This is a genomic window from Enterococcus sp. E4-150, assembly GCF_035726465.1.
GTDB lineage: Bacteria > Bacillota > Bacilli > Lactobacillales > Enterococcaceae > Enterococcus_B > Enterococcus_B faecium.
The window spans coordinates 173014-214076 of record NZ_JAPRGK010000004.1; the positions used below are offsets into that span (position 1 = coordinate 173014).

The window sequence follows — 41063 nt, forward strand, 5'->3', positions numbered from 1 at the left end:
AAAAAATTATATTAATCGTCAGCGTGAAACGGGTGATGAAAGAATCGTAAATGTTACGCTGACTCCTCAAGGTGCTGCGTTGCAAAAACAAGCAGAAGGTATTCCACAAAAGATCAAGTCTTATCTTCCACTTGAACAGGAAGAATTGGATACACTGCAACATCTGACCCGAAAAATGCTAGATAATTTTCATCAAGACCAGAAAAAGGGCTGAAACTGCTAGATGAACGATTTTATGAGGAAAACCAACTCATAAGATAACGTCATTTAGCGGTTTTTCTTTTTGCTCTTTCTCTTTCTTATTTTCATATTCCATCATATAATGAATAACGTGTTTATTTTTTGTTATTTGGAGGTTGTCGATTTGACCGTTTATCAGCGTTTTTTGGCGAATGAAAAAATACGCCGTCTCACTGTTTTATTATTTGTCGTTTTTGTTCTTTTCTTAGTTAGAAGTATGATTACAACCATTTTGCTCACATTTATCTTTACTTATTTGATGATTCATCTTGTTCAAATCATTCAGCGATTTGTCCGAATCCCTACAGGCGTTTTAGCTATCATGATTTATACACTGATCGTTTACCTTATCTATCTGGCATTCACAAAGTATATCCCGATGCTTATTCATCAAACATTTGATATGATCCAGTCCGTTATTGATTTTTACGAGCATCAGCCAAAAGATGCAGATCCTGTTTTACAATATATCCATACTTATATTGAGCGAAACGATTTTTTTGAACAGCTTCAAAATGGCGCTTCGATTGCGCTTGGCTATTTACAGGATATAGGAAAAATGGCAGTGGCGTTTGCTATGTCATTCATCTTAAGTTTCTTTTTTATGATTGAAAAGAAAAAAACAATTGTATTCTCAAGATTGTTTTTAAAAAGTGAATTTTCTTGGTTCTTTCAAGATATTTACTATTTTGCCGATAAGTTTGTCAATACATTTGGTTTGGTATTAGAAGCTCAATTTGTTATTGCTCTTTTAAACACGTTGCTCACTACAATCGCCTTGGCTGTATTTGGCTTTCATCAGCTGCTGAGTTTAGCGATCATGATTTTCATTTTAAGTCTGATCCCAGTAGCAGGTGTTATCATTTCTTGTATTCCTCTATCTTTCATAGCTTATTCCCAAGGAGGCATCCGAGATGTTGTTTATATCCTGATTACGATTTTGATTGTCCATCTAATTGAGTCTTATGTGCTGAATCCGAAGTTGATGTCCAGCAAAACAGAACTGCCGATTTTTTATACATTTGTGGTCTTACTTGTTAGCGAACGGTTCTTTGGCGTTTGGGGCTTGATTGTCGGCATTCCGATCTTTACCTTCTTTTTAGATGTATTGAAAGTGAAAAAGATCCCGAACCATCTTCCAAAAGAAACAGATATCCCTTAAAATAAATATGAAGAAAGATAAAGTATGAACGACCCCAAATATCAGATTTCAATCTGGTATTTTGGGGTCGTTTTCTGGATATTTCTTTTTATTTGAAAAATGCGTTCACAGACATTATTCAAATGTTAGAGAGATCTGTTTTGTTTAAATCTTTTTGCAGAAAGCATTGTTGCTATACTTAATAGAATGATTCCGCTCCACAGTATAACTTTATTTTGTGACTCTCCGGATTTTGGTAGCTGTTTATTTTTCGTTTCAGGACTAGCAAAGGTTGTATCCTTGCTACTTTTTAAGGTTTCAGCTGATTGGGCGCTATCAAATATTCGTGATTTTTTATTCAGCTGCTCTTCATTTATTTTTAGAATTGCTAGATTTGATTTTTTACTCTCTTTTTTTCCATCCTCTTGAATTGTTTTTTTGTTTATTTTTTCTGGTATTCCTTGGTCTCTTGCGTCCGTATCTGGTTCTGGAGTCACATCTGGTTTTTCTTCTGGATCTACCTCTGGTTTTTCTGGATTTTCAGTTTCATTATCTGTGTCTGGATTTGTTTCCGGTACTGTTTGGTTTCCAGAATCCGTATCTGGTTCTGGAATTACATCTGGTTTTTCTTCTGGGTCTACCTCTGGTTTTTCTGGATTTTCAGTTTCATTATCTGTGTCTGGATTTGTTTCCGGTACTGTTTGGTTTCCAGAATCCGTATCTGGTTCTGGAGTCACATCTGGTTTTTCTTCTGGGTCTACATCTGGTTTTTCTCCAGGGGTTATTTCAGGTTTTGATTCATTGTCTGGCTCTGGTTGAGTTTCTGTATCGGGTTCTTCTCCAGGTTCTATTTCCGGTTTCTGTTCTCCGTCTGGATTTTCTGTAGGCGGTACTTCTGGCTTATTTTCATTTTCTGGTTTATCTGTTGGTTCTTCAACAAGATCTCCTCCTGAGTCGATAGCTGAATCTTGCTCAATTGTCTGCCGCTGACTATACGGCGTTAAATGATGATGATCGTTCGGTAGTCCATCTGATACCTTGACAGTAAAAAGCGCTGGTTTTAACAAGTCCTGATTTAATGTAACGGTGAAGGTAAATATCGCTTGCTTGTGTTGGATAGTCAAAGTGTTCTCGTCATAGCCAATCGACAAAGCGGGATCAACATTCTCAAATGTAACAGCTGATTGTAGTATAGGTGCTAAGTCTCCTGAATAGTCAATTTTTGCTTTGATGGTCGCTGTTTGTCCTTTTCTTAATTTTGCGACTCCTGAATTGAAGGATGAAAATTCATCCTGAAAGGTAATTCGATTGACGTTGGCCCACTTGGTTTCTGTCCATTTGGCTGTTTCTATCTCCTCTGTGTGGACTGTCTGATTTATAGTAAGCGATAAGCTTAAGGCTGCAAATGTTGATATTAAGATGGTTGAATATCTCATAACTCTCTCACTCCTTGATTTTTTTGTATGCAAGAAATAAGATAGTAGAGATTCTACCTATATGTTTACTGTTTTTTTGTCTAAATTTATGAAAAAAACAGTAATATTTTCAAGTTTTAACAATTTAAGTAAAAAGGAGCCTCTTTCATGCAAACTCAAGAAGCGATTAAAACGTTTCTCTTGAAGAAAAAAAGCAATACAAAATTAGATATTTTTCTTTTCCTATCTGAACATCGTTTCTTTATTACTACACAATATTTAGCAGATCATTTCCATATGTCTGAATCAAATTTTTTACTATACATCAAAGAATTAGAACAAGACTTTGAGCGTCTCAATCTAACAAAACTGCATATTGATAAGCAAAAACCTTTTTTAAAGTTGAATTTTGAAGGAATTGATCCGGCTTACTGCTATTATCGTCTATTTGGAAGATACTGCAACGAATCAGTCAGTTATCAGATCTTGACTTCTTTGTTCAGCTGTCAGACAAATTCGATTATCAGTTTAAGTCAGCAAACAAACTATAGTGCCTCTTATTTGTATACGAAAATGAAAAAGATTAATGCATTTTTAGCATTGTACGGTTTGTCTATCTCCTTTTCTAATAACGGCAGAAAGTCTTTTTCTGGAAAAGAGGTACAAATTCAATATGCAGCATTAGATATTTATTGGAACATCTTTTCAAGTACTGCTACAGAATTTTATGATGAAGATCCGCAAGTAGTGGCTTTTATGATGAATACTTTTTTTAAAAAAGAAGTACTTGACCGACTAAATAGCGGTATGATAGATAAATTATATTTTCTATTAAAAATATGTAAAGAGAATTTTCCTGCAACTTCTGTGAAAGACGTACAAAAAGAATTCACAGAGTATGAATATATTGACTTTTTTATTGATCCCTCTGTAGATATTTTGCGACCTAATCTGCCAATTTGTCGCGAACAACGCATCTTAGTGAATATTTTAGCTCGACTTTCTATCACGAAAATCGAATCGGAAGAAACAAGCTTGGAGCAATACAAACTTTTAAAAAAAGCAAACGTTCCTCATGTTCTTTATTCAAGAGAAATGGTGGAGTCCTTTTGTACTGTATTTGATTTGTTTATACCTGAAAAAGAAAAGATTCTTTACTCATTGGCATTCGCACGAAATAAACTTTATAATGGATTTCTTAACTTCAATCAACCAAATACGCCCCTTCCTACTTTCATGCTTTATCAAGAACATAGCGTGTTGAAAGAAGTCCAAACCGCCATTGAACAATTTTATATGGATTTCAGAGAACAAAATCAACACTTGTTACCAGTTATTTTAGAAAAGGAAAATGTGCAATGGATGGTTGAAGACCTAGTACATTTGTATGATCGCTACAAAAAACAGCCGAGAATTGTGATTGGTGTGAACTATACGCGTGATTTTTATATCAGTAAAGATCTGATCGTTAAGATAGAACAAATTTTTTCAAATGAATCGATCAAAATACAAAATGATTTTATGGAGAACTGCAACATCGTTATCAGCGACTGCCCTTTGAAACAATTGCCTTCTCATATCAAAAAAATCTATATTTTAAAAGGAATCATCACACCAGAAGACTGGAAAAAAGTGATTATGAGGATCTCAGAATATATCTTTGAATTAAAAGAAGAAGCACTCATGGATCAATCGAAAAAAGAAAATCAAGTTACTTCCTAGACCAAATAAGATACATAAATCCGAATGCTTATTAACAACCTCCGGATTTATGTATCAAGAATTTGAACATCCTTCTTATTTACATAATAAAATTACAGTTTTTTTCACTAATTATCTTTACTTTTGTTTCCTTTTTCGATTGCTTCCCATAATCCATTTAGATAAACAGCACCTAATGCTCGATCATATAAGCCGTATCCTGGTCTTCCTGTCTCATTCCAGATCATTCTTCCATGATCAGGACGGATGTATCCGTTAAATCCGTTGTCATACATTGTTTTTAGTATGCGGTACATGTCTAATGAACCGTATTCGGATTTATGCGATGCCTCATAGAAATCTCGATTAGCTAAAAATTTAATATTTCGAACATGTGCAAATGGGATTCGATCTCTTTGGCAAAATTCTGCTAAAATCCCATATACATCATTTTCTGGATCTTCTGCAATACTCCCTGTACAAAGAGTGATTCCGTTATAAGGGCTGTCTACTATGCGGCACAACCAATCTAAATCTTCTCGATTCTTTACGATTCGAGGTAATCCAAAAATCGAGTATGGCGGATCATCTGGATGTACAGCCATTTTGACCCCTACCTCTTCACATGTTGGGATGATTGATTGGAGAAAATAGGCAAAATTTTCTCGAAGTTTTTCTTCGTCTACTGATGCATAGGCTTCAAGCAAGGATTTGATATGAGCTAAGCGCTCAGGTTCCCATCCCGGCAATTCAAATTCATTGCTGGAATGTTCGATGCGCGCGACGATTTCTCTTGGATCATCTGGAATATCATCAGATATAAAAGCTAACGTGGATGAGCCGTCTTCTAAGCGGTAGTCAAGGTCAGATTTCACCCAGTCAAATACAGGCATAAAATTATAGCAGATGACTTCTATTCCATATTCTGCCAAGTTTCGGATTGTCTGCTTATAGTTTTCGATATACTGCTCACGGGAAGGTAATCCAATTTTAATGGCATCATGCACATTGACGCTTTCAATTACTTTTAGTGTTAACCCACGAGACTCAATTTCTTCTTTTAGTTCTTTGATCCTCTCCCTAGGCCATACCTCTCCTACTGGTATATCCATCAATGTGCCTACAATCCCTTGGACCGCAGGAATCTGTCTGATTTCATCTAAGGTAATCTTTTCTTCTTGTGATCCGTACCATCTAAAAGTCATTTCCATGATAAATTTCCTCCATGTTCTTGTAAGTAATCCTGTAATGTATTTCGTACGGCATTTGGTCCTGCTACCATCTTGATGAACATTTCTTCTATTTTTCTGCCAAGCTCTGCTTGGTAAAGATCTACACCAAAAATTTCTTTATTTGACAAAATAGGAGCCATTTTCTCATGAATATGTGATGTATCTTGCGTACCCAGTTGAATATCGGAAAGCTTATGCTGAAGGTCTGTCAATAGTGGGTCTGGACTCGGGATGAATGGTTTTCCTTGATCATCAATGCCAATAAGGTATCGAAGCCAAGCAGCGAGAGTCAATGGTATGAATACAAGTGTCTGCGGGTCTTTAACTTCTATTTCCATATATTTTTTAATCGTCTCACCATAACGAATCGCCACCTTTTGAGAGGTATCCGTGGCGATTCGCTGAGGCATATCAGGAATATTTGGATTAGAAAAGCGCACAGTAATTACTTCTTCCAGAAAGATCTTTGGATCAATGATAGCTGGAGACTCCACAACTGGGAGGCCTTCATTGTACCCGATTTCAGAAACTAGCAGCGATAAATCTGGATCTTTCATCTCCTCAGCTATGCTCCTATACCCCAGTAAACAACCCATAATAGCTAAAGACGTATGCAAAGGATTAAGGCAAGTCGTCACCTTCATCGTATCTGCTTTATCTACCGTTGCACGATCAGTCAAGAATACCCCAGCTTTTTCGAATTTCGGACGTCCATTGGGAAAATGATCTTCCATGATTAAATAATGGATGTCCTCTGTATTGACAAATGGAGCAATATTATTTCCTTTTGCGGTTTGGAAAATCGACATATTTGAAAAGCCCTCTTTTGCCAACATTTTGCTAACTGACAAGGAAGGATTCGGGGTGATACGATCAATCATCGTCCATGGAAACGCAACAATTTCTTCATTCGATAAGTATTGGATAAATGTATTTTGTACATGACCTTCCTTTTGCCATTCTTTTGCGATCGTTAGCAAAGAAGTACGTAATTGACTACCGTTTTGTGAAAAATTATCTGTAGAGACAAGTGCAATCGGCCAAGCTCCAGATAAAAAACGTTTATAAAGTAGCGCAGCAAGAATACTCATTGTATGTGATGGCTTCTTTGGACCATTTTTTATATCGACTGCAATCGGTCCTATATATTTATTATTTGTATCTTTCAATCGATAACCTTTTTCAGTAATAGCAAAAGTAACTAATTGTAAACTAGGATTTTCAAAGTGTCGAATCATCTTATCAAAGTGTTCAGAACAATCTGGATGACAATACAGACTGTCAGCTGTCGCAGCTAATATACGTTTGACGAACTCTCCACTGCTTGGCATGACCACTTCAAGAATCAAATCATCAAAATCTTGGTAAGCCCTTTCAATTATTTCTTCATCGAATGTTTCACAAACAATGACACCAGTGGACAATTCGCCTAGATCCGCTAAACGTTGAGCGATTTCTGCATGAAATCCTCGATAAAGATTTCCGCCACCGAAATGGATCCAGACAGGATTTTTTTGTCCATTTTCTCTTAATGATGCACGGTCAAAACGAGGTATTTCTACTTCTTTTTGAGATAATTCAGGAATAAAGTTCCTCCAGTTGTTTAAATCAATCATTTTTCCCCTCCTAAACTAACATATTAGTTTTTGTATTCAAGTGAATTTTATGCAATAAAAATCGCTATGTCAACCAAAATTTTACTGTTTATACAAATTTCCTAGTTAATGTGACATATCAGATTATTTTTCAGACCTCTTCTGTTATACTACGTTCATAGAAATGATTTTGGAGGTATAAAAATGAAAAGCAGCTTGCAATCTCAAGCTTATCAAGCGATTCGTAAACAAATTATCTATGCTGACTTAGAACCTGGAAGGAAAATATCTGAAAAGGCACTGGAGGAACATCTTGCTATCGGCCGGACTCCCATTCGCGAAGCATTGATTCAACTACGTCAGCAAGAACTCGTGTATACGATACCTCAAAGTGGTACGTATGTTTCAAAAATTAATCTTGTTTCTGCGGAAAATGCTCGCTTTGTCCGAGAACAGTTGGAAGAGCAAATCATGATTGAATGTTGTTCCAAATTGGACACACAAACACGAATAGTGCTAGAAACGATTTTAGAAGAACAAGAAAAAGCAGTCAAAATAAATGACGAACGCGCTTTTTTCCGTGCAGATAATTTATTTCATGAAGCTTGTTTCGAAATTGCAGGAAGAAAAGAAGTTTGGAACTGGTTAGATGACCATAATACCCATTTAGAACGTTTCCGCTGGTTACGAGTGACCATTCAGGGGCTTCCATGGGAAACGATCATGGAACAACATTATGATTTACTCAAGGCTTTAGTTGATAAAAAACCAGAAGAAGCTCGATTTCAAACGGGATTGCACTTACACATGATGCTGAAAGAACAGGAAACTGTTACTCAACGTTATCCCGAGTATTTCCAGCAGTAGCATTTTCTTGCGACCTCTTCTATTTTTATAATTAACCTTTGTTTTTGAGTAATCTTTATTAAATAACAAAATATCCATTGACTTTGCAACTCCAACTAAATTACAATAATTATAAATAAATAATTATTATTGGAGGTTTTACTATGTCATTGATTGGGAAAAAAATCGAAGAATTTAATGCACATGCTTATCATCAAAGAGAATTTTTAGAAGTCAGTGAAAAAGATCTTATGGGGAACTGGAGTATTCTTTGCTTCTATCCAGCTGATTTTACTTTTGTTTGTCCTACTGAATTAGAAAACTTACAAGAACAATACAGTACATTGAAATCTTTAGGTGTTGAAGTCTTTTCTTGCTCTACCGATACCCACTTTACTCACAAAGCATGGCATGATACATCAGATGCTATCGGTAAAATCGAATACGTGATGATCGGTGATCCGTCTCATCAGATTTCTCGTATTTTTGATGTTTTGGATGAAGAGCAAGGATTAGCTCAGCGAGGAACATTTATTATTGATCCAGACGGAATCGTTCAAGCTATGGAAATCAATGCAGATGGAATCGGTCGTGACGCTAGTGCACTGATTGATAAGATTCGCGCTGCTCAATATGTACGTACCCACCCAGGTGAAGTTTGTCCGGCAAAATGGAAAGAAAGTGGCGAAACATTGAAACCAAGTTTTGATCTTGTTGGAAAGATTTAGGTGGTGGATATGTTAGACAAAGAAACTAAACAAAATCTCGAACAATATTTAGCACTGATTGAATCTCCTATTGTTTTTTCTGTTAGTTTGGATACTAGTGAAAATAGTCAAAAACTAGCTGAATTTACGAAGGAAATAGCCGAAATGTCTCCTAAAATCTCTTGGGAAAAAAGAGATTCGATGCGAACACCTAGTTTTTCTATCAATCCAGTTGGCAAAGAAAGTGGAATCGTTTTTGCTGGTATCCCCCTCGGTCATGAATTTTCCTCTTTTTTACTAGCTATGTTACAAATTAGTGGACGGGCACCGAAAATTAGTGAATCTTTGAGTCTTAAAATAAAAAAAATAACACAAACATTGCATTTTGACAGTTATGTTAGCTTGACTTGTCATAATTGCCCCGACGTTGTACAGGCATTGAATATATTAGCTGTATTAAATCCAAATATTACTCATACGATGATTGAAGGTGGGATGTTCCAAAAAGAAATCGATGATAAAAAAATCATGGCAGTGCCAACTGTGTTTTTAAATGGAGAAGAATTTAGTAGCGGACGCATGACGATCGAACAAATTGTTGAAAAAATCACTGGCCCTTTGATTGAAGAAGAGTTGTTTGAAAAAGAACCTTATGATGTATTAGTGATTGGCGGTGGACCAGCAGCTAGTAGTGCAGCTATCTATGCAGCACGTAAAGGAATCCGTACAGGACTTGTCGCTGATTCTTTCGGCGGACAAGTCGTTGAAACACTCGGGATTGAAAATATGATTGGTACCCCTTACACAGAAGGTCCAAAATTGATGCAGCAAGTAGAAAGTCATGTGCGTAGTTACCCTATCGACATTATGATGAATCAACAGGCCGTTTCCTTAAATAAAGAGCAACATTTTATTAATATTGGCTTAGCTAACGGTATATCACTTAAAGCAAAAACCGCCATCATCGCGACAGGTGCGCACTGGCGTTCTATCAATGTACCAGGCGAAAAAGAGTTTAAAAATAAAGGAATTGCTTATTGCCCACACTGTGACGGCCCTTTATTTAAAGGAAAAGAGATTGCTGTAATCGGTGGTGGTAATTCTGGTGTTGAAGCAGCGATTGATCTAGCTGGGTTAGCAAAACATGTTTATGTTCTAGAATTCTTACCCGAATTAAAAGCAGATCAAGTTTTACAGGATAAACTAGTTTCTCTTGCGAATGTCACTGTTATCAAAAATGCAGCGACGAAAGAAATCAGCGGGTCGAATCAGGTCGAATCTCTCTCCTATATCGATCAACATACGAAAGAGTTGCATACTCTAGCTGTTTCAGGTGTATTCATTTTAGTCGGTTTACTTCCTAACACGGATTGGCTAGATGGAACAATCGAAATGAACCCAAGAAATGAAATAGTGACTGAGAAAAATGGCGCGACGAATATCCCCGGTGTTTTCGCAGCTGGTGATTGTACAGATAGTCCATACAAACAAATCATTGTTTCAATGGGTTCAGGAGCTACTGCAGCTTTAGGAGCCTTCGATTATTTGATGCGCACTTGAGCGATGAAGATTATACAAAAGACAGATAGAGGTTGTAAGCCTGCCGTTTCGCTCCGAGTCACAAGGAACAATTTAATAAACAGTTTCTCATGTTTGTTGAATATTGTGACTTGTGACCAAGGAGTTGACAGGACAACACCGTTCACTCGGAAAAAAGGATTGTGACAAGAATTTTGTCACAATCCTTTTTGTTTTTTTGAATAATCGCTTTTTCTTCTCTTTTTCTTATATACTATAAGTAGTAAATAATTTGAAAAAAAGAAAGGTGACTGATTATGGCGCAAAATCGTATTTTTACGACAAGTTTTGCAAGCGTTTATCCTATGTATGTAGCAAAAGCGGAGAGAAAAGATCGTATAAAAGAGGAAGTAGATGAAATCATTTGTTGGCTGACGGGTTATTCCCAAACAGAACTAGAATATCAACTACAAAAACAAGTGACTTTCGAACAATTTTTTGCGGAAGCCCCTGTCCCCAATCCTTCACGTTCCTTGATTACAGGTGTTGTTTGTGGTGTACGAGTAGAAGACCTCGAGGATAACTTGATGAAAGAAATTCGTTATTTAGATAAAATGATCGATGAGCTAGCAAAAGGCAAAAAAATGGAAAAGATCCTCAGAAGTTGATTTTTCCAGAGATATTCTTCTCCTTCGCTCATTTTGTAACATTTAATTTGGTAAAATGACTAGTTCACGTTAAAATAAGTCAAAGGAGGTTTTCTTATATGTTTGAGACGATTAAACAAAATATTCAAAAATACGCCTTATTAAGAGCTGCTGTTTATATTATTTCTGGGATTGCGATTGTGCTAAACCCTTCTGCTGTTTTTCATTTTATCGGTTATCTGATCACCGCCTATCTTGTTTTGCTTGGGTTGTTGAATCTTTTTGAGGCTTACCGTTTTAAAAGAAAAACAGGTTCTTGGAGTATCGGTCTGTTCAGTGGTCTTTTTTTCCTGATCTTAGCTCTGATCGTTTATGCTTTTGCACCTGCAATCGTTTCTATCCTGCCGATTCTTCTTGGATTAGCTGTTATCATCAACAGCTTGTTCCAGTTGTTCTTCAGCATGAATACAAAAGCTAAAAGTTGGAGTGTTTATAGTATTCTGTTGTTGATTGGCGGATTCGTCTTATTGTTCAATCCATTCAAAAGTTTGATGCTTCTATTCCAAATATTCGGCTTTATTTTGATTTTCATGGGCATCCAGGAGATTATCAATTTCATCAGAATAAGAAAAATGACTATACGTTAATCATTTTTAGTTATTAAAATAGACCGTATAAAAACCAACAATCCAAAAAGATCTTTTTGATTGTTGGTTTTTTTGTGAGTATATTTTCCTATTTTTTCAATAATGTATGTTATGCTAAGTTCGGGCTATATTTTATACAAAGGAATGATGAGAATGGAATTTATTGGTATTTTATGCCTGATATTGATTTCAACAACGATTGGCTCACATATCTCGCGGAGATTAGGTATCCCAGCAGTGATTGGACAATTACTTGTTGGTGTTTTGCTAGGCCAAGCTGGATTGAATTGGGTCAAACCTGATATTCTAGTCCATGACTTTTCGGAGATTGGTGTGATCTTATTAATGTTTTTAGCTGGTCTGGAAAGTGATTTATCTCTTTTGAAAAAATATTTCCGACCTGGTATGTTCGTTGCTTTGCTTGGGATCATCTTCCCGGTTGTTTTTGGCTGGTTGACAGGCGAAGCATTCCAAGTTTCGGGAAATGAAGCGATTTTCTTTGGGATTATTCTTGCGGCAACTTCTGTCAGTATTTCAGTAGAAGTATTAAAAGAACTAAACGTAGTGAATACAAAAGAAGGATCAACAATTTTGGGTGCTTCTGTGGTAGATGACATTTTAGTCGTTTTAGTTCTAAGTTTCAGCCTATCTTTTCTAACGGGGGAAGCTTCTAGCAATGCTTCTTTACCGCTTGTTTTGATTGAACAGCTAATTTATTTTGTTTTTATTTTCTTATTAGTCAAATGGATTGCGCCTTTCCTACTTTCATTTGCAGAAAAAGTGTACGCAAATTCTTCTATTATCATCGTATCACTAGTTATTTGTTTAGGAATGTCTTACGTAGCGGATCTTGTTGGGCTTAGCTCTGTCATTGGTGCTTTTTTTGCTGGGATAGCTGTCAGTCAGACAAAGGTTAAAGAAGAAGTATACCACAATGTAGAGGCTTTAGGATATGCAGTATTTATACCAGTATTTTTTGTCAGTGTAGGATTAGAAGTTGATTTTTCTGACTTTAGTGAACAACTACTCTTTATTTCTATATTGACGCTTGTAGCGATTTTGACCAAATTGCTTGGAGGTTATTTTGGTGCTCAGATTGCCGGTTTTTCTCAACATAGTTCATTGATGGTCGGTGCTGGTATGATTTCGCGTGGAGAAATGGCTTTGATCATTTTACAAATTGGACAGCAAAGTCAATTGATCGAACCACAGTACTATTCACCTTTAGTTATCGTGATTTTATTAAGTACACTTATTTCTCCACTTGTTCTCAAATATTTTACAAAGAAAGTTTATGAAGTGTGAGTAAATCAAAAAGAAGTTGTGAAAGAGACATCGTGAAAACCGTTTATTTGAAAAAAGGACTGTGACGATAACGCCACAGTCCTTTTACTGTACTTAAAAAGCAATTTTTTATTGATAATTTTGGTTGAGGTATTGCAATAGTTCCGGTGCTCGTTTGGTTGCTGAATCATCATCTTCTTTATTTTCCAACATGCTGACCATCATATAACCTTGGTTATCAGGATTGAAAGCAAACAAGAAACTGTTCTCTTTCCCCTTTTCATCCTGTTTTTCTTTGATTTCCGCTGTACCAGTTTTCGCTGCCAACGGAATCCCTAAAGCAGAAAGAGAATGTGCTGTACCATTTACATCTTGCACAACTTCTCTCAGATCTGGCACGATCGTTTGTACTGCTGTTTCGCCGATGACATTCTTCTTATCTTTTGTCTCTTTATCTGCAATCAATTTAGGATAGACAAGTGTGCCATTGTTGGCAAAAACAGAATACATTGCTGCTTGCTGGATAGGATTAATTAGAAGTTCGCCCTGTCCATATCCAGTATCAGCTAGCAAGATATCTGAGTTAAAGCTATCTTCATTAGAAATTTGTGCTGGATTCATACTAATTGGCAAATCAAGGTCTTCACCAAAAATGAATTTATCTAAGCCTGTACGAAATTTTTTCTCACCCATTTTCAACGTTTCTTGTGACATATATATATTATCGGAATAGATCAAAGCAGTTTTTAAGTCTACTTGTGATACATCACTGACACGCGTTACTTGATAAGATCCCCATGAACTGTCTTTTTGCCATTTAAGCCCGTTGATCGTCAATACTTCATTTGGATCGATAGTGCCGTTGTCGAGACCGATTGCTGCTGTGATCATTTTAAACGTAGATCCAGGAGCATAACCTGTCGCAAATCGACTGATGAATGGCTGTTCAGCATTTTCTTCATAAGCTTTGTAATCTTCTTGTGAGATCCCGTTTGTCATTTTGTTTGGATCATAGCTTGGAGAGCTAGCAAGCGCAAGAAGATCACCGGTTTTTGGCGTTGTCGCAACAGTTGACCCAGCTTTTCCTCCTAGACTGTCAAAAGCTGTTTTTTGTGCCTTCGCATCGATTGTCAATTTGATATCTTTGCCATTTTGAACTTCATGTTCGATCAGAACTTTTTTCTCTACACCGTCTGCATCTGTAATGCTTAATTTCCCACCTGTTGTCCCACGAAGATCCTTATCAAAAGCCATCTCCAAACCTGAGCGACCGATTTTTCCATTACTGCTTAATTCTGGATTCTTATCAATATCTTCTGCTGTGATATCTCCCACGTAACCAATCAGCTGAGCAGCTGCTTCACCCAAAGGATAATATCTGCCGTCTACTTCTTGAATGGTAGCTCCAGCTGGAAGTTCTGGCGTTGCTCCATCAATGATTTTCAATGGGACAAAGTAATCGGGTTGTACCCAGCTTTGTGAAATCGCCTGATTGATAGCATCTTCTGTTAAGTCGAAGGAGGAAGCAATCGCTTTGATATTGGCTGTTTTTTCGTCTCCATCTCCAAATTTACTTGGAACGACTCCTAATTGTTTTAGTTTGCCTGTTGTTGCTAATGGTTCACCATTTCGATCTATAATATTCCCTCTTGCTGCTTCTTGTGTGGTCAGGCTTACTTTGTCATTTCCTTCCATTTCTGGAAAAACCAAGTTGGGTTGCCAGTTGATCGTGGTTTGACCATCATTTCTGTCTAATGTTCCTTTATAAGAAAGATCTTTCAATTCACCTAATGAGGTATTCATCTTTGCTTTATATGAGAAGCTATAAGTAGAATCGTCTTTTTTATCTACTTTTAGATTCGATATCTGAAGTCCTTTGACATCAGCAGCACCGTATATATTCTGGTATTTCTCTAAGATCTCTTTTTCAGATAATGCACTTTTATTTGCCGCCTTTTTTGATGCCATTTCTGCAGCTTTGTTATAATCTCCCTTGTTCAAAGCTTGGACAAATTGCTCAACTGTCTTTTCTCCAGCTTCTACTGCTTGGGTTTCTTGATAGTGCTGGTAGTAAAAATAACCGCCACCCGCAGCTGCTATTAAGATCACTGCGCCGGCAATATAAGCGCCTGTTCGATTTTTGCCGTGCTTGTCACTTCTTTTCATTTTTTCCTCCTTCTCTTGCTTGTCATTCCTTTATTTTCACTATTTATCCCTGTTTATTCTAACATAATAAAAGAAGTCAGAACATAACATAGATTGTTATTTCTAACTTCTTTTATTTTCTTTACTTAATTATTCAGAAATTTTTTGATTGCTTCTTGGTTTTTGGTCAAATCTAATTCCAGAACACTTCCGGAAGGCGTATTGTCGTTGAAGTCCCAACTGCCGTCTACTGGTACGGATAATGTATCGATCTTTTTATTATTGTCTTTGAGGAAATCCATACCACAATCCAGAAGCACACTTTCTGGAAGGTTCGTTTGGATACTACCAAGTAATTTCCCAACCGCTTTGGGTAGCTTGAATATTGAAGTTACGTCTTTCAGCTGCTGAGAGATCGCTTTAATCACTTGTTGCTGTCTTCTAATCCTCCCAAAGTCCCCTTCTTCGTCTTCACGGAATCGAGCATACTGCAGTAACGTATTGCCATCCATTACTTGCTTCCCTTTTTTTATATATACGCCATCTAAATCTAAAGATTTTTCTGCATCAATCTCTACTCCATCTGGAAACAGTTCATTGACGCAATCGATAAAATCTTGAAATGTGATACTTGCATAATACGGGGCTTCAAATTTGAAATTTTCCTTTAATGTTTGGTTTAATAAATCAACTCCTCCGTAAGAGTACGCTGCATTGATTTTATCCATTCCGTAACCTGGTATATCGACATATGAGTCTCTCATGATAGAGATTAGTTTTGCTTGTTGTGTTTTCTGGTCGTATTGTGCAACCATAAGTGAATCTGAGCGACCATTTTCGTCTTTCGAACGGGCATCCGAACCAATCAAAGCCACGTTTAGTGTGGTAGGGACACTTTTCGGCTCTACCTTTTTCACAGTTGAGGTCTGTTTTGCAGACGAAAATCCATGGACAAATTCAATCGAAAAAAAGCCGACTACTAGTGTAAGCAGTAACAAAACAGATAATATGATTTTTTGAAATACTTTCATTGCGAATTCCTCTTTCTAAAAAGAATCTCTCGCTTGAAAAATAAAAGATAGTCCTTTATGATAATTCAAACTGAGAGATTCTCAGTTTCTCTTTATTGTTTTTCAGGTCGATAGAGCGGCAACTCTTCGGCCTGTATCTTCGAAGAAATATTCAACGTGATCCCGATTCCTAAAGAAAGGATCAGATAACTTGTTCCTCCATAACTAACAAATGGTAATGGCACGCCCGTCATTGGCATAAGCCCTGCGATACTTCCCACATTCATTATCGTCTGAACGAATAGCAAAGTTCCGAATCCTAAAAGAAACAATCCAGCTTGCTGATTTTTACAGCGACTGCTTAAACAAAAGATTCTCATGCATAATGAGAACAATAAGAAAAGCACACACAATGCACCGATTAGCCCAAGCTCTTCTGTAATAATCGAAAAAATAAAATCTGTTTCTGTCTCTGGAAGATACCCTTTTTTTGTGATACTATTTCCTAATCCCCGCCCAAATATGCCACCATTATATAGTGCATAAAACGAATGGGTCATTTGATAGCCCGCACCATGACTATCGATAAAAGGATCTCTTAAAGTCGCGATCCTTTCATAAGCATGATTAAACATCTGTGGAAGCCAACCTTTATTTCCTAAATATAATACCCCGCCTGCTGCTCCAATCAGCAATGCAGAAAAAGTAACGATTAGATAGATCCCTTTTTTAAATGGAACCGCCGCTGCCCAAAATATGACCCACGCAATCGAAAGGATCATCAATGCTCCAGCAATCTTTGGCTGGAATAAAATCAGAAAAGTTATACCTACTGTAATCAGGAATGGTTTTTTTAGATTTTTTGGCGGATTATTTCCGTCACGAAAAAACCAGCTTAGATAAAAAATCAGAAAAAGATTTGCTAATTCTGAAGGCTGGAATTGAATGCCAAACAGAGAAATCCAACGTTGTGCACCATTGACAGTGACACCAAATATTCCTACTCGTACTAAAATTAAAAAGAAAATCGATAAAGCTAAACCATATCCTGCTATTTTAGGGTGAAGTAAATAGTGTAGTTTGACTGAACGAGCTAAGAAGATCACGCTCCAACTCAAAAATATGAAAATTAGTTGACGCAATAATAGACTTTTTGTATTTTCATCGGCTTGCAATAAACGATAAGAACTGGCACTGTATACTTCTAAAAGACCGATCATGGACAAAGTCAAATAAGGACCCAAAATCCACCAATCGATCTTTTTTCTTTTTTTCACCGCATCTCCTCCTCACACAGCAATCCACTTGTCAGGTGAGGAGCGAGTTTGTCTCATCAAATAAGTCAGTCACAAAAATATAAAGAAAAGGTCAGAAACCTTTTCGAACAAGAATTCTGACCTAGCATCATCTCATCGTCCGAGTTTTAGCACTATACAACGTAAAGAAAACATTCTTAGCTATTGGAAAAAGCCTTAATCCGACAGTTTCTGTTTTACCCATTGGCGACTTTCGACGTTTCTGGGCAATAGCCTATGTTTGTATAGGAGCCTCACCTAACAAGGTTATTACTATATTCTATTTACGAGTCCATGATAGACTTTTCCTAATGATTAGGCAATGGAATTTGAAATGAAATAGTGAAATTTAACAATCTTTAATATTTTTTAGAAAAAAATAACAAATAAGTTGAAAGAATCCCGTTGCAAATTCTTTCAGTTGCACCAGGATTCTTTGATAATTTTTTAGTTTTATGTGTTTTTTTATATGTTTTTTCACTTTTCGGAATAAATGTTTATTTGTTAAAGTAATTAAACAATCCGCTAATCGTTTGATCTGGCATTTCTATTTCCTTACCATCTAAAGTAACAGTAGTAACGACAAAATGGTCTTGCAATGGCGGAACTTCTAAGTACTGCCCTTGCAGAAAATCATTCACTGTTTCATATTCTTTTTTCATTTCTTTTGAATCTGTCGATGGTTTATAGCTTATTTTTAACATAACTAGTGCTCCTTTTTATTCGGGACGTGCAATCGTGAAAATTTCTCCTATTGCTGCATAATCATTTCCTGCCAAACGGCTTACAGCATTCAATTTTCTTGGATCGATCCTTCCTGTCTTATCATCATAGACTGTTTCATTTAAATGATATTTCTGTACTTCTAGCAAAAATAAATCAGCTGTTACTTTATTTTTATTCCGTATCTCGACATGTTCATATAAGGATGTTTCAAAACGAACTTTTGCTTCTGTCAATGCTGGTACTGAAATGATTACTGAATCAGTTAAAGTCAAGTCAGTCAGGTACAGTTCGCTTTCCTCATTAGGCAGATTGGCTGCTGTTTTATTTACTTCTTCTACGTTGTCCTCATCAAGGATATGGATAACAGCTTCTCTTGTCTCAAGAATATTCTTTGCTGTGTCTTTTACTGCATCTTGTTTTCTCTGGATCGCCAAGGATAAGATGGGTGGATTCGAACTGACGATATTGAAGTAACTGAAGGGTGCGATATTCACTATATCTTTTGCTGATTTAGTCGTTACTACTGCTACTGGTCTAGGGATGACTGAACCAATCAGCAACTTGTAATTTTCACGTTCTGTCAATTCTGAAGGACTCCGCTCAAACATGGTTTCGCCTTCTTTCTATAAAATTCGTTAAAAAGCAGATCTTGAAGACAAAATGAAAAGTAATGCTTTTTTCATCTTCTTAGAATCTGCTTTAAACTATCTATCAATTTTTCTTTTTTGTCAAGAATCTGTGCCGTGCGTGTTTTTTAGTTATTTGCTTTACTTGCGGCTTCGACATATCTTTTAGTGATCAATTGCGGACGGGTGATAATAGATCCAACTACGACTGAAAAAGCACCTAATTCATATGCTTTCTCTACTTGTTCAGGAGAGTCAGTATGTCCTTCCATAATTACTGGGATATCGACTTGTTCTATGATTTGATTCAATAAATCAAAATCAGGTGTCTGCGTCTTTCGTGAATATTCTGTATAGCCTGCTAAAGTCGTAGACAAAAGATCAAAACCATCTTCTTGCGCTTGAAGCGCTTCCTCAAAAGTCGAAATATCTGCCATAGCTAACCGACCGTGTTCGTGAATCATTTGGACAAGTTCAGCAGTTGTTTTTTCTGTCGGACGTTTACGAGAAGTTGCATCCAGTGCAATGATTTCTGCTTGCGTCTCCAAAAGTTCTTCCACTTCTTTTTCTGTCGCAGTAATAAACACTTCTGACCCATCGTAATCTCTTTTGATAATCCCTATTACCGGTAAATCAACGATTCGCTTGATTTCATTGATATCTTCTGTCGTATTTGCTCGAATACCAACTGCTCCGCCTTCTTTTGCAGCCAAAGCCATTCTCCCCATAATAAAAGAACTGTGTAGCGGCTCGTTTTCCAAAGCTTGACAAGAAACGACGACTCCGCCTTTGATTTGTTCCAGTGTATCCACAATATCTCCTCCAGTAATGTTATATAAAAATACAGCTTCATATAAAAATGTAACCCTTTTCTATTCAGGAGTCAATAATGAGCTATTTCTTTCAGCAGACCTTTCTTACTAAAAGAAAATTACTTCAAATTCTTCGTATACGACCAGCTTCTCTTCTGTAAATTCTATGTTCAACGCTTCTTTATAAGCATGTTTAAAAAACTCAGCATGGACTTTCCGCCAATAAGCTAATGTCCGATCCCCTTCTCCTTCTTTCCAAGCATGCTCTTTCGTGACTTCACTAAAAGGCAAGATGGTCACATTTATATTTTTGATGATACAAACTGGTTCATTTTTTCCATTCAGGACCACGTCTAATTGACCAACTTTTGGTAAAGGCTCATTCTCTTGTTTATACAGATCGTAACCACTTGATGTACCAGTCTTTATCTTTTTTACAACTAGTTCGCTCAACTCGTCTGCCATTTTTTCTGTATCCCCAAATGAAAAGAAACCTAATTTTTCTGATTGATAACTAGGATATTTTTCTTGGAACTTTTTGACATATTCTTCTACTTGCTGATACATAACATCCACCCCTTTGCTTTTTATAATGAAAAAACCATCCAGATACTAGCATAAACAATTATCTGGATGGTGAGCATAATGAATTATTGAATATTCAAGACACGCAGACTATCTTCAACGATTTGTTTTGGTGTTAAATGATAACGTTCATAAAGCTGCCCTACAGGAACGCTATCCGTGAATTCTTTCTCTGCACCAAAATTTAATACGTTCATTGAAGAATCACCATAATAACGACTGATATTTTCGCCAAATCCTCCTGACAAACTACCATCTTCTAATGTGATGACTAATTCGTGTGTTTCTTTTAATTTATCTAATGTTTCTACGTCATTTTCTGTGATCGTTCCTGGATTGATCAACGTTGCTTCGATTCCTTTTTTTCTAAAAGCTTTTACTGTTTCTTTTCCTAATTCAAGAAAACCGCCTAAAGCTAAAATTGCTACTTTTCCTCCATTATTTACTGTTTGATAGGCTGGAATACTATAATCATTTGCGATAGCTGTACCATGTTCTACACCATGTGTAGGAATTCGGATTGCTACAGGCTGCGCTGTTTGTTCGAACGCCCAATCTAGCATAGAGATCATATCCTCTTTTGTTGCTGGAGCAAGATATTTGATGTTCGGGATACTTGATAAGTAAGGAATGTCAAATGTTCCTTGGTGTGTTCGGTCACTAGCTGAGATCGTTCCGCCACCGACTAAAATAATCACTGGATTCTCGTTGATCGCTAAATCATGTGATAATTGATCATATGCCCGTTGCAAGAAAGTACTTGATTGGAAGACGACTGGACGTACTCCCTGAGAAGCCAAAGCAGAAGCAAACGTGATGGAATGCTGCTCAGCGATCCCCACATCAAAATAATGATCTGGATGTTTTTCTTGGAATGTTTTCAGTCCAAAGGCGCCTGGTATTGCTGCATTGACTGCGGCAATAGGAGCTGTACTTGTTTGCATTTTCTTATCCAAATAATCCATGATGATCATATTAAATGTTTCTCCAGAAGTTACCTGCTTTGCCTCCCCGGTGGACAGATCAAATGGTACATGCCAATGATATTTCATTTTATTATCGATTGCCGGCTGATAACCGCGACCTTTTTCCGTATGGACGTGAAGTACAATCGGATGATCAATATCTTTTACTTCTTCAAATAAACGGATCACCGTTTCCAGATCGTTTCCATTATCCACGTAACGGTAATCAAATCCCATTGCTTTAAATAGGTTATTGCTGCTTTTACCGTTGGTTTGACGAAGCTCAGCTAAGTTTTTATATAAACTGCCATGATTCTCATCAATAGACATCTCATTATCGTTTACTAATACGATTAGATTGGATTGTAAAACACCACCATTGTTCAATCCTTCAAAAGCTAAGCCACCACTTAGGGAGCCGTCACCGATAAATGCTACCACATTTCCTGATTCTTTCTTCAGATCTCTCGCTTTAGCTAAACCTGTTGCTAAGCTGATAGATGTAGATGTGTGCCCCACTGTAAAATAGTCATGTTTACTTTCATGTTGGTTGGAATATCCGCTCACTTCACGGTAATGTCCTTTTTCAAAACCATTTTTTCGACCAGTTAAAAGCTTATGACCATAAGACTGATGGGAAACGTCCCAAACGATTTTATCCTTTGGTGAATCAAATACATAATGAAACGCAATCGTTAATTCTACTACACCTAGATTCGGACCAACGTGCCCACCTACATCGCTGTCCTTTTGCAAGATTTTTTGGCGCATCTCTTCTGCCAACTGCTTCATTTCCTCAACAGATAATTTTTTGACATCTGCGGGGCTATTGATTGCATCCAATACATGTAATACTGTACTCATAATACATTCTCTCCTCCGTACTATCTTCTTTTAATGAAAATAGATTTGTTACACTTTATCTATTCTACTACTTAGAGTTGACTCTAAGTCAATAGCATTTTAAAAAAATTTCAGAGAAAACTTGTTATATAAGTAGATCTTCGCACGAATCAGGACTCAAATAAAAACCTTCTGCAGACAATTAAAAAGATTTGTAGAAGGTCTCCTAATTAAGGTCTCATCAAGAAATATGTTTTTTTAATAGGTGAAGTTCCTGAGCAATATGATACAAATGGATGTTTGCACCTTTTAATGAGATTGGATAGATCTTTGTCTTTTCAGTTTCTAATCCATTTTGATAGCTAGCAGCATCGCATAAAACCACTCGTTTTTTTGAACACAAACATTCATCAGGTAATTCTTCTAAAGAACGAAATAGAATGGGGTTTATTTCAGCCATATCTTCTTCAGCATACAAATGAAATTGGGTTCGATAAAAAAATTGTTTGACTGAACTTTCTGAAACAACAAATATTTCTATCTCTTGCTGTATCATCTGTTCTCTGGTAATCAAAGAAAGACTCTTAACAAATTTTCGGATGAAATTTTCATTCCATCTTAGTTGGATTTGATTTTTCTTTTTCCACTCTTCCAATATTTCTACAATTTTTCCGTACAGAAGTTGTTCTTTTTCTGATAGAAGATAGATCCTTTCCGGTAAAAATACTTGTCCATCTGCCCACAACGTACGGACAAATTGTAAAAAGGATTGCTTGAAAATAAAATTTTCTGCATCGTCGATTTCAGCGATACTAATAATCTGTAAAATCAATTCATTCAGTGATAGGTCATTGAGAACAAAATTTTTATAAACAACTTCGAAATCTTTTCTTAACAGCTCCATGTTCTCATTGGTATAATTTCTACTGTTGAACAAAGAAAAAATATAATAGACATCTTCTTCTTGTAAGTCTAGAATTCCTTTTTGCTCTTCCAATCCTTGACAGACTAATTGAAATAACGGCTTCGTTTCTGCGCTTTTCTTATCTTCTTCTTTCAGTCCAAGGGGAAATGCCTTTCTTCCGATTGCGATCTCTATTCCCCGTATGATAAAGGACTTTTCATCTTCCGAATATCTTCTTTTAAAAAAATGAGTCTCTACATAATCAATCAACTCGTTACAAGCTTCTTCTACATACGGATTTTTATTTTCATAGCCTTCCCAATTGACATAGCGTACTAAAGCTAGCAAGATGTTCCGCGAGTCAAATTCTGGGATAATGATTTCTTTATTTTTCAAATAATCATTTTCTTTAAAAAAATCCAATACGATTTTTTTGATTGTATATACTTTGCTCAAAGAAATAAATTCAAGATCAGCCAGTTCTGTACTCGTGAATATACCATTAAAATAATAACTTAAAAACTTTAAAAAATAAGATTGACCGTACAGAAACTGAGTGAGCTCAGAAAGAGCAATACCATGTTTGAATACGAGTTTATACTTATGCTTCTCTCTTACTTGTTCTTTTATACAATATTCTAGACACTCGGCTAGACTTTCTAGATCGTGAAGGATCGTTGGTGTAGTCACCCTTAGTGAAATAGCTGTTTGTTCGATATCTATTTCTTGGAATTCAAATAATTGTTCACACAGATACACTTTTCTAAATATATTTCGCTCGATGTAATTTTCCAGCATTCCTGATACACGCCTCCAGTTTTTCTTATGATTTTATTTAATCATATCTGTAAATCGTATTTTTGTTTCCTTTTTATTTAGAAAAGCCCTTTCAAAAACCAATAAAAAAAGAAACTGGGACAAAAGTCAAACAAGCTCACAATTTCAGCCTCATTGTAGGTAGCTTTGAGCCGTTTGGACTTTTACCCCAGTCTTTTTTAGGGATGGTTATTCAAAGATGTCAGCGTCTAGTTCTTTGACTACATCTTTCAACAATTGGATACCAGCTGCGCTGTTACCAAATGGATCTAGTGCCGGGCTGAAGACACCTATGCCGTAACGATTTGGCACAGCTGCCATCAACCCGCCGCCTACACCGCTTTTTGCAGGTACACCAACATGGACGGAAAACTCTCCTGATTCATCATACAAACCAGCAGTTGTCATAATTGATTTGACGATTGTAGCACTTTCTTCAGTAATGATTTGTTTGCCATTCCAAGGAGCAATTCCTTTATTTGCCAGCACAGCAGCTAATTTTGCTATACCTGTAGCGGTGACATTGACGGAACATTGTCTGAAATAGGCATCGAGTATCTCTGGAACGTCTCCCTCGATCATTTGATTGCCTTTCATGTAATAAGCAAGAGAGCGATTGATATCACCTGTTCTTGATTCAGAATGATAGATTTCTTCATTCAATGTGATATTAGGATCATCACAGATCTCTTTCATAAATGACAAGATTCGCTCAAATCTTTCATCTGCATCTTTACCGGCAATCAACGAGGTTGTTGCAATCGCTCCTGCATTAACAAAAGGATTCATTGGATGTTTGCGATGGTTGATTTCCATATTCATGATAGAATTGAAGGCAAAACCGGTTGGTTCCGTGTTGATTGTTTGAAAGACTTTTTCTATTCCGTTGTCTTTGATTGCTAATAACAATACGGGAACTTTTGACATGCTTTCGATGGCAAAGCGCACATCGGCATCTCCTCCCTCAATCAGTTGTTTTGTATCCAAATCATAAATCGCCATACCTAATTGTTTAGGATCCACTTCAGCTAATGCTGGAATGTAATCCGCCACTTGTCCTGTTTGATAATAGTGGAAATTTTTTCCAATCAATTGTTCTAATTCTTTTACTTCCATTTGAATAACCAGCTTTCATTTTTTATTTTTCTGCATGCTGGAATTTATGACGGCATGCGTAGATCGTAAATGGAATAACTAAGACGATAAGATAAGAAACAATCAGAATCGTTTCATAAATCCCGTGCTGTCCAGCTGCGATACTAGCAGGTGGAACAAATGAGATACAAAAAGCAAAAAGTGAAGTCAAAAGACCTAAACAAGCAACGATTACTTTTACAACTTTTCCGCCTGGAACCTGATAGGCTCTTTCAAGACTGTCATCTTTAAAAACCAGCTTCAAATAGCCCGCGAAAAACATAAAGTACAACATCAGGTAGATTACAACAGTCAATGACATCGCTGCAAGAAATGAAAGATTATTCCCCCCGCCGCTTAATGTAAAGACGGCTGCCCAGATTGTTGCAACGATCCCATTTGCGATCATCAAATGAGCAGGAACACCGTGTGTGTTTTCTTTTGCAAAATATTCAGGAAGTAATCCTTCTTCTGCTGCTACGTGAAGTGCTTTTGAAGGAGAGGTTACCCAAGAAGCAATTTCTCCGATGACACCTAAACAAACAAGAATCGCAAGAATTTTCGCAATCCATGCAAGATTTGGATCAATGTGTCTTAATAGGAATTCTAACGATTGAATCACCCCTGTATTAAGAGACAAACCATGTTGAGGTACTGTAGTAGCGACGGTCAATCCGCCAAAAGTATCTAAAATGATTGCCAGAATAACCAATACAAACATTGCTAATGGATAATCCTTTTTAGGGTTTTCCATTTCATTTGCATGACTGGCAGATGTTTCTACGCCCATATATGCTAAAATAAAGGAAACAAAAACAACCAGCGTAGGCAATTTCGAAAAATCAGGAATCAATGTTTTCATAGACAGTGTCGTTTGTAGTGGAGCGCCTGAAGCGACATAATGGATCCCTAAGCCAAACAGGACTAATGCTGGCAACAAGATACCAGCTACAAAACCGATCCGAGCAATCAATGAAGTGTATTTGGTTCCTTTTAACTGAGAGAGTAAAATAGCCCAGAAAATAATCAATAGGATTGCCAATTTCAGATATTTATTGTTTTGTATAGCACCAATACCCGTTGCATAGGATAATGCACCAGTTAAGAAATACAGCATGGTCAAGTAGCCAACTGTTATCTCAAACCATTGGAAAAAGATTGCGGCAAAACCGAATCGTTTTCCCAATGTGCGACTGACCCAAGTATAGACACCGCCTTTTTCCCATCCTTTCACCGTTGCCATCTCTGCTGCGCACAATGCCACAGGGATAAACCATAGCAAACCGCCTAATAACAAGAAAAATACTAAGCTGAAGCCTGAGGTCGCGAATGTGGGATATTCATATAATGAAACGACCATTGAGATGGTCATAGCCAAAAAGCCAAAGAACGTTAATTTTTTTGCAGGAATTTTCGTTTTGCTTTGTTGCATGAATCTTCCTCTTTTCTATTTGAATTTGTTTCAATTGAGTTTGTTGCCAAAGAAGAAAAAGTCCAATCCTTCTTCTTGTTCTTCTTTTGTAGTAGTGATCGTTGTAAAGTGCATCGCCGATTTTAAAATCACTGTTGTCAGCACATAGGCATACACGGCAGTAATGATGACACCAATCACTTGAATCCCTAAGAAGTACCAGCTGCTTGGATTCGTTAGTAGATGGCTGTTAGATGCAAAGATCCCTATCAGAATCGTACCTGTGAATCCGCCCATGCCATGAACACCCCACACATCAAGTGCATCATCCCATTGTTTCTTTTTACGAAAATCAACAGCAGCATGACAGACGATACCCGCAATGATCCCAATCAGCATGGCACTTTTTGCTTCTACATAACCGGCACAAGGCGTAATGGCTGCCAATCCAGCAACGGATCCTGTTAGTACGTCGACAAAATCAAAGCCATTTCCTTTTACTTTTGCAATGATCAGCCAAGTAATCATCGCAAATGCAAGAGCGATGAATGTTGAACCAAATGCATTGACTGCTTGTTCATCTGCTCGAAGTGCACCACCGGAATTAAAACCGAACCAGCCAAACCAAAGCAGTCCTGTACCGATAGCAGCTGCCATAAGACTGCTATGCTGACTTCTTTCTCCTAAAGGAATCTTTCTTTGACCAAGTGTGAGGATACATGCTAAAGAGCCGAATCCAGCTGTCGTGTGGATGACTGCTCCACCAGCGAAATCTCTAAATCCCATCTGATCCAAAAATCCGCCGCCCCATATCCAGTGGCAAACAGGGAAATAAATCAGCAGATTCCAAAAAATAACAAGTATAATATAGCCTTTTAAATTCAATCTCCCTGCAAAAGCTCCTGTCATCAAAGGAACGGTAATCACGATAAACATCAGTTGGTAAAGAAAGAACATTAAAAATGGAATCGTTGCACCATGAAACATGTTGGGGAAGCTTGTAACATGTCTCATCAAAAAGAAATCTGCCGGGTTTCCAATAACACCGCCGATATCCCGTCCAAAGGCCAATCCGAATCCACCAAATACCCACATAATCGTTGTTATCCCAACGGAGAGAAAAGATTGAGACATGATCGTTAGTATATTATTCTTCCGTGCTAATCCGCCGTAAAAAAAAGCTAGACCAGGAGTCATCAGGCAAACCATTGCTGTACATAAAATCATGAATGCTGTATCTCCTGTATTGATAGGTAATGTATTCATTTTTTTCGCCTCCTTTCTACGATTACGAGTATAAAAGAAGGTGTAGTTGTTTTTTTCTTCTGTTTTTTTGAATTAATACTTGCATTTATAAAAGACAGACAATTAATAAAAGCTTGATGTGTTGTGCTCTTTTTCGTTTTTCACACAAATAAAGACAAAAAATAAACGGTCTTCTTTTTATAGAAAACCGTTTATTTTCGTCTTTTTTTATTTTTAAAGATATTTTTTCATAAGGAATAAAGAATACTTCATATAAAATATATAAAAAAGAACCGCAGCAAGTTTCGCTACGGTTCTCAAATTTATTCTTCATTTCAACATAAGTTTTTCTTCAATTTGCTTATAATTTACGTGCAAAGAATGAAACGACTAATACTAAAATGATTGCACCGATCAATGATGGAATGATAGCCATTCCTGCAATTGTTGGTCCCCAAGTTCCTAGTAAAGCTTGTCCAATTGCTGAACCTACTAAACCAGCAATGATGTTTGCGATGATCCCCATTGATGATCCTTTATTCGTGATTGCTCCTGCAATTGCTCCAATGATACCGCCAACGATTAATGCCCAAATAAATCCCATTTTAAATTCCTCCTAACTGACTTCTTACTTCTTATTGCACACGTGGTTCGTTATTTTCTTTGACTTTTTGTGCACCTTTGCCTACAGCAGATTTTGCTTTATCTGTTTGGCGTGAAGCAAATTGTCCTGTTGATTTTGCTGCTTCTGTTACTTTGTCTTGTACTGTTTCTTGATCTTTTTGGTATTCTTCTTGTGTTTTGATGTCTGCAACATTCACATTCACTTCGATAACATCTAAATGTGTCATATTGTTTACTTCAGTACTGATCAATTCTTTGATTTGGTTGTAAATATCTTCGATGTCTTTACCGTATTCTACGATCACATCTAGATCCACAGCTACTTGTTTCTTACCTACTTCTGTATTGATACCTGCTGTTACGTTATCTGTGTTGACTAATTTTTCAGCCATATTTGAGAAAAATCCGCCATCTAATGTCAATAGACCATCTACATCTTTCAATGCATAACCGATGATTTTTTGGATGACTTTGTCTTCATAAGTCAATTCACCATTCATCATGCGGTTTTCTCCTTTTTCATTTGCCAAAACTGATCCATTTGTTGTATTCATGTTTTTGTTTTCCATCTTTGTTTCCTCCTATGATTTAAAAAATTGATCAACTATTCCTGACTGTTTCAAATAAAAACCGATTCCTGCGCCAATTGCTGTCATGATTATGATCAACAATGTCTTGAAAAATCCAATCGTTAACCATAAAACAGCTAGCAGTAGTCCAAGACCCCCAAAGATAATAGGGAGCTTGTATGCTGAAAATAGTTCTTTCATTATTTGGCCCTCCTATTCCACTCGAGAGTGCTTGTAGTCTCTTGTATCTTCTTGTTCTTCATAACCGCTGTATGTGACTGCCACTTTGACCGTTTCTTTTGTTCCGAGTACTTTAGTCACTTCTTCTTCGATGTCTTGCATCAATACACCTGTTTTCCCTACTAATGAAGAAGTTCGTTTCAAGTCTCCGTTGACATGGATATGGATTCGATTTTTCGTTGAACGTATCCGTACTTTAGGTGAATGAATGAACTCTTCTTCGTGTAAATGGGAACGTACCAACCCTTCGATCGCTTTTTTGTCGATTGTTAGTTTGCCATCTTCCCGTTTCATAACGAAAGTTCCTCTTGACTTTGGATAGAAAAGAACGACTAGCAAGATGATAATAGCAAGAACGGCAAATACTACAGCTGCCCAGAAAATATATTGTTGCATGTAGTAATTCGTTAAAGTAAAGAAGCGAAATCGTTCCAATTGTTCAGGCATAATATACGGCGCATTGATCAACGCAATCGCTAGAAATACTGAAAGTAGCAGTAAACTCATGATAACACCGATTATTTTTAACCCCTTATTCATTTTCCACCTCCTATAAACTTATTTTTACCCTGTAAATAACTCTACCGACAATCACAGTATAGATAGCGAACAGTTAGCATAGCATCAGTAAATAAAGCGCTACCAAACATTGCTGGATCATAACGGCGTTTTATTGCCAGTCTGATACTGAAATAACAATTGCTTACTTATTCTCTATTTACTTTTGATTGCTGGCTATACTTAAAGGATATTATTCAAGATTAAAAATTGCAAAGATTATGCTCAGTTATTATTACAAGATTCTATTTATTTATTAAATTTTTTCGGAGAATTAAAAAATACAATAAATAACTTTAGTTACTTTAATGCGTTCTTGCTTTATTTTTATATTATCATTTTTCTTATTTTCTTCTTTGGTTTATACTATTCTTATAAATAAAAACGAGGTATGTCCTATGATGAAAAGATTGTATTATTCATTGATCATAACGATTGGCTATTTGATTGTATCGAATCTTGGAAATATGGTATTTGGTATCAGTAAAGAATTCAGCTGGACTACTACACTATGGGAATCTTTATTCTTTTTCATCTTTGTATTTTTGTTACAAAATTATCGAAAAAAATAAACATGTGCCATCTATCTGTTGGCACATGTTTTAGGATTTATGGTACTTTTTATTCGGCAATCCATTTTATTTTTCTACTTCTTCTTAATACCTCTAACACTTTTGATTTATAAACTAATCCAATGCATCTACTTGCGCTTATTAAGCTATTTCAGCTAGATAGTACCACCCCATGCGTCAATGCTTGATTTTCCTTTTGTATAACATTGTATAAGCAATAAAGGACAAATAAGTGGTGATTACACCAAACCATTGAGTAAGAAAAATTCTGATACGTAAATAAACATGAACTTGAAAAAATTAATGAATCGGTTAGCTACTACGTAGTTGTCTTTTTTCTCATACAGTTCTGTTAACTTACACTTCTCTTCGCTAGATAATAAAAAATCCTCCAACTGTATTGTCCAATATAATCCCAGGCATCTTAGCATTATAGAAGAGACACACATAGAATCTAAAATAACTGGTTTTAAATGTTTCTTACAATCAAAAAAAGCTGTTAAATGCACTCCACACCCTCATACTCTATCATTTTTCATAAACGATATATTTTTATTGTTTTTCGATAAAAAATAGTTGTTTTACAATAATTATTCTGCTATATTTTAGCTATCAAAGATAAAAGAGGGATAAAAATGAAATTTAAAACATTGCTATTAAAATTTGTCGTTTTAGGTATAAGTGCCGTATTTATTTTGTTCGGCGTACTTTTTTACACTCAGATCGCTACAAGCGAAAAAGGATTCAATTTTGATTGGCAGACCACATTATTTGTTTCTGTCATTTACTTTGCCCTTCTCCTAGGGATCGTTATTGCTTATTTCTTATTGAAACTATTGAAAAAAATCGAAGATAACCAAGCTTTTTCCACTCAAAGCTTAAACATACTAAAAAAAATCGAACGAACCATTTTATTTATTGGTTTCGCTTTTTTTGGCTTACTTCCTAAATTTATGAAAGTAGCGGATTTAGACGATGCTCCAGGTTTGATGTTGGTAGGAATCGCTGTCGTATTCATTCCTTTTGCAGTATACACATTAACAAGCGTGCTGGAAAAACTGCTTGAACATGAGATTTTACTTAAGACAGATAATGATTTGACAGTGTGAGGTGCGACATGGCAATTATCGTTAATTTAGATGTAGTATTAGCTCAAAAAAAAATGAGTGTGACTGAATTGAGTGAGAAAGTGGGCATTACGATGGCAAACATCTCTATTCTAAAAAATGGAAAAGCAAAAGCCATCCGTTTTTCCACTCTCGAAAAAATCTGCCAAGTTTTGGAGTGTCAACCGGGTGATTTGTTGACCTATAAAAATGACTCGAATACTATACCAGAAGAATAAAATAAAGTAGAACAAACAGTAAATAAAAAATAATCTGAATGATAGATGTGTGAGACTTTTAGAAGTTATTTACGTCTATTATTCAGATTTTTTATTTCGATTGAATACCGTTTTATCTATAAATAAGATATGTACTGACTCATACAAAGGGGGCCTTTTCTTCTCCATGTACTATCACTTTTCCTGATACAACTGGTTTCCTGTTACGTTGTAGTTGGATCTGCTTTTAGTATAATACTTTATTCATTCCACCAGACTGATAGCAGTTTGAGCAGTCTAAATAATCATATAGTATTACAGGCCATTCTGTTTCATACCTTGAAGTGCTTAAAACTTCAGCTAATGGCCCATTGTGTTAACTCTTACTCCATTCTTTTTTAGTAAACTCCCATATATACTGTAAAGCCTTCTATATATTATGTCATGTTGCTTTTTACCATTTACTATGTAGTTTTGATAAAATGATTTGAATAACAGTGATGGACTATTCTTTTTTATTTTTAACATTATTTTGATAATAATGATTATTTATTTAAAAACACATTAGATAACATTTGTTACGACACGAAAAAGCTTCACAAACAAATATCGTTATTTTAAAATGAGGGCGAACTCACACAATTAGGAGGAATAGTATGCCATTTATTGTTTACTTTTTTCTTTCATTACTCGTGATCTATATTCCATTACCAACATTTTTCCTGCTCGTCAATCGTCTAGCAGAGCAACATGATACGATTACTTCTCTTACGAAACTTTGTTTACTTCTATTTGTTTGTCTAGATTACTTTACGAGCTATTATTGGCTAAAACAGACATGAGTAAAAAAGAGATATTATTTCTTCCTTGTCTTTTTCAATCTCTTTGAGTTTCTGATCCATTGCTTTTTACTTCATCAGTATCATACGATCCATTTGTGGATCATCTGGGTTTTCCAAGTGGTCATATTATTTTGTATGTTCACCTTTCCTATCTCAAGAAAATTCAGGGAGGCATTGTTTTATTAAAAGGTTGTGAAAAAGCTGTCTTATAGCAATCAACAAGGACACATTTAAGGAAAACTTTTAAAAATCTAATTGGAAATTTGCCCGCATAAATAAGAGGCTGTGACAAAAGTCTTGTCACAGCCTCTTATTCCGAATAAACAGTGTTCAAAAGCTTGCATCTTCGATAATAAGCCCAACCAAATGAAAAATATGAGAAGCTATTTTTGTTTGGCTGTTCTTATTACTTGATGAAGAACAGCTTTTTCACGACCTCTTTTTAAAAGTCTTTTTACAGTTTTCGAGCAAAGAATGATACGATTAGTACTAAAATGATGGCACCAATCAATGATGGCACGATTGCCATTCCTGCAATACTTGGTCCCCAAGAACCTAATAATGCTTGACCAAGTGCTGATCCAACTAAACCTGCTACGACATTTGCAATAATCCCCATCGAAGAACCTTTATTCGTGATTGCTCCTGCAATTGCTCCGATAATTCCTCCGACGATAAGTGACCAAATAAATCCCATGTTTCGTTCCTCCTAATGTTTTACTTCCTTATTACTGAACCCGTGGTTCTGTATTTTCTTTTACTTTTTGTGCGCCGCTTCCAGCTGCTGATTTTACTTTATCTGTTTGATTCGAAGCAAATTCACCGGTTTTTTTCGCTGCGTCAGTTACTTTGTCTTGCACCGTTTCTTGATCTTTTTCAAATTCTTCTTTTGTTTTGATGTCCACTACGTTAGCGTTGACTTCGATCACTTCTAAGTGTGTCATATTTTTTACTTCTTTGCCGATTACTTCTTGCATTTCTTCAAATATTTTTTCGATATCTTTGCCATATTCCACAATGACATCCATATCAACTGCTACTTGTTTTTTACCGACTTCTGTTTCGATCCCAGCCGTTACATTATCTGTATTCACAAGTTTTCCTGCCACATTAGAGAAGAAACCACCGTTTGCAGATAATAAACCGTCTACTTGTTCAATTGCGATTCCGATGATTTTTTGCACAACTTTATCTTCATAATTCAGCTCACCGCGCATTGAATCTTCCTGTTCAGAATCATGCTTTCCTTGGTTATTTGTATGATCAGAACCAAGTTTTCCTTGTCCGTTTGTGTGGTCAGAACTAAGTTTTTCTTGTGCTTTCGCATGGTCAGAAGGATGTTTTTGCTCTTCCACAGGTTTAGAAGGATCGATTGCATCATGTTGTTCTGGAACTTTAGATTCTGGTGTTCCTGGATGATGAGGTGCATGCTTTTCTGCATCATGTTTCTTCTCTTCTACTCCTTGTTGAACGTTAGGGACTACTGGATCTGGATGTGCAGATACTGGTGCTGTTTTGTTCTTTTCATCGTTCACACCATTTGATTGGTTTGGTGTCGTTGGGTCTGGATGTGCAGACACTGGTTTTTGGTTGTTCATTTTATTGTTATTATTTTTGTTATTGTTATTCATGGATGTTTCCTCCTAAGATTTAAAATAGTGATCTAAGATTTTCGTTTGTTTCAGATAAAAACCGATAGCGACGCCGATCGCTGCCATGATCAAGATCAATAAGGTCTTGAAAAAGCCCACGGTGATCCATAAAACGGCTAATATCAATCCAAGTACCCCAAAGATGATAGGGAGCTTGTATGTCGAAAATAGTTCTTTCATTTTTGGTCCCCCTCTATTCTACTCGTTTGCGGTCATTGCTTCGTTTAGCTGGTTCTTCAAAGCCTGTGTATTTCACCGATACTTTCACTGGCTCTTTTGTTCCCAATATGTGTCGTACTTCATTTTCGATTTCTTTCATCAATGTTCCTGTTTTACCAATGAGTGCTGAAGTTCGTTTCAACTCCCCTTTTACATTGACGGCGATCTTGTTTTTCGTTGCTTTGACATTTACTTTTGGTGAATGGATGAATTCATCTTCATGCAAGTGAGAACGAACCATTCCTTCAATTGCTTTTTTATCCAACGTCAACTCCCCATCACCATGTTTCAGTAGAAAGTTTCCGATTGTTTTTGGATAAAACAGGAAAACAAGTAACGTGATAATTGTCAAAATAGCAAATGCAACGGCAAGCCAAAATACATATTGTTGCACGTATGAATTAGTGATGGAAAAGAATCGAAACTTCTCTAGCTGAAAAGGCAATGGATAGGTTGCACTTAATAGTATCGCAAACAAAAGCACAGATAGCAAAAGTAACGTTCCGATCACTCCGATCGTTTTTACACCTTTATTCATTTTCGCACCTCCTCATAGGGGTGAAACGATCAACTTCTTATAAGTTGATCGCTTCTCCACCAGTTACTCCGTAAATTTGAGCTGTAACATAACTTGCTTTATTCGATGCTAAGAAAACATAAACTGGTGCTAATTCTCCTGGCTGACCTGCACGTTCTAGTAAACTTTGCTGACCAAATTCAGGGATCGAATCAGAAGGTTGTCCTTCGTCTAGTTGTAATGGTGTCCAGATTGGACCAGGTGCTACACCATTTACACGGATTCCTTTAGGTGCAAGCTGTTTTGCTAAACCGATCGTAAAGTTAGCGATTGAAGCTTTTGTTGCTGCGTAATCTAATAAATGTTCGCTTGGATTGAATGCTTGAACAGAAGTTGTTGTTACGATTGCTCCTCCTGCTGGGATATGCGGAACAGCTTCTTTCACTAAAGCAAACATAGCGATGATGTTTATCATAAATGTGTCTTTGACTTGCTCAAGTGGTAACTCAGCAATAGACTGACAAGAAATTTGCTGTCCTGCGTTTAGTACCATCGTATCTAGCCCGCCAAGTTCACTCACGGCCTTATCTATGATTTCTTTAGGTGCTTGTTCGTCACGAAGATCAAAAGGTAGTAAGACAATCTTACGTCCTGCATCTTTCACGTATTTTGCTACTTCCTCTGCATCTTTTTCTTCTCCTGGGAAGAATTGAAGAGCGATATCTGCTCCTTCTCTAGCAAATGCAATCGCTGCTGCACGACCGATCCCTGAATCTCCACCAGTGATTAGTACACGGCGGTTTTCTAGTTGATTATTGCCTTCATAGGATTCTTCTCCGCAATCAGGAACAGGAATCATATTCTGCTGTAAAGCTGGTGTATCCTGATCTTGTTTAGGAAATTTCTCCGTATGGTACAAGTTTCGTGGGTCGATTAATTTTGGTTCTGTCATTGCTGTATTCCTCCTAGTTTTTAAATTGTATTGCCAAAACAAATTTCTTTGTTTGATACCTGTTTTAAATAGATTCTTTAATTTGTATAATCTTTCCGGTATAAATGGTAACCTAAAACTACTGCTGCTATCAAAGAGCCAAAGACTACGAGTATAAAGCCTAGAGCAGAACTTTTACCCGGTAATCCTCCTGTATTCATTCCCCAAATCCCTGCGAACAACGCCGGAACGGAAATGATTAATGCAGCTGAATCTAGATATTTCATGATATGATTTAGATTATTGTCCATCATCCCGTTGAATAGATCACCAATACTCTCTAATAAATCTCGATAGATCTCGATCATTTTTTCTGTTTGTCGCTGTCTCAAATGGACATCATAGAGTAGCTGTTCATCATCTAAACGTTTGATGAAAGTTTCAGAATTCCATAATTGATCCATTGTTTCCCGTTGATCTCTTAAGGTATGATCGATATATACGATGTCTCTTTCAAGATCTGCCTGTTTATACAGTTCTTCATTCTCCGTTGTTTTACGAGCTGCTTTATCCAAAGCGTCAATTCGCTTTTTCATCTCTCTTAGTTCTTTCACGTAATGGGTGTAAATATCTAATAATGTATACGTGATGATCTTTTCAAACGAGTTTAAATGATTTCCATGCTTTGTCAGCAGCCGATCCACAAATTCGGTTTTTCTATCGATACAAGTAATCAAGAGATTATCGGAAAGTACAAAAGATATTGGCGTTAATTTTTTTTCGATACGATTATCTGACTGATCTAGATTAATCACTACCAAAGAAAATGGATGCTCTAGTTTCGTCTCATAAAGGCGCTCCATCCGAGAAACTTCTTCCGGATATTCGGTTCCTACGAAAATATCATCAGGAAGCTCGAATTCTTCGATTGCTTGCTCAATCTCTTCGGGCTTTGCACTATCAAGTACGAGCCAATTATATTTTTTTTCATCTGTTTCTGTTACATTCTTTTCTTCATCCACAAAGTAGTATCTCAATGTATACCTCCTTTTTGGACTTTCTCGAAACTATTAGCTGAAGAAGCAGTTCTTTAATTTGATATTATAATCGAGTACTGCGATTTCATTTTCTAATGAAAAGCTGTCAAGCTGTTTGTTGAAGTCCATGTTCAATCGTTTACCGAAATAATTTTGCTCTAATTTAGATGTATAGATGTCCAATAATGGATGCTCGATTTTAGTCGCATATTCTCCAAATTCCGAAACAAAAGGAATGATTTGAAAAAAGCTGCCTTTTGCAAAAGCACCTTTGTCCCTTAAAAATGGATCGGAATCATTGATGAGCGCGAGTGCGATTTTTGTATTTTCCCCAACCTTTTCAATTAACGTCTCTACTGCATTTTTAGACATTGTAATTTCCATTCCTACTCCCCCTCTTCAGTTGTTGTCTTCTATTATTTAACAACTACATCTGTTTTTGGTTGAACTTTTGCGTATTTTGGATATTTAGGGAATTTAGCTACACAGCGGAAAGCCGTCATCCCTGCATATTTTTCGTAATATTTCTTCGTTGGCCCTTCAAAATCCTTGCTCCACGGTTTCACATGTCCTGAAAAATGGATAATGTAAGGATTGTTGCGAGTTTCTTCGTATTCACGTTCGCCTGCTGCTGTTGGATGTTTTTTTGCTTTTGCCATGATATAGCCTTGTGCATTCCAACGCGGATGAAGTGGTAACCAACGGTCATGTAAGATAGCATTTAATGCATCTTGGTCATGGAATCGTAATTTTTCTGGATTATGTTCGATGAAATCTAATACTTTTTGCGTAATATTTTCATCTAACCATTTTTTCACATTGATCAGCATCAAACCTGAGTTGAAATAACGCATTGATTTAGCTGAAATTTCCATTTTTTCCAGACGTTGATGGAACCCAGCGTCTTCAACAGCTGCTACGATTGAATCACCGAAGTCAAGACGCCATAATTTAGAGATATCTTGTAAAGCGATCATGTCGCAATCCATATATAAGATACGTTCAACTTCTGTGCCGCGGAACAATTCCGGAATCGCAATACGATAATAAGCTGTTTCTGGAATACGATCGCTGATTACCACATTTGTAAAGAATTCTTTATTGATTTTCAAGAATTCCACATCTGAGTTCATTCGTGCGTTTTTCACTGAGAAGCGTAAAAGCTGTTTACTTTCAAAATCGATATCATCGTCAATCACATAGAACCGAACAAATTTAGACGGGTTGCAATTATCTAATACTGAGACAAATAATGCAGCTAAATGTGGTACGAATTTTGTGTTACAACTTGCGACTACTGCTATTTCTTTTTTATTCATTGATCTCGCCTACTTTCGTTAGAGTACTGTGTGCTAATTTTTTTAAGTATAAATTGGTATACGGATGATCTTTCAACGTATTCCAAGGTTTATCATGTCCTGTAAAGTGAACGATCGAAGGTTTTTCATTTCCTTCTTTATACTGACGTTCATATTTTTCATTTGGTGCTGGATGACGTTCAAAAATCAGCGAAGTCTGCATGTTCCATTTTGGATGAAGTTGTTCCCAATCTTCATAAAGTACAGCATTCAAAGCATCTTGGTCGTGATAGATGATTCGATCGCCATTTTCACTGAGGTAATGGATAGTTTTTTCTGTAATTTCTTTTTTATTCCATTGATCAATGTCAATCACCATCACTCCTGAATTGAAGTACAAGTCATCGGAATCGATTCCTAATCTTTCCAAAGCTTTCACTTGGCCTGGATCGATAATAGCGCCGATTGTTTTTCCATTTAACGGCTCATCATATAGTTTTACGATATCGTCTAGTACTAACACATCTGAATCTAAGTAAAGGACTTTCTTATAATCCTCTTTAGCTAATAAGTTTGGTAAAGAAATTCTTAAGTAAGCGGTAGTTGTGATATGGTCACTGACTAGGAAGTCTTCGTAGATATCTTTTTCCACTGTCAGGAATTGGATACTTGCATTACTTGAATATTTATTTACCGTTTCTTCCAATCCTTCTTTACTATATTCTGATAGACCATCGTCAATCACATAAAATTTTATGCGTCTTGTTTTATTGCAATTTTCTAATGCAGTTGCGATCATCACGCTCAAGTAAGGAGCATAATTTTCGTCTGAAGCAGTTACCACAGGAACTACGCCGTATCTCTTCTCCATCAAAATCACTCCTTTTTCTAATCTTTTTCTAACCTGTTCTACATCTAGAATATTCCTCATTTGGTTTTAAAGCAAAATATATGCTTTGTTTTCATTGAATGTTTTAAAATTTTTTTATCACAAAACGCATTAGTAAGCGCTAACTATTCGTTTTTCATGGCTTTTTATTCAAAGGTATTGACCAAAAACTACTATATATAGCCACCTTTTTCTTAAGAATGTTTTTTGAAAAAATTCATAATGACAAAGCAAGTTAGTTTCATTTTTTTAAATTCTCATTTAATCTTAAGGTAACAGGAAAATAGATATGTAAAAAGAAAGTAGGAAGATAAAATGAAACTAGCAGCGATTGATTTAGACGGTACCTTGCTTGATCGAAATGGAAAGATACCAGAAGAAAATATCCAAGCACTTCGGAAATTTGATGAAAATGGCGGAATCGTAACCGTCGCTACCGGAAGGAACAGCATTTCTGCTAAAGATATTTTTTCCGAATTAGGAATCGGTGGCTATTTGATTTCTTCCAATGGTTCACTGATTGCTGAAATGAAGGATGGAAAAATGGCGAAAGTTCTCAGACGTTCAAAAATAGATAGCGATACACTGAGAAAAGCCTTCTTCTATGCTCAAGAAGCGAAAATATCCATCATTGCTAGCCGAGAAACCCAAGATGATCAGCTGACATTCGATGAATCAAATCTAGTCAAAGATGACCCTTATTATGAACATTTCAATTTACAGAACCATTCTTTTGATCAAATTTTAAATATGTTGGAAGATCCTTCTCTTAGTTATCTTAAATTAGCATTAACAGATAAGAGTGAAGAAAAACTACAGAAGCTACAAAGAGATCTGCAAGCAGATGGTATCCAATCAGTATTCTCTGATCCGCATTTCTTAGAAATCACGCCTACAGGTATCACTAAAGCTCATTCACTTGTTTTTCTGGCGGATTACCTTGGAATCGAATCGAGTGACATCATGGCTTTTGGCGATCAAGAAAACGACATTGCTATGTTGAATTACAGCGGGTTGAGTATTGCGATGGGGAATGCACAGCGACAAGTAAAAGAAATTGCAAACCAAGTAACGCTGACGAATGAAGAAGCTGGTGTTGCTTATATTTTAAAAAACTTTTATTAAAAGAATAAAATGACGATATGAATGTAGGAGGAAAGAAAATGTTAGTTATTATTGATATGCAAAATCATATTCTTGATCCAAACAGCGAATTTTATATTCCAGAGTCAGATCAATTGGCAGAACGTATTGCTCAAAGATTAGCTAAAGCACGCCAAAATAATGAATATATTCTCTTCACACGGGATATTCCAGTTGAACTGAAGGACAAAGAAGAAGAACGAGAAGATTTGCAATTGATCCCTCTTCTTTCTCCACAAGAAAATGAACGAGTGATTAAAAAGTATTACTTTACGATTCCACCTGAAACTTTAGCTGAAATCCAGGAAACTTTATTTGAAAGCAAAGAAGAACAAAAAGAGATCGAAGTAGTCGGGATTGAAACAAACTTGTGTGTACTCTCTAATCTGATAGGCCTGCAGAGTGCTTTTCCTGAAGCAGACTTTTTTGTTGATCCAATGTTAGTCTCCAGTAGAAAACACGGAGAATCCGCTTTAGAGCTGTTGAAAGATTTCAACGTCTCTATCGTCGAATCATAAAAATATCTATCTTCATTTACGATATTTAACACACAATAAAAAAAGCACGCAGAACTGTTTTAGTCCTACGTGCTTTTTCTATCAAAGTAGATTGGCTTTTTTATGACACAGAGTGAAACGGCAGGCTCACGACCTCTTTCTTAAATGGTGTTCAATCAGCTGACCCTCGGTATTAGCTTAACAAACGGCAAAATATGAGGAACTATTTTTCCGTTTGTTTCTCTAATACTCAGGTCAAAACGCTGATTTCACAACCTCTTCCTTAAACGGTATTCAAAAGCTTGCATCTGCAGTAATAAGTCCAGCCAAGTAAAAAACATAAGAAGCTGTTTTTACTTGGCTGTTCTTATTACTTGATGCAGGGCAGCTTTTTCACAACCTCTTATGTACCTTGTAGGACTCGAACCTACGACCGGACGGTTATGAGCCGTCTGCTCTAACCAACTGAGCTAAAGGTACATCATAAATAAAATTTATTTTTGTTACTTTTCAACTATAGCACGGATGATAAACGATAAAGTCCATATAATTGTGTAAAAGATAAAAGGCCATGTAACAGCCCTTTTACGGTACAATGTTTTTAACCACAAAAACATACCCAGGAGGACGTTACATGACCCAAGTACATTTTACACTGAAC

The 41063-nt window shown here is 36.5% G+C and carries 43 protein-coding genes, 1 tRNA gene, 1 pseudogene and 1 riboswitch (1 of these 46 running past the window's edge); of the genes and pseudogenes, 15 read left to right on the plus strand and 30 right to left on the minus strand.

The genetic code is table 11. From position 1 onward, the window contains the following. Nucleotides 1–214: the 3' end of a MarR family winged helix-turn-helix transcriptional regulator gene (locus tag OZ002_RS05435; protein ID WP_002311986.1), read on the plus strand. 227 nt of this gene lie to the left of the window's left edge; only the last 214 of its 441 coding nucleotides appear in the window; its start codon lies beyond the left edge, outside the window; it ends in the stop codon at nucleotides 212–214. Between the two features lie 108 nt (nucleotides 215–322). Beyond that, nucleotides 323–1402, plus strand: a complete 1080-nt coding sequence (locus OZ002_RS05440) for an AI-2E family transporter (protein ID WP_002288167.1) — start codon at nucleotides 323–325, stop codon at nucleotides 1400–1402. A 125-nt stretch (nucleotides 1403–1527) separates the two neighbouring features. Here the strand turns inward: OZ002_RS05440 and OZ002_RS05445 are convergent, their stop codons facing one another. After that, a complete protein-coding gene (locus tag OZ002_RS05445; RefSeq protein ID WP_101735404.1) occupies nucleotides 1528–2817 on the minus strand; it encodes an LPXTG cell wall anchor domain-containing protein in 1290 nt (429 codons plus the stop codon). Between the two features lie 147 nt (nucleotides 2818–2964). Here OZ002_RS05445 and OZ002_RS05450 point away from each other — a divergent pair, with 147 nt between their 5' ends. After that, the gene (locus OZ002_RS05450; protein ID WP_058140335.1) at nucleotides 2965–4518 is read left to right on the plus strand and encodes a helix-turn-helix domain-containing protein; all 1554 of its coding nucleotides are present in this window, start codon (nucleotides 2965–2967) and stop codon (nucleotides 4516–4518) included. Between the two features lie 107 nt (nucleotides 4519–4625). Here the strand turns inward: OZ002_RS05450 and uxuA are convergent, their stop codons facing one another. Both uxuA and OZ002_RS05460 read right to left on the minus strand, forming a co-directional pair. Next, the gene (gene uxuA / locus OZ002_RS05455; RefSeq protein ID WP_002331750.1) at nucleotides 4626–5708 is read right to left on the minus strand and encodes a mannonate dehydratase; all 1083 of its coding nucleotides are present in this window, start codon (nucleotides 5706–5708) and stop codon (nucleotides 4626–4628) included. Further along, nucleotides 5699–7345, minus strand: a complete 1647-nt coding sequence (locus OZ002_RS05460; protein WP_325082911.1) for a mannitol dehydrogenase family protein — start codon at nucleotides 7343–7345, stop codon at nucleotides 5699–5701. The genes uxuA and OZ002_RS05460 overlap by 10 nt, the downstream gene beginning before the upstream one ends. A 183-nt stretch (nucleotides 7346–7528) precedes the next feature. Between OZ002_RS05460 and OZ002_RS05465 the strand changes: the two genes are divergently transcribed. The 6 genes from OZ002_RS05465 (at nucleotide 7529) to OZ002_RS05490 (ending at nucleotide 12994) form a co-directional block, all read left to right on the plus strand. Beyond that, nucleotides 7529–8191: a GntR family transcriptional regulator gene (locus OZ002_RS05465; RefSeq protein ID WP_002288176.1), complete on the plus strand. Its 663-nt coding sequence runs from the start codon at nucleotides 7529–7531 to the stop codon at nucleotides 8189–8191. Between the two features lie 143 nt (nucleotides 8192–8334). Continuing rightward, nucleotides 8335–8898, plus strand: coding sequence for an alkyl hydroperoxide reductase subunit C (gene ahpC, locus OZ002_RS05470; RefSeq protein ID WP_156248990.1), 564 nt, complete (start codon nucleotides 8335–8337; stop codon nucleotides 8896–8898). A 9-nt stretch (nucleotides 8899–8907) separates the two neighbouring features. After that, a complete protein-coding gene (ahpF, locus tag OZ002_RS05475) occupies nucleotides 8908–10437 on the plus strand; it encodes an alkyl hydroperoxide reductase subunit F (protein WP_025481624.1) in 1530 nt (509 codons plus the stop codon). A gap of 275 nt (nucleotides 10438–10712) precedes the next feature. Continuing rightward, the gene (locus OZ002_RS05480; RefSeq protein WP_058140337.1) at nucleotides 10713–11063 is read left to right on the plus strand and encodes a DUF2200 domain-containing protein; all 351 of its coding nucleotides are present in this window, start codon (nucleotides 10713–10715) and stop codon (nucleotides 11061–11063) included. 98 nt (nucleotides 11064–11161) lie between these two features. After that, nucleotides 11162–11689 carry a DUF308 domain-containing protein gene (locus OZ002_RS05485; protein WP_002324862.1) on the plus strand — a complete coding sequence of 176 codons (528 nt, stop codon included), beginning with the start codon at nucleotides 11162–11164 and terminating at the stop codon, nucleotides 11687–11689. A 153-nt stretch (nucleotides 11690–11842) separates the two neighbouring features. Beyond that, complete coding sequence (locus tag OZ002_RS05490; RefSeq protein ID WP_002298469.1) at nucleotides 11843–12994, plus strand: cation:proton antiporter; 1152 nt, start codon at nucleotides 11843–11845, stop codon at nucleotides 12992–12994. A gap of 108 nt (nucleotides 12995–13102) precedes the next feature. On the opposite strand, the gene pbp4 is transcribed toward OZ002_RS05490, so the two are convergent. From pbp4 to amaP (OZ002_RS05575), 17 genes are all read right to left on the minus strand, one after another. Beyond that, entirely contained in the window at nucleotides 13103–15139 is a 2037-nt protein-coding gene (gene pbp4, locus OZ002_RS05495; RefSeq protein ID WP_125179348.1) for a penicillin-binding protein PBP4(5), read from the minus strand. Nucleotides 15140–15264: 125 nt separating this feature from the next. Continuing rightward, nucleotides 15265–16149: an LCP family protein gene (locus tag OZ002_RS05500; protein WP_125179349.1), complete on the minus strand. Its 885-nt coding sequence runs from the start codon at nucleotides 16147–16149 to the stop codon at nucleotides 15265–15267. Nucleotides 16150–16241: 92 nt separating this feature from the next. Further along, on the minus strand, nucleotides 16242–17405 hold the full coding sequence (locus tag OZ002_RS05505; protein ID WP_325082913.1) for an FtsW/RodA/SpoVE family cell cycle protein: 1164 nt from the start codon (nucleotides 17403–17405) through the stop codon (nucleotides 16242–16244). A gap of 124 nt (nucleotides 17406–17529) precedes the next feature. Beyond that, a riboswitch (M-box (ykoK) riboswitch) is annotated at nucleotides 17530–17696 on the minus strand. Nucleotides 17697–17920: 224 nt separating this feature from the next. Beyond that, complete coding sequence (locus OZ002_RS05510) at nucleotides 17921–18127, minus strand: hypothetical protein (RefSeq protein ID WP_002287763.1); 207 nt, start codon at nucleotides 18125–18127, stop codon at nucleotides 17921–17923. Between the two features lie 15 nt (nucleotides 18128–18142). Further along, a complete protein-coding gene (locus tag OZ002_RS05515; protein WP_002297470.1) occupies nucleotides 18143–18757 on the minus strand; it encodes a flavin reductase family protein in 615 nt (204 codons plus the stop codon). A gap of 146 nt (nucleotides 18758–18903) precedes the next feature. Next, complete coding sequence (locus OZ002_RS05520; RefSeq protein WP_002287767.1) at nucleotides 18904–19587, minus strand: N-acetylmannosamine-6-phosphate 2-epimerase; 684 nt, start codon at nucleotides 19585–19587, stop codon at nucleotides 18904–18906. A 108-nt stretch (nucleotides 19588–19695) separates the two neighbouring features. Further along, entirely contained in the window at nucleotides 19696–20154 is a 459-nt protein-coding gene (locus OZ002_RS05525) for an ASCH domain-containing protein (protein WP_002295936.1), read from the minus strand. A gap of 83 nt (nucleotides 20155–20237) precedes the next feature. Further along, a complete protein-coding gene (locus tag OZ002_RS05530; RefSeq protein ID WP_002287770.1) occupies nucleotides 20238–22001 on the minus strand; it encodes a 1-deoxy-D-xylulose-5-phosphate synthase in 1764 nt (587 codons plus the stop codon). A gap of 220 nt (nucleotides 22002–22221) precedes the next feature. Continuing rightward, entirely contained in the window at nucleotides 22222–23682 is a 1461-nt protein-coding gene (locus tag OZ002_RS05535; protein WP_058140343.1) for a hypothetical protein, read from the minus strand. Between the two features lie 207 nt (nucleotides 23683–23889). Next, complete coding sequence (gene glsA, locus OZ002_RS05540; RefSeq protein ID WP_058140345.1) at nucleotides 23890–24816, minus strand: glutaminase A; 927 nt, start codon at nucleotides 24814–24816, stop codon at nucleotides 23890–23892. 22 nt (nucleotides 24817–24838) lie between these two features. Next, nucleotides 24839–26266 (minus strand): amino acid permease, encoded by a 1428-nt coding sequence (locus OZ002_RS05545; RefSeq protein ID WP_002297463.1) that lies wholly within the window; start codon nucleotides 26264–26266, stop codon nucleotides 24839–24841. 30 nt (nucleotides 26267–26296) lie between these two features. Continuing rightward, a complete protein-coding gene (locus OZ002_RS05550; RefSeq protein ID WP_002296683.1) occupies nucleotides 26297–27511 on the minus strand; it encodes an ammonium transporter in 1215 nt (404 codons plus the stop codon). 85 nt (nucleotides 27512–27596) lie between these two features. Next, nucleotides 27597–27824 (minus strand): hypothetical protein, encoded by a 228-nt coding sequence (locus tag OZ002_RS05555; protein ID WP_125179352.1) that lies wholly within the window; start codon nucleotides 27822–27824, stop codon nucleotides 27597–27599. 27 nt (nucleotides 27825–27851) lie between these two features. Continuing rightward, nucleotides 27852–28094, minus strand: a complete 243-nt coding sequence (locus OZ002_RS05560; RefSeq protein WP_002290686.1) for a GlsB/YeaQ/YmgE family stress response membrane protein — start codon at nucleotides 28092–28094, stop codon at nucleotides 27852–27854. 31 nt (nucleotides 28095–28125) lie between these two features. Further along, nucleotides 28126–28683, minus strand: a complete 558-nt coding sequence (locus tag OZ002_RS05565) for an Asp23/Gls24 family envelope stress response protein (protein WP_002295944.1) — start codon at nucleotides 28681–28683, stop codon at nucleotides 28126–28128. Nucleotides 28684–28695: 12 nt separating this feature from the next. Further along, on the minus strand, nucleotides 28696–28884 hold the full coding sequence (locus OZ002_RS05570) for a DUF2273 domain-containing protein (RefSeq protein WP_002295945.1): 189 nt from the start codon (nucleotides 28882–28884) through the stop codon (nucleotides 28696–28698). A 12-nt stretch (nucleotides 28885–28896) separates the two neighbouring features. Beyond that, nucleotides 28897–29463 carry an alkaline shock response membrane anchor protein AmaP gene (amaP, locus tag OZ002_RS05575; RefSeq protein WP_002295947.1) on the minus strand — a complete coding sequence of 189 codons (567 nt, stop codon included), beginning with the start codon at nucleotides 29461–29463 and terminating at the stop codon, nucleotides 28897–28899. Nucleotides 29464–29879: 416 nt separating this feature from the next. On the opposite strand from amaP (OZ002_RS05575), the gene OZ002_RS05580 reads away from it, so the two are divergent. The 4 genes and pseudogenes from OZ002_RS05580 (at nucleotide 29880) to OZ002_RS05595 (ending at nucleotide 32405) form a co-directional block, all read left to right on the plus strand. Next, on the plus strand, nucleotides 29880–30053 hold the full coding sequence (locus OZ002_RS05580) for a hypothetical protein (RefSeq protein WP_002291299.1): 174 nt from the start codon (nucleotides 29880–29882) through the stop codon (nucleotides 30051–30053). A 635-nt stretch (nucleotides 30054–30688) separates the two neighbouring features. Next, nucleotides 30689–31162, plus strand: coding sequence for a DUF2975 domain-containing protein (locus tag OZ002_RS05585; RefSeq protein ID WP_156248988.1), 474 nt, complete (start codon nucleotides 30689–30691; stop codon nucleotides 31160–31162). An 8-nt stretch (nucleotides 31163–31170) separates the two neighbouring features. Next, the gene (locus OZ002_RS05590; RefSeq protein ID WP_002295139.1) at nucleotides 31171–31398 is read left to right on the plus strand and encodes a helix-turn-helix domain-containing protein; all 228 of its coding nucleotides are present in this window, start codon (nucleotides 31171–31173) and stop codon (nucleotides 31396–31398) included. Between the two features lie 635 nt (nucleotides 31399–32033). Further along, a pseudogene (locus OZ002_RS05595) lies at nucleotides 32034–32405 on the plus strand (hypothetical protein). Nucleotides 32406–32673: 268 nt separating this feature from the next. Here the strand turns inward: OZ002_RS05595 and OZ002_RS05600 are convergent. From OZ002_RS05600 to OZ002_RS05640, 9 genes are all read right to left on the minus strand, one after another. After that, entirely contained in the window at nucleotides 32674–32916 is a 243-nt protein-coding gene (locus OZ002_RS05600) for a GlsB/YeaQ/YmgE family stress response membrane protein (RefSeq protein ID WP_002291278.1), read from the minus strand. A 31-nt stretch (nucleotides 32917–32947) separates the two neighbouring features. After that, on the minus strand, nucleotides 32948–33850 hold the full coding sequence (locus tag OZ002_RS05605; RefSeq protein WP_002296679.1) for an Asp23/Gls24 family envelope stress response protein: 903 nt from the start codon (nucleotides 33848–33850) through the stop codon (nucleotides 32948–32950). Nucleotides 33851–33862: 12 nt separating this feature from the next. Beyond that, a complete protein-coding gene (locus OZ002_RS05610) occupies nucleotides 33863–34051 on the minus strand; it encodes a DUF2273 domain-containing protein (protein ID WP_002291274.1) in 189 nt (62 codons plus the stop codon). Between the two features lie 13 nt (nucleotides 34052–34064). Beyond that, a complete protein-coding gene (amaP, locus tag OZ002_RS05615; RefSeq protein ID WP_125179355.1) occupies nucleotides 34065–34628 on the minus strand; it encodes an alkaline shock response membrane anchor protein AmaP in 564 nt (187 codons plus the stop codon). 37 nt (nucleotides 34629–34665) lie between these two features. After that, nucleotides 34666–35559 carry an SDR family oxidoreductase gene (locus tag OZ002_RS05620; protein ID WP_002296675.1) on the minus strand — a complete coding sequence of 298 codons (894 nt, stop codon included), beginning with the start codon at nucleotides 35557–35559 and terminating at the stop codon, nucleotides 34666–34668. 77 nt (nucleotides 35560–35636) lie between these two features. Next, nucleotides 35637–36560 carry a magnesium transporter CorA family protein gene (locus OZ002_RS05625; protein ID WP_002376595.1) on the minus strand — a complete coding sequence of 308 codons (924 nt, stop codon included), beginning with the start codon at nucleotides 36558–36560 and terminating at the stop codon, nucleotides 35637–35639. Nucleotides 36561–36608: 48 nt separating this feature from the next. Next, nucleotides 36609–36959, minus strand: a complete 351-nt coding sequence (locus OZ002_RS05630; protein WP_002296672.1) for an iron-sulfur cluster biosynthesis family protein — start codon at nucleotides 36957–36959, stop codon at nucleotides 36609–36611. A gap of 32 nt (nucleotides 36960–36991) precedes the next feature. Continuing rightward, nucleotides 36992–37894, minus strand: coding sequence for a glycosyltransferase family 8 protein (locus OZ002_RS05635; protein ID WP_002298674.1), 903 nt, complete (start codon nucleotides 37892–37894; stop codon nucleotides 36992–36994). Then, nucleotides 37887–38744 carry a glycosyltransferase family 8 protein gene (locus OZ002_RS05640; protein WP_002296670.1) on the minus strand — a complete coding sequence of 286 codons (858 nt, stop codon included), beginning with the start codon at nucleotides 38742–38744 and terminating at the stop codon, nucleotides 37887–37889. The genes OZ002_RS05635 and OZ002_RS05640 overlap by 8 nt, the downstream gene beginning before the upstream one ends. Before the next feature lie 333 nt (nucleotides 38745–39077). Between OZ002_RS05640 and OZ002_RS05645 the strand changes: the two genes are divergently transcribed. Then, nucleotides 39078–39887 carry a Cof-type HAD-IIB family hydrolase gene (locus tag OZ002_RS05645; protein ID WP_002296669.1) on the plus strand — a complete coding sequence of 270 codons (810 nt, stop codon included), beginning with the start codon at nucleotides 39078–39080 and terminating at the stop codon, nucleotides 39885–39887. 38 nt (nucleotides 39888–39925) lie between these two features. Further along, nucleotides 39926–40423: an isochorismatase family cysteine hydrolase gene (locus tag OZ002_RS05650; protein ID WP_002296667.1), complete on the plus strand. Its 498-nt coding sequence runs from the start codon at nucleotides 39926–39928 to the stop codon at nucleotides 40421–40423. Between the two features lie 385 nt (nucleotides 40424–40808). Here OZ002_RS05650 and OZ002_RS05655 read toward each other — a convergent pair. Next, nucleotides 40809–40882, minus strand: a tRNA-Ile gene (locus OZ002_RS05655). Nucleotides 40883–41063: the final 181 nt, after the last annotated feature.

Coding starts and splice junctions, on each gene's coding strand:
- OZ002_RS05515 (WP_002297470.1), bottom strand. CDS start 18,757: ATGTTTGAGCGGAGTCCTTCAGAATTGACAGAACGTGAAAATTACAAG.
- OZ002_RS05635 (WP_002298674.1), bottom strand. CDS start 37,894: ATGAATAAAAAAGAAATAGCAGTAGTCGCAAGTTGTAACACAAAATTC.
- OZ002_RS05445 (WP_101735404.1), bottom strand. CDS start 2,817: ATGAGATATTCAACCATCTTAATATCAACATTTGCAGCCTTAAGCTTA.
- OZ002_RS05590 (WP_002295139.1), top strand. CDS start 31,171: ATGGCAATTATCGTTAATTTAGATGTAGTATTAGCTCAAAAAAAAATG.
- OZ002_RS05485 (WP_002324862.1), top strand. CDS start 11,162: ATGTTTGAGACGATTAAACAAAATATTCAAAAATACGCCTTATTAAGA.
- amaP (WP_125179355.1), bottom strand. CDS start 34,628: ATGAATAAAGGTGTAAAAACGATCGGAGTGATCGGAACGTTACTTTTG.
- OZ002_RS05500 (WP_125179349.1), bottom strand. CDS start 16,149: ATGAAAGTATTTCAAAAAATCATATTATCTGTTTTGTTACTGCTTACA.
- OZ002_RS05550 (WP_002296683.1), bottom strand. CDS start 27,511: ATGAATACATTACCTATCAATACAGGAGATACAGCATTCATGATTTTA.
- OZ002_RS05565 (WP_002295944.1), bottom strand. CDS start 28,683: ATGGAAAACAAAAACATGAATACAACAAATGGATCAGTTTTGGCAAAT.
- OZ002_RS05580 (WP_002291299.1), top strand. CDS start 29,880: ATGATGAAAAGATTGTATTATTCATTGATCATAACGATTGGCTATTTG.
- pbp4 (WP_125179348.1), bottom strand. CDS start 15,139: ATGAAAAGAAGTGACAAGCACGGCAAAAATCGAACAGGCGCTTATATT.
- OZ002_RS05530 (WP_002287770.1), bottom strand. CDS start 22,001: ATGAGTACAGTATTACATGTATTGGATGCAATCAATAGCCCCGCAGAT.
- OZ002_RS05525 (WP_002295936.1), bottom strand. CDS start 20,154: ATGTATCAGCAAGTAGAAGAATATGTCAAAAAGTTCCAAGAAAAATAT.
- OZ002_RS05490 (WP_002298469.1), top strand. CDS start 11,843: ATGGAATTTATTGGTATTTTATGCCTGATATTGATTTCAACAACGATT.
- amaP (WP_002295947.1), bottom strand. CDS start 29,463: ATGAATAAGGGGTTAAAAATAATCGGTGTTATCATGAGTTTACTGCTA.
- OZ002_RS05555 (WP_125179352.1), bottom strand. CDS start 27,824: ATGAAGAATAAATTTGAGAACCGTAGCGAAACTTGCTGCGGTTCTTTT.
- OZ002_RS05640 (WP_002296670.1), bottom strand. CDS start 38,744: ATGGAGAAGAGATACGGCGTAGTTCCTGTGGTAACTGCTTCAGACGAA.
- OZ002_RS05460 (WP_325082911.1), bottom strand. CDS start 7,345: ATGATTGATTTAAACAACTGGAGGAACTTTATTCCTGAATTATCTCAA.
- OZ002_RS05560 (WP_002290686.1), bottom strand. CDS start 28,094: ATGGGATTTATTTGGGCATTAATCGTTGGCGGTATCATTGGAGCAATT.
- OZ002_RS05610 (WP_002291274.1), bottom strand. CDS start 34,051: ATGAAAGAACTATTTTCGACATACAAGCTCCCTATCATCTTTGGGGTA.
- uxuA (WP_002331750.1), bottom strand. CDS start 5,708: ATGGAAATGACTTTTAGATGGTACGGATCACAAGAAGAAAAGATTACC.
- OZ002_RS05605 (WP_002296679.1), bottom strand. CDS start 33,850: ATGAATAACAATAACAAAAATAATAACAATAAAATGAACAACCAAAAA.
- ahpF (WP_025481624.1), top strand. CDS start 8,908: ATGTTAGACAAAGAAACTAAACAAAATCTCGAACAATATTTAGCACTG.
- OZ002_RS05570 (WP_002295945.1), bottom strand. CDS start 28,884: ATGAAAGAACTATTTTCAGCATACAAGCTCCCTATTATCTTTGGGGGT.
- OZ002_RS05545 (WP_002297463.1), bottom strand. CDS start 26,266: ATGCAACAAAGCAAAACGAAAATTCCTGCAAAAAAATTAACGTTCTTT.
- OZ002_RS05630 (WP_002296672.1), bottom strand. CDS start 36,959: ATGGAAATTACAATGTCTAAAAATGCAGTAGAGACGTTAATTGAAAAG.
- OZ002_RS05465 (WP_002288176.1), top strand. CDS start 7,529: ATGAAAAGCAGCTTGCAATCTCAAGCTTATCAAGCGATTCGTAAACAA.
- OZ002_RS05650 (WP_002296667.1), top strand. CDS start 39,926: ATGTTAGTTATTATTGATATGCAAAATCATATTCTTGATCCAAACAGC.
- OZ002_RS05600 (WP_002291278.1), bottom strand. CDS start 32,916: ATGGGATTTATTTGGTCACTTATCGTCGGAGGAATTATCGGAGCAATT.
- OZ002_RS05585 (WP_156248988.1), top strand. CDS start 30,689: ATGAAATTTAAAACATTGCTATTAAAATTTGTCGTTTTAGGTATAAGT.
- OZ002_RS05645 (WP_002296669.1), top strand. CDS start 39,078: ATGAAACTAGCAGCGATTGATTTAGACGGTACCTTGCTTGATCGAAAT.
- OZ002_RS05440 (WP_002288167.1), top strand. CDS start 323: ATGAATAACGTGTTTATTTTTTGTTATTTGGAGGTTGTCGATTTGACC.
- glsA (WP_058140345.1), bottom strand. CDS start 24,816: ATGGAAGTAAAAGAATTAGAACAATTGATTGGAAAAAATTTCCACTAT.
- OZ002_RS05450 (WP_058140335.1), top strand. CDS start 2,965: ATGCAAACTCAAGAAGCGATTAAAACGTTTCTCTTGAAGAAAAAAAGC.
- OZ002_RS05510 (WP_002287763.1), bottom strand. CDS start 18,127: ATGTTAAAAATAAGCTATAAACCATCGACAGATTCAAAAGAAATGAAA.
- OZ002_RS05620 (WP_002296675.1), bottom strand. CDS start 35,559: ATGACAGAACCAAAATTAATCGACCCACGAAACTTGTACCATACGGAG.
- ahpC (WP_156248990.1), top strand. CDS start 8,335: ATGTCATTGATTGGGAAAAAAATCGAAGAATTTAATGCACATGCTTAT.
- OZ002_RS05480 (WP_058140337.1), top strand. CDS start 10,713: ATGGCGCAAAATCGTATTTTTACGACAAGTTTTGCAAGCGTTTATCCT.
- OZ002_RS05535 (WP_058140343.1), bottom strand. CDS start 23,682: ATGCTGGAAAATTACATCGAGCGAAATATATTTAGAAAAGTGTATCTG.